Here is a 57,671-nt window from a genome sequence, read left to right as displayed (position 1 = left end):
TGATCGGATCCCTGTATGCTATCGTCATGGGACCGACCACGCTGGAAGTTCCGAAACCAGCACTGACAGCGGGAAGTTTCAGTATCCTGTTTTTTATCATCGGCGGTGTTATTATCTTTGGACTGCAGAAACTGAAGGCTATGTCTGACAGACAGGAGGCAGCGGCCGGAGTATCTGAGGCAGAATAGAAAAATCATGTAAGCGAAAGAGATATCAGTATTTTCAGTGCTGATGTCTTTTTTTTCACAATTTTATCATAATCCTGTGGTAAACTATACATAGTGAATTGGAATATAACCGCAGGAGGAACCTTGATGAATGATCTTAAAATATTAGTAGTAGACGATGAGAGCAGGATGCGCAAATTGGTAAAGGATTTCTTAAACAGGGCAGGATATCAGGTGCTGGAGGCAGGAGATGGGGAAGAGGCAGTGGATGTGTTCTTTTCCACCAAAGGAATCGATCTGCTCGTTTTAGACGTGATGATGCCCCGGATGGACGGATGGGAAGTCGTAAGGGAAATACGGAAAGTTTCCGAAGTGCCGATTATCATGCTGACGGCCAAAGATCAGGAAAACGATGAGCTTCAGGGCTTTGACCTGGGAGTGGATGAGTATATTTCGAAGCCTTTCAGTCCGAAGATTTTAGTGGCAAGGATCGAAGCCATTTTAAGGAGGACCAGACAGCAGGACGGAGAAGTGCTGAAAGCCGGCGGGATTGTTCTGGATGAAGCAGCCCATATGGTCACCATAGATGATAAAAGTATTGATCTGAGTTTTAAAGAATTTGAACTTCTGTCCTACTTCATGAAGAATGAGGGAAGGGCACTTACAAGGGAAAACATATTGAATCAGGTGTGGAATTATGATTATTTCGGAGACGCCAGGACCATTGATACCCATGTAAAAAAACTCAGAAATAAAATGGGAAGCAAAGGAGCCTATATCCGCACGATATGGGGAATGGGCTACAAGTTCGAGGTGCAGGAGTAAGTGAAAGAAAAAATACTGAAGAATCAATCCATCAAAGTGAAAATGACGATGGTGCTGATCGTGATCATGGCATCCACCATACTTCTGTCTATCTGTATTAACATCCTGATGATCGAACCATACTATGTGTTTAAGGAAAAAAAGAATATCACACAGGTTTATGACTCGATCAATCATCTGCTCAATACAAAAGGTGCCGATAATAATTCTTATAAGATATCAAAGATTGTCAGAGAATATAATTACCGGATGCTGATCGTCAACAATGAAAACGGACAGGTCGTATATTCTTCTGAGGGCAAACAGGGATTGATGTACAATGATATGATCAGCACGCTGGAGGATATGAGAAAGATCAAGAGGCAGATCAGTGAAAAAGGATATGCCGTAGTGAGCGGGTCCGACAAGGAATCTACCGGGACCAGCATTAATCTTCTCGGATATTTTGACAACGGCTACGCCGTGGTGATCAACACTCCGATGGAAAGTATACAGACCAGTGCGGTGCTGTCCGGGAGATTTACCGCCTACGTGGGTGCTCTTTTGATTGTAGCCGGGGGAATCGCCATGTATATTTACAGCAAGCAGTTTACAAAGCCCATTGAAGAAATGGCTGCCGCCGCGAACCGGATGAGCAATCTGGATTTTGATGTGAAGGTCATAGACTGCGGTGAAGATGAGCTGGGGCATCTCGGTGAGAGTTTAAATGAACTCTCATCAAAGCTTGAGTATACGATCTCAGAGCTGAAAACTGCAAATAATGAGCTGCGCCAGGACATTGAGCAGAAGGTCCAGATTGACGAGATGAGGACTGAATTTTTATCCCATGTCTCTCATGAATTAAAAACACCGATCGCCCTGATCCAGGGATACGCAGAAGGGCTGAAAGACAACGTCTCAGCAGATGAGGAGAGCCGTGAGTTTTACTGTGACGTGATCGCGGATGAAGCAAAGAAGATGAACCGGATGGTCCAAAAACTGCTGACATTAAACCAGATCGAGTTCGGCAACCACCAGGTCAGCATGGAACGGTTTAATATCCAGGAACTGATTCAGAATATGCTTTCTGCCAATACAATCTTCTTCCAGAAAGAAAATATTACAGTTGAGTTTCATGAACCTCCCACCTATGTATGGGCCGATGAGTTTATGATAGAGGAAGTGTTCGGAAACTATCTGAGCAATGCCAGAAACCATGTCTTAAAAAACGGAAGGATTGCTATTTCCTTTCAGCGGATAGAGAATGATCTCAGGGTGACTGTTTTTAACTCCGGAAGCCACATACCGGAGGAAGATCTGGATAAGCTCTGGGTGAAATTTTACAAAGTAGATAAGGCAAGAACGAGAGAATATGGAGGCAGCGGCATCGGACTGTCTATCGTAGCCGCAACCATGAAGGCCCACGGCAAGCAATATGGAGTAAACAATGTGGAGGGCGGAGTAGAATTTTACTTCGATGTGGATTGTGCAAATGCCTGAAGATGTGATAAAATAGTGAATAATTCACATGAAGGCAAAGGAGCGGCATATGTTAAAGGATTATGTTAGCAGGATACAGGACGCAGATTTGGTTTTGGTCGGCATTGGACCGGAACTTAGCGCATATGAGTTAATAGATTTTAAAACAGAGATACAAAATGAGCATTACCAGAAGCTCTTAAGGATGGATGAAGAGGACAAAGATGTCATCTGGATGCGGCAGGCGTATGAACGTCATTATTTGCTGAACCACTCCCAGGTTTCTTATTTTAAGAAGTTGGAGGAAGTATTAGATCAAAAGGATTATTTTGTGATTACGAGCAACAATGACGGTCTCATTTTCCATTCTGGTCTGGACAAAAATCGTCTGACTGCACCGTGCGGAAGCGGAGACTTTTTTCAGTGTAAAGGGCCGTGCAGTGAGCAGCTGTATCCGGCGGATCTTGGTCTTGAAGATTTGATCCGGCACTATGAGACGACAGGGAAGATTGAGCATCTGGAGTGTCCAAAGTGCGGCGCTCCATTAGTCTATAATATACGTACAGAGGATACGAAGAGTACGTATATAGAAGGAGCTTATCTGAACAGCTGGGCTGCGTATACAAAATGGCTTCAGACTACGCTGAACAAGAAACTTTTTATTCTGGAGCTGGGAGAAGGTTTTGGAGTGCCGGGCCTGTTTCGGTGGCCGTTTGAGAAAATGGCTTTTTATAATGAGAAAGCCTATATGGTAAGGGTTAACCGCACTTTATATCAGATAGGTGAGGAACTGAAGGGAAAAGCAGATGCAGTAAAGATGGACAGCAAAGATTTTCTTGAAATTGAGAGGTAGGATATGGTAGCGATTATTGACTATGATGCAGGAAATATCAGAAGCGTTGAAAAAGCAGTCCAGTTTCTGGGCGAAAAAGCGGTGATCACGAGAGACAAGGAACAGATCCTGGGAAGCAGTCATGTCATCCTTCCGGGAGTAGGGGCTTTCGGAGATGCTATGGGAAAGCTTCGGCAGTACGGCCTTGAGGAGACGATCCACCAGGTGGCAGAGCGTGGAATCCCATTCTTAGGGATCTGCCTCGGGCAGCAGATCATGTTTGAAAAGAGTGAAGAAGCGCCGGGAGTCGAGGGATTGGGGCTTTTAAAAGGGGAGATCTTAAAGATCCCGAAAAAAGACGGGTTAAAGATTCCTCATATGGGATGGAATAACTTAAAGATCAAAGAAGGAGCCAGACTGTTTAAAGGTGTGCCGGAAGATTCTTATGTATACTTTGTTCATTCTTATTATCTGAAAGCTTCGGAACCGGACATTGTTGCGGCAACCACAGAGTATTCGGAGGTGATCCATGCCTCTGTGGAAAAAGGCAATGTGTTTGCGTGTCAGTTTCATCCGGAGAAAAGCAGCACGGTAGGACTTCAGATTTTAAAGAATTTTATTTCACTGTAGGAGGAAAAGGACATGCATACAAAACGAATCATTCCATGTTTGGACGTACATAACGGCCGTGTAGTAAAAGGGGTCAACTTCGTAAATCTGATCGATGCGGGAGATCCGGTTGCCATCGGTGCGGCCTATGACAAGGCTGGAGCTGATGAGCTGGTGTTTCTGGATATTACGGCATCTTCTGATGCGAGAAATATTATGATCGATATGGTGAGGAAAGTAGCAGAGACGGTCTTTATTCCGTTTACAGTGGGCGGAGGAATCCGAACGGTAGAGGATTTCAGGGCGATCCTCAGAGAAGGGGCAGATAAAATTTCCATCAATTCCTCTGCTATTAACACCCCGGACCTGATCAGCGACGCGGCAGATAAATTCGGCAGCCAGTGCGTGGTCGTAGCAATCGATGCAAAACGCCGGGAAGACGGCACCGGATGGAACGTTTATAAAAACGGAGGAAGGATCGATGTAGGATTGGATGCGGTTTCCTGGGCAGCGGAAGCAGAGCGCCGCGGCGCCGGAGAAATTCTTCTGACAAGTATGGACTGCGATGGTACAAAGGCAGGGTATGACAATGAGCTGACAAGGGCCATTGCGGAAGCCGTGGACATTCCTGTGATTGCATCCGGCGGTGCGGGAACAAAGGAACATTTTTATGACACTCTCACAGAAGGAAAAGCAGATGCGGCTTTGGCGGCATCCCTGTTTCACTTTAAAGAGCTGGAGATTATGGATCTGAAGCATTATCTGGCGGACAGAGGACTCAGCGTGCGCCGTTGAATGCACTGAAACAATGAGAAAGGTGTGGGTATGAAGAGAATTTTTTATTTGACGGCAATTCTCATTCTGAGTGCAGGCGTACTGCAGGGGTGTTCTGCTAAAAAGCAGAAAAGCCAGGTCAAAGTGACAAGCAGGCAGGACGATATCAGCCAGGTCAGCAAAGCGCAGAAGATTGAAATCGTATCCTGCAGGGATCGGAAAACGATTGCTGTGCTGAAGAATAAAGATGATATCCGAAAGCTCATCGGTGAACTGAAGATTGATGAGTGGAAAAGTGTGAGAGAAATACCGGCAGAGGAGAAAGCCGCATACCGGTGTCTTTTGTATCAGGCAGAGACGAAGAAACTCAATGAGGATTCAAAGGGCGGCATGGTGAAGATGGGGTCTTTAACCTTTTACAAAGACAGTGCCTATTCATCGGTGAATATTTTGGGCCTTCAGCTGAAGTTTAAAATAACGGCAGATGCAGAGAGTATCCTTGAGAACTTTTCACATGCAGATAAGCCCCTCAAAGAGTGAGGGGCCTGAGAACTTTGTTCCGGTTTAATATTCTTTTCTCGTGAAGATCTTACAGGAGATACAGTAAGAGACAGATATAATGATCAGGATCAGAGGAATGAGCAGATATTTGCCGCTTCCTGTGAAAAAGTCGGCGATGGACTGAAGACGCAGAGTCGTGTTCATCAGTGTTTTACCCAATAATACTATAAAAATAGAAATTCCTGCAAATATACCGAATATGACAAACCGTCCCTTTTCCGTTCCGAATCGGTAAGCGATGGGATACATCAGAGACATCAAAACGGATGCTGTGAAGAAACCTGCGAAGGCTGTGAGAAAAACCTCTTTGCCGGGTACGGACAGATCCTTTACGGTAATGACTGCGAATGACAATGCGGTTCCTAAAATTGTACCAAAGGCCAAAAGGCAAGTGGAAACGATATATTTGCTCCGGACACTGTCTTTTGAATCTATGGGAAGCGTTAATGAGTAGGCATCCCAGTGATAATAGTCATCGTAGCTTATGAGCGTAAAGCACAGGATGGAAAACATACATGGCAGAGACACAGCAAGGAAAGAGTAATTTTCGTTGATCAGCGAAAGGCCTGAAAATATTGCTGTGATCAGCAGCAGATTTTTTAAGTAAGACTGCATCAGCAGCACATCTTTTTTTATTAATCCTATCATAATTCTTCCCCCTTTATATATAAAAGCATTAAATTTTCGATTGTAATTTTCTCAATGACCGCATCACGGTAAGTCCTGCGGATAACATGCCGGTCGCTCACCAGCACCTCATAGTTATAGCGGTTTTTGCGGTAGCGGATGACATCGGATGGTTCCAGCCGCTCAAACTGTTGCTGGTCACATTTTAAAATTCCGTAACTGTCAAGGACTTTATCACGGGTTTCAAAGAAAATCATATGTCCATTGTCAATAAAGGCCAGGTAGTCCGCAATATGCTCCAGATCACTTGTGATGTGGGTGGAAAGCAGAATACTGCACTCTTCATCTAAAATAAAATCCTGAAAAATATCTAGGATTTCATTTCTCACAACAGGGTCCAGGCCGCTGGTCGGCTCATCGAGGATCAGGAGTTTCGGGTGGTGGGAGAGAGCAGTCAGTATCTCCAGCTTTTTCTGCATACCTTTGGACAGTTCCTTGATCTTTTTGGAGGGATCAATGCCGAACCGCTCCAGATAATCGTAAAACAGAGCTGTGTCCCACTTGTCATAGATTCCTTTCATGACAGTGTCAATGGCCTGAACCTTTAAAAGTTCCATAAAGAAGCTGCCGTCCAGGACAACGCCGATGTCCTTTTTGATCTCTTTCATAGAAGTTTGGGTGTCTTTGCCGAAGATCAGGACTTCGCCTTCTTCCGGATGGATCAAGCCCAGCATTCCTTTGATCAGAGTTGTTTTTCCAGCTCCGTTTTCACCGATCAGACCTACGATGGAGCCCTTCGGTACGCAAAGATCCACACGGTCCAGCCGGAAAGCGGGATATGTTTTTGTCATTTGCCTGACTTCTATATTATTTTCCATGATCGATACCCTCCTCATAAAGGCAGGAAAGAATATCTTCCAATTCTTCCTGTTCAATTCCATAAGATACTGCCATATGTACGGCGTTCACAAGATGCTCCTCAATCTTTCTTAAAACTTCCTCTTTCAGAAGTTCTGTGCTTTTTGCTTTTACAAAACATCCCTTTCCGGGGATGGTTTCTATGAAACCTTCTTTTTCCAGTTCTTCATAAGCACGTTTTGTTGTGATGACACTGATCCTCAAATCCTTGGCAAGAGAACGGATGGATGGGAGAAGTTCACCCCCGGACAGTTCTCCGGAGAGGATCTTTTCTTTAAAGCTTTCCGCTATCTGTTCATAAATTGGAAGATCACTCTGGTTACTGATAATAATATTCACATAATTCCCTCCTAACTGTATATATACAGTATATACGCTATATATACAGTTGTCAATGGTAAGAGAAGGAAAATTTAGATAAGTTGTATTTGGGGATTGGATATGTTTTAATTAGTTAGAAGAAACAGACAGAGGAGGTATCAGAATGAGTAAGATAAAAGAAGCGGCCGAAAGGCATGAGAGAGGTTATAACTGTGCACAGGCAGTTGCATGCTGTTATTGTGAGGAGATGGGCATTGATGAACAGACCGTGTTTGAACTGACAGAAGGCTTTGGGCTCGGTATGGGAGGAATGGAAGGGACCTGCGGTGCGGTTTCAGGTGCAGTTGCTGTGCTGGGGAGGATGAACAGCACCGGGAATCTTGCGAAACCGGATTCAAAAGGATCTACATATCAACTGACAAGAGAGCTGATCAGACGTTTCCGGATGAAGAATCAAAGTACGGTATGCAGGGAGTTAAAAGGAATGACCACCGGCACGATGCTCAGAAGCTGCCGGGGATGTGTGGAGGACTCAGTCCGGATTCTCGACGACATTCTGGAAAAGCTTTGAGATACAGAAGGATGAAAAACGGCAGGGGAGGTGACTTTTTTGTTATTAAAACAATTAAAGTATTTTACAGAGGTGATCACATGCCAAAGTTTTACTGATGCAGCCGAAAAATGCGGGATATCCCAGTCTGCGATGTCGCAGCAGATACGCGCTTTAGAAGAAAATCTTGACACAGAGCTGATTAGGAGAAAGAACCGGAAATTTTATATGACACCTGCAGGGGAATATTTTTATCGGCACGGCCTTGTGCTGCTGGATGAGGCGGAGCGTCTGAAAAAAGAAACCGCTCGGATCGGAAGACAAATAAATCAGCGTCTCCGTGTCGGATATTCAAAATATCTGCATGGAACGGAACTCTGCAGGGCAGCAGCATTATTATCTGAGAAGTATCCCATGATGGAGCTGGAGACCGCTGCCGGGTATGCAGAAGAGCTGATAGACATGCTGTGTTTCGGAGGAACGGATATCATTCTTTGCAGCCCAAGGCCGGGTGACTTACAAGACTTTGAATACATTTCTCTGACCAAAGGCAGATATTTCATTGAGATATCGGAGAGAAGTCCTCTGAGTGCCCTGGATTATGTGAATATTGAAGAGTTACGCAGAATCCCCTGTATTATTGCTGTCCCTGCTGACCAGAGAGAGCGGCAGAGAGATAACTGTGTCAATATGCTGGGGTTACAGGACAATATTTTATTTGCTGATACTCCGGAAGAAGCCAGACTTTTAGCAGCCTGGGACAAAGGATTTCTGCTTACGGAAGAAACGGGGGAAAGGCCGGGACAGGGCGATATCCCACTTCGCCGCATTCCGCTTTGCGCAGATGGAAAGCAATTAAAAAGGGAATATATTGTCTGCTGGAGGAAAGACCGGGAAGACGGATTTGTCAGGGAATTTGCAGAAATACTTCAGAAAGAATATAAAAAACAGAATCTATAAAATAGAAACAGCAGCCTGCAAATCACAGACTGCTGTTTTTTCTCTTTTGTATAAAATGATAATATCACAATATGTCGAAATATTCAAGGGAAATACCTTGAAGAAGGTAAAATATTATTTGGAAACACCACTTTTGTTCAGCAGGCAGCTTTCTCCGGCAGATACTATATTCATTTTCTGCATGATTGGAGTGAGGCATTCTAAGAGCCGAACGGAAATCATGCAGAAAATGTCACATATTTTTAACCGCTGCCGACAGCATCAGCTTGATCCTGTTGATCTGGTTGACTTCGCTGGCACCCGGATCGTAGTCAATGGCAACGATGTTGGATTCAGGGAAAGCCTGGCGAAGTTCCTTGATCACGCCCTTTCCTACCACATGATTCGGCAGACATGCAAATGGCTGGGTGCAGACGATGTTCGGCGCACCGCTGTGAATCAGTTCTACCATCTCGCCGGTCAGGAACCAGCCCTCACCGGTCTGATTTCCGATGGAGACGAACGGTTTGGCGTAGGCAGCCAGGTCCTTAATGTATGCCGGTTCATCAAAACGTTTGCTCTTTGCAAGTTCTTTTCTTAATGTTTTCCGGTACTGTTCCACGATCCAGATTCCGGAATTACATATGATCGCCGTCTTCTTTGATTTTCCGAGGTAACGATATTTGAAATTGCTGTTGTAAAAACCGTACATGAAGAAGTCCAAAAGGTCAGGGACAACAGCCTCTGCGCCTTCCCGCTCCAGGAGTTCTACCAGATGATTGTTGGCATCCGGCAGGAATTTTACGAGGATTTCACCTACAATACCGACTCTCGGCTTCTTTTCATCCGTCAGAGGAATTTTATCAAAGTCGCGGATGATGCCTTTAATGTTCTTCTTGAAAGTAGAAAGATTTCCTTTCATGACATCCCTCTTGCATTTGGCTTCCCAGCGCTTGTGCAGACGGTTCACAGAGCCCTTTTCCTTTTCATACGGGCGGGTGCGGTAGACGACTCTCATGAACAGATCACCGTAGACGATAGCCTGGACCGCACGGTTTAAAAGGCCCGGAGTGAGCTTGAATCCGCTGTTTTTCTCAATACCCTGGGTACTGATTCCGATGACGGGAATGTGTCCGTAACCCGCTTTCTCAAGAGCCCTGCGGATAAAGCTGATGTAGCTCGTTGCACGGCAGCCTCCTCCGGTCTGACTGATCGCAAGGGCGATCTTGTCTGTATCATATTTGCCTGACAACAGTGCATTCATCAGCTGTCCGATGACAATCAGAGAAGGATAGCACGCATCATTGTTGACATATTTAAGTCCTGTGTTGACATCCTTCATTCCCCGCTGTTTCAGTACTTTGACTTTGTAGCCGCAGGATTTTAAGGCAGGTTCCAACATAGAAAAGTGAATCGGAGACATCTGCGGGATCAGGATCGTGTATTCCTTTGCCATCTCTTTCGTAAATTCAACTCTCTTCATGGCAGCAGATACCGGTTTCGGCTCAATGTTATGTTTTTTTCTGACACGGACGGCACTGATCAGAGAACGAATCCTGATTCGGGCTGCCCCAAGGTTATTGACCTCATCAATCTTTAATACCGTGTAGATCCTTCCGGAACGGGTAAGAATATCGTTGACGGTATCTGTTGTGACCGCATCCAGGCCGCATCCGAAGGAGTTCAGCTGAATCACTTCCAGCTGCTTGTTGGATTTGGCGTAGTTGGCAGCCGCGTAGAGCCTGGAATGGTACATCCACTGGTCCGATACGTTCAGCGGCCGGTCCACCTTGGAAAGGTGGGAGATAGAATCTTCTGTCAGCACGGCAATGCCGTAGGAATTGATCAGTTCCGGAATTCCATGATTGATCTCCGGGTCGATGTGGTACGGACGTCCGCAGAGGACAATTCCGGTGCGCCCTGTCTCTGCCAGATAAGCGAGAACTTCCTCACCCTGATTCTGAATGTCCTTTCTCACGCTGTCGAGTTCATCAAAGGCAGCACGCACAGCGTCGCTGATCTCCGGTGCGTCAATGCCGTATTTTTCACCCAGCTCCTCAAAAAGTCTTGGCTTTAAGGCTTCTTCATTGTCCAGGGCCAGGAATGGATTCATAAAGCTTATATTTTCTGTCCGAAGTTCTTCCATGTTATTTTTAATGTTTTCGGCATAAGAAGTGACGATCGGACAGTTATAGTGGTTATTGGCCTCTTCGGTCTCATTCCGTTCGTAAGGAATGCACGGGTAGAAAATATCCTTGATGCCCTGCTTAATGAGCCACATCACGTGTCCGTGGGCGAGCTTTGCAGGATAGCACTCGGACTCACTCGGGATGGATTCGATGCCCAGCTCATAAATCTTCCTGGAAGACTCAGGGGACAGGACCACGGAAAATCCAAGCTTTGTGAAGAACGTGTGCCAGAACGGATAGTTCTCATAAATATTTAAAACCCTGGGGATACCGATAACCCCGCGTTTTGCCTCTTCGGCAGGGATGGATTCGTAGCCGAAGGTACGTTTTAATTTATACTCATACAAGTTCGGAATATTGTCTTTATTCGCCTTGCCGCCGATGCCCCTCTCACAGCGGTTACCAGTGATATAGCGGCCGCCGTTGGAGAACTTGTTGATCGTTAAAAGACAGTTGTTGGTACAGCCTTTGCACCGGGTCATAGAAGTATCCACAGAGAGAGCGAAGATTTCTTCCATAGGAAGCATCTGTGTCTTCGTGTGTTCTGTCTTAAAGCGCTCTTTTGCGATCAGGGCGGCTCCGAAGGCACCCATGATGCCGGCGATATCCGGACGGATGGCGCTGCAGCCGGAGATCCTCTCAAAACTTCTCAGTACGGCGTCGTTGTAGAAGGTTCCGCCCTGGACAACAATGTGTTTTCCGAGCGATTTTGGATCTGTCAGTTTAATTACTTTTAAAAGAGCATTTTTGATGACAGAATACGCAAGACCGGCAGAAATATCACCGACACTGGCGCCTTCTTTCTGGGCCTGCTTTACTTTGGAATTCATAAATACAGTGCATCTCGAACCTAAGTCGATCGGTGTCTTGGCTGTCAGAGCGACTTTTGCAAAGTCCTGTACAGAATAGTTTAACGATTTTGCAAAAGTTTCAATAAAAGATCCGCAGCCGGAAGAACAGGCCTCATTTAAAAGTACGTTGTCCACGACTCCATTTTTAATCTTAATACATTTCATATCCTGTCCGCCGATATCCAGAATACAGTCCACGTTCGGATCGAAGAATGCTGCCGCGTAATAATGGGCAATGGTCTCCACCTCTCCGTAATCCAGATTGAGTGCAGCCTTGATCAGGTGTTCCCCGTAGCCTGTGGAGCATGAAGATACGATGTGTGCCGTGTCCGGCATCTGTGCATGAATTTCCCTCAGCGCATCGATAGTCGCATTCAGAGGATTTCCGTTATTATTTGTATAATAGCTGTACAGCAGGTCGCCTCTGTCGCTGACCAGAGCTACTTTGGTAGTAGTAGAACCGGCATCGATCCCAAGATAGCAGCTGCCTTCATATGTAGAAAGATCTCCGCGCTTTACGATGTGGCGGTTATGCTCCTTAAGGAACATCTGGTATTCCTGTTCATCCTTGAATAAAGGTTCCAGGCGGTCTACCTCATGGCCCAGCTCAATTTTTCTTTTAAAATGATCCAGCAGTTCCGTGAAATTGGTTGTCACTTCCTCACGGGCATTCAGAGCGGCACCTACAGCGGCAAACAGATGGGAATGATTCGGGGCAATGATCGCCTCTCCTTCAAGGCCGAGTGTGCGGATAAATGCCTCTTTTAATTCGGAGAGGAAGTGGAGCGGACCTCCCAGAAATGCAACATTGCCGCGGATCGGTTTTCCGCAGGCCAGGCCGCTGATGGTCTGGTTTACCACTGCCTGAAAGATAGAAGCCGCAAGATTTTCTTTTGTTGCTCCCTCATTGATCAGAGGCTGAATATCTGATTTCGCGAATACACCGCATCGGGCTGCGATAGGGTAGATCGTATCGTAGTTTTTTGCATATTCATTGAGTCCCGCTGCATCGGTCTGAAGCAGAGAGGCCATCTGGTCGATAAAAGAGCCCGTGCCTCCTGCACAGACGCCGTTCATCCTCTGATCAATGCCGTTGGTAAAATAAATGATCTTAGCATCTTCGCCGCCCAGCTCAATGGCGACATCGGTCCTTGGGGCATAGTCCTGGAGAGCCGTGGAGACACAGACAACTTCCTGGCAGAACGGGATTTCCAGATAAGAAGAAATAGAAAGCCCGCCGGAGCCAGTGACTGTTGGGGCAAAAGTGACGTCTCCGATCTGATCTTTTGCCTTTCTTAAAAGTGATGCCAGTGTTTCCTGTATATTTGCATAATGTCTCTCATAGTCTGAGAACAATATATTGTGCTGCTCATCGATCACCGCTACTTTGACGGTGGTAGAGCCGATATCAATTCCTAATCGTTTCATCTAACTGTAACCTACTTTCCTTTTCGATAGTAGTCTTATTATAAAATAAAGATTTTGAAATAACAAGATTCAAGTGCGGTCTTCTTACCTATTAAATAGGCGGAGAAAATGGAGATGAGAAAAAAATTCACTAAAATAAATCGGAAACATATAAAAAACAAGGCATAGTCTATAATAAAAAGGCAAAGGAAAGTATAAGATATGGCAGAACGGGGAAACTGTAATGGAACAGTTTATGTAATTAAGGAAAAAGATACCTTGTATCAAATCGCAAAACAATATAATGTGAGTGTAAGGGAGATCATGAGGAAAAATCCCTATGTGAACATTTATAATCTGCAGATTGGTGATGAATTATGTATTCCGTCAGCGGGACCGGTGATTTCGGGTGCTTTTGAGCCATATGTAGTGAAAAAAGGAGACACTCTGATGAATATTATGAAAAATAAGAATGTTTCCTTTGAAAAATTAGCAAAATCAAACAAAAGCGTCAGAGAACTGACCCTTCCTGTCGGGACAGTGCTCTTAATTGACAAAGAGAAATAATATCTCTATAATGAAACGTGAACTCGTGGAAAACAGGCGGATGATCTCATCTGCCTGTGACCGCAGCGGAGTGGAAGGAGACTCAAATGATACAGATTTTTCGGACAATGGACGGCCGGATCAATGAAATATCTGAGCCCATAGAGGGCTGCTGGATTTCCGTGGTAGACCCTACGGCCACGGAACTGGTGGAACTCTCCCAGAAGTACCAGATCGATCTGGATCATTTAAAAGCACCGCTGGATGAAGAAGAGCGCTCACGTATTGAGGTTGAGGACAACTATACGCTGATCATCGTGGATGTGCCGATCACAGAGGAGAGAAAAGAGAAGAACTACTTCGTGACGATTCCATGCGGGATCATATTGACGGAACTGTGCCTGATTACCATCTGTCTGATGGATACGCCGGTGCTCTCTAATTTTAAAGAGGGAAGGGTACGGAATTTCTGGACATATAAGAAGACCAGATTTATTTTACAGATCCTGTTTCGGAATGCCTCCCTTTACCTCCAGTACCTGCGGATCATCGATAAAAAGAGTGATGAAGTCGAAAAACAGCTCCATATATCTACGAAGAACCAGGAGCTCATCGAGCTTTTGGAACTGGAAAAGTCACTGGTTTATTTCTCTACATCACTGAGGGGAAATGAGCTGGTGTTAGAGCGTCTGTTAAAGATCGAAAAAATCAAACAGTATCCGGAAGATGAGGAACTGCTGGATGATGTCATCATCGAAAACAAACAGGCGATCGAGATGTCCGATATTTACAGCAACATTTTAAGCGGAACGATGGATGCCTATGCATCTGTAATTTCCAACAACCTGAATATTGTCATGAAGGTTCTGGCCGTGATCACGATCGTCATGTCCATACCGACCATGATCGCAAGTTTTTGGGGAATGAACGTGCCTGTGCCGTTTGCGGACAGCCCGTTTGGATTTTTCGGACTGGTAGGAGTGTCTTTGGTGCTGACGGTGATCGGAAGTATTGTATTAGGAAAGAAAAAAACATTTTAGGAAAGGTTTCTTATGAATTGGTTAAATAAGCTGGAGAGGAAGTTTGGGAGGTTTTCTATTCCGGGACTTCCAAAGTATATTATTCTTTTATATGTCGTAGGCATCATGGTTCAGTTTGCCGCGCCGGAGCTGTACAGTCAGTTTACGCTGAATCCATACCTTATACTGCACGGACAAGTCTGGAGGATTTTTACGTTCCTTCTGATCGCACCGTCTACCAACTTGTTCTTTATGATTTTTGTACTGCTGTTTTATTATTCTATCGCATCATCGTTGGAACAGGTCTGGGGAAGTTTCCGATTTACCATGTACTATATGATTGGTGTGCTCGGGACCATTTCAGGAGCATTTCTTACATACCTGATTCTTGTCTTATCAGGGGGAGAGTTTAATGCCATGTTTGTGCAGATGGATACCTTCTATCTGAACTTATCTCTGTTTTTGGCCTATGCAATGATGTTCCCGGACATGCAGGTATTGTTTTATATGATCATTCCGATGAAGGTAAAGTGGCTGGCATATCTTGACGCCGCATACCTGTTTTATACATTTTTTATTGCAACAGACTTTACAGTTACGGGAATTTCGATTAAAGTATCAATAGTAGTCGCTTTGCTGAATTTTGTTCTGTTCTTTTTCTCAACAAAGAAAATGAAGGCAAAGGGAGCGATGTTCGGCCAAAAGGTAAGACAGAGAAAGAGGAAAGCACAGTTTGGGGAACCTGCCGGACACGTGGAGCCGAAAAAGAACGGCGCCAGGCATGAATGTGCCGTCTGCCACCGCACAGAACTGGATGATCCCACGTTGGAATTCCGCTATTGTTCAAAGTGTGAGGGTAATTATGAATATTGTCAGGATCATTTGTTTACACATGTCCATGTGAAGAAAGATAAATAAGGAAATAATTAATTTTTTATAGATTAATTTATTATACATTGTTATGAAAAGGAGATTAACTATGCTGACGAAAAAAACAAAAATTGTTTGCACAATGGGGCCTGCGACGGATGACGACGCGGTGCTCAAACAGCTGATGCTGGAAGGAATGGATATTGCGAGATTAAACTTTTCTCATGGTGACCATGAAGAACAGCTTGGAAGGATCAAGAGGATTAAAAGATTCCGTGAAGAACTGAATATTCCGATTGCGATCTTATTGGATACAAAAGGACCGGAAATCCGTACCGGACTTTTGGATACAGACGGAGATGTGGAATTAAAAGAAGGACAGGAATTTGTTCTGACCACAAGAGATATCAAAGGAAATGATTCTATCGTAGGAATTACATACGAAGAGCTTCCTCAGGATGTTGCAGAAGGCAACACGATTCTGATCGACGACGGGCTGATCGAGCTGAGAGTCAAAGAGATCAAAGACGGAACCGATATCGTATGTGACGTAGTTAACGGTGGATTTCTGGGAAGCCGCAAAGGGGTCAACGTACCAAATGTGCGTGTAAATCTTCCTTCTATCACAGAAAAAGATAAGAGCGACATTGAATTCGGACTGGAAAACGGCATTGATTTCATCGCTGCCTCATTTATCCGAAATGCTGACGCAGTAAATGAGATCAAAGAGATTGTGAAAGCTCACAATATGGAAGTGGGCGTCATTTCTAAGATCGAAAATGTAGAAGGTGTAGAAAATATCGAGTCCATTATCCAGGCTTCTGACGGAATCATGGTAGCCCGAGGTGATTTAGGTGTGGAAATTCCAGCAGAGGAAGTTCCTTTCATGCAGAAAGCCATCATCAAAAAGTGCAACAACGCATTTAAACCGGTAATCACTGCTACTCAGATGCTGGATTCCATGATCCGCAACCCTCGTCCTACGAGAGCAGAAGTAACAGACGTTGCCAATGCGATCTACGATGGTACCGACGCGATCATGCTTTCCGGGGAGACTGCAAAAGGGAAATATCCTGTGGAAGCAGTCAGGATGATGAATCAGATTGCTATCTCAACAGAGCTGCACCTGGATACGAAGATCAAGGATTTCCGTTCTATCTATGTGAACCGGGGAATCTCAGCGGCAGTTGCTTACTCCGCAGTACAGACTGCCCATAACATCAATGCAAAATGTATTCTGGCTTCCAGTATGTCAGGATTTACGGCAAGAATCGTATCCAAGTTTAAGCCGGATGCACAGATCATCGGATTATCTCCGGATGAGGCTGTCGTGCGCAAAATGCAGCTTTACTGGGGCGTGCGTCCGTTCAAATCTCACAAAGCGTCATCTACGAGGGAACTTTTGGATGAGGCTACGGAGATCGTACTGAGTGCAGATCTTGCTCAGGAGAATGATATTCTCGTTCTGACCGGAGGCGGTCCGGCAGACCACCGCGGAAAAGGTGTGACAAACATGCTGAAAGTTGTAAAAATCGGCGAATAAAAAGGATCAGGGGGTGTGAAAACATCCCCTTTTTGGTAAGGTGAATATATGAAGGCTGCTGAAAAGTTTTACATATCGGAAATTTTAACGATAACGAAAGAAAAGTTAATAAAGCGGATTGTAAAAGGAAAGAGCATTCCTTCGCTGTATTGTATTACGCTTCCTCTTGGAAACGTGGGAGTGCTGGAGATTTACGAATACCGGGAACTGCTGAAAGATTATTACAGAAAAAAGGATGTCACAGTCGTGGGATGTGCCGTGTCAAAACAGGATGCTTTCGTGGTGCTCAGAAGGATTGTGGAAGACATCAGACAACAGGATTCCATGTTTCGGATACCGGAATTTTTTGAAGAGGGGTGAGACGATGGCAGCTTTATGGATTATTTTAAAAATCATAGGAATCATTCTTCTCTGTATCTTCGTGTTCCTGCTTCTGATCTTGTTCGCACCGGCAGGCTACCGTGCCCGGGGAGTTTACAATGGCTGGGAGAAATGGGCCAAAGCCAGGGTATCATGGCTTTTCTTTTTTCTGCGAATGAAGGTGTCATGGAAAGAGGGAGAGGAACCGGCGGTATCTTTAAGGATCCTGGGATTTCCTGTCTATCACTCGGATGAAGAAAGATGGTCGCTGCTCAACAGGAAAGCGGCTGATGATGTGGTAGAAATCAGAGAATCTGGGAAGGATATAAGAGACCGGGCAGAAGTGCCCCGGGAAGCAGCCGGACACCCGGCTGATCCTGATTCGGAGACAGGCTTTTCAGGGGATATTCTGGATTATACCGGAGACGGTCAAGAGTTTGACTCTGTCATAGAAGAACCGTCCGGGAAGCTGCCGCTCAGAAAAAGGGTGAAAAATTTCTTTCAAAGATGTTATAATACAGGTAAGCGTCAGTATCGGAGAATAAAAGCTGCCTTGAAACAGGCAGAATCTTTCAAAGAACTGCTGGAAGATGAGGAATTGATCCGTGTAGTCAAACGCTTATTTGGATACGGAAAAAAAGGGATCAGGCATTTTCTGCCGAAGAAATTTTCGGGGGACGTGGCTTTCGGCTTTGATGATCCCGCCATGACAGGACAGACACTCGCTGCTGTCAGTGCTTTTATGCCGCTGTTTAACGACAGACTGTCTGTGGAGCCGGATTTTACGGAAGCCAGATTTGAGGCCGCACTGACAGTTTCAGGCCGGATATACGCGTTTCATTTTCTGAAGATCTTATGGGATGTTTACCGCGATAAGGAGCTTTGGAGACAGAAGGAACGCATTATGAGAACAATAGGAGGTTAGTTTTATGAACAAAGAAAAGTTTAATGAGACCGTGGACTCGTTATTTCAGGGAATCGAAGGATTTATGACTTCAAAAACCGTGGTTGGAGATCCCATCTATGTGAAGGATACGATCATTCTGCCTCTGGTAGACGTATCTTTCGGCATGGGAGCCGGGGATTTCCGCGGAGACAGGAAAGCCAGGGGATACGGAGGTATCGGGGGCAAGATGACGCCAAGTGCGGTTCTTGTGATCCGTGACGGACAGACGAAGCTTGTGAATGTTAAGAATCAGGAAACGATTACAAAACTATTGGACATGGTTCCTGATGTGATTGACAAATTTACAAAAAAAGAAGAGACACTGGAAGATATAGTAGAAGACTTAGAGAACGAACGATAACCTCCCTAAAATACCTTGTATGAACAGAAATCTGTAATACAGGGTATTTTTTATTCAATACTTTGTGTTGTTCTGCATATACTAGCTAATAAGCTTAAATCAGGTGTGTATGTATGAAACGTGTTTGCGGAGTCGCTTTTTTCTTTTTTGGCCTCGGGCTGTTTATCGGAATGTTCATCCAAAGAGATTTTACACAGTTTGCAATGACCGGGGTGAGTATCACTCTGTCTTATTTTCTGTTTTTTCAGTAAACAGAAGGAATCTTATCTGAAACGAAAAAAAGAGCCGGATATTCCAGCTCCCTAGGTTTATAATAATCGGGAAAGATTACGCTCTTTCGACTTTACCTGATCTCAGACAAGAAGTACAAACGTACATTTTTTTAGCTGCACCGTTTACCTTCACTCTTACAGATTTGATATTTGATTTCCACATCTTATTTGATCTTCTATGTGAATGACTGACTGCATTACCAAAATGAGCGCCTTTTCCGCAGATAGCACATTTTGCCATGTTAGCACCTCCTTAACTCGATCTTATCCCTCTCTGGGACTGACAACTATTTCATTCTACCAGATTGATTTCTAAAAATCAAGAAGAAATTCTCTTTTCTTTTTCAGAGGTAAATAGTATAATCTAAGTAGCGTTCCGGGTAAAATGAGCTGTGTGGGCGCACAAGAATACGAAGTATGGAGGTAAAGCGATGAAAGGACATATGAATACGAAGAACGGCGAGATTTCTATCGAAAATCAAGTGATTGCCAAGTATGCCGGGATTTGTGCCCTTGGTTGTTTTGGTATTGTCGGCATGGCAATGGTCAATATGAAAGACGGAATCGTAAAGCTGCTGACCAGAGATAATATAAGAAAAGGTGTTTTTGTCTCTGTGAAGAACAACAAAATTTCCATAGATTTTCACATTATTGTTTCTTATGGTGTATCCATTTCTGCGGTAGCGGACAACCTGATGTCTTCTGTGAAATACCGGGTAGAAGAGTTCACCAGTCTGGAAGTGGAACGGATCAATGTATACGTTGAAGGTGTGAAAGATATAGGATAATTACGGAGGCAGGATAAATGAAGCAGATTGACGCAGCTTTGCTCAAAAAGATGTTTATTGGCGGAGCGAAGAGACTGGAAGCTCATAAAGAGCATATTAACGAATTGAATGTATTCCCGGTGCCCGACGGCGATACGGGAACCAATATGACGATGACGATCATGTCGGCGGCAAAAGAAGTCGGTGCGATAGATGATCCTACGATCGAGGAGCTGGCAAAGGCTATCTCGGGCGGATCATTAAGAGGAGCCAGAGGAAACTCAGGGGTGATTCTTTCCCAGCTGTTTCGGGGCTTTACAAAGCAGATTAAATATTTGGACAGACTGACAACCAGAGATGTAGCCGCGGGCTTTAAGAAGGCTGTGGACACTGCCTACAAGGCGGTTATGAAGCCGAAAGAGGGAACGATCCTCACCGTTGCCAAGGCAGCGGCAGACAGCGCTTTGAGATCCGCAAAGAAGACAGACGATTTTGAAGAGTTTGCCCAAAATGTCATGCAGGAAGCCAACACAGCACTCCAGATGACGCCGGAGATGCTGCCTGTTTTAAAAGAAGCCGGGGTTGTGGATTCCGGCGGACAGGGACTCCTGGAAGTTCTTCAGGGAGCCTATGATGTTCTTCTCGGTAAGGAAGTGGATCTGAAAGTTGAGCCGGTTTCCAGACCGGTGCAAAAACCGATGGGAGCCGCATCCGGAGAAACGGCGGATATTACGTTCGGATACTGTACAGAGTTTATTGTCATGCTGGACAGAGAATTTGGTTCGGCGCAGGAACAGGAGTTTAAGGATTATCTGACCGGTATGGGAGATTCCATTGTAGTCGTGGCGGATGAAGACATCGTGAAGGTGCATGTCCACACGAATCATCCGGGCAAGGCTATTGAAAAGGGACTTTCTTACGGTGCACTGACCAGCATGAAGATCGATAACATGCGGGAAGAGCATGAGGAGCGCCTGAACCTGAGCCGTCAGGCAGAGGAAAAAGAACCGGCTCCGAGAAAGGATATGGGATTTGTTGCGGTTTCAATCGGAAGCGGTCTCAACGACATATTCAGAGAACTGGGGGCAGATTATCTGATCGAAGGCGGACAGACCATGAATCCGAGCACGGAAGATATGCTCAATGCGATTGCTCAGGTCAATGCGGATCATGTGTTCATCCTGCCGAATAATAAAAATATTATACTGGCTGCCCAGCAGGCGAAAGCCCTCGTGGAAGATAAAGAGATCATTATCATTCCGACCAAGACGGTACCGCAGGGGATTTCTGCTTTGATTGCATTTGAGGCGGAAAGCAGTGTGGAAGAGAATGAGGCTGCCATGACCGAGATGATGAACGGTGTAAAAACCGGAGAAGTCACTTATGCAGTCCGTGATACGACCATTGACGGCAAGACGATCAAAGTCGATGATATTATGGGGATTGACGACAACGGCATTCAGGAAGTTGGGAATGATGTAGAAGCGGTGACGCTGGGACTCCTTCGCAGTATGGTGGACGAGGACAGCGAACTGATCTGTATATACTACGGGGATGAGACGCCGGAGGAGAAGGCTGTGAAGCTTTCGAAAAAGGCAGAGGAACTGTATCCGGACTGCGAGGTCCAGATGGAATATGGAGGACAGCCAATTTATTATTTCCTGCTGTCTGTAGAATAAGAAAAGAATGGACAATCAAAAGGGAGCAGATACTGTTCCCTTTTCCTTTTCCACGGGGAGGTCCGTATTTATAGAGGAGTAGTTGATTTATGAACGGGGATACAAATATCCAATGCCTGAAGGGGATCGGTGAGAAAACATATAACGGATTTAAAAAGCTGGGAGTCGAGACTGTGGACAGCCTGATCACTATGTATCCCAGATACTATCTGACCTATGAAGACCCTGTCCTGCTCTCTGAACTGACGGCAGGAGAGAGGGCCGCAGTACAGGTGAGGATTACATCAGATGTGAATATCCGATATGTAAGAGGATTAAAGATTGTCTCCTGTCTCGGAAAGGACAGTTCCGGCACTATGACATTTACTTGGTTTAATATGCCATACTTAAAGAAACAGATTCACCGGGGAGAGGACTATATTTTCGTTGGGACACCGGTTTTTAAAAACGGCCGTCTGATGATGGAGCACCCGGAGATTTTTAAAGAGGAGGATTACAGCGCAAAGCAGCAGACTTTACAGCCGGTCTATCCGCTGACATCGGGGATTACGAATAAAACAGTGAGCAAGGCCGTCATGCAGACGGAGGAGTATATAAAGGGTATCCGGGAATATCTCCCGGAGCAGATTCTTAAAAAATACCGTCCGATGGATTACAGCGAAGCCATCTGGAATGTCCATTTTCCAAGGGACAAACAGACGCTGGTGGAGGCGAAAAAGAGACTGATCTTTGATGAATTTTTCATTTTTATGGCGGGGATGAACCTGATGAAACAGGAGCACCGGGAGGAAAAAAACCGTTATCCGATCCCGGTATGCGGCGAGGCGGACAGGCTGATCCAGTCGCTTCCTTATGAACTGACCGGAGCACAGAAAAGGGCTCTTCTGGAGATGCAGAAGGATTTAATGGGGGAGAAGGTCATGAATCGTCTCGTACAAGGGGACGTGGGATCAGGGAAGACGATCCTTGCGGTGATCCTTCTTCTGATGTGCGCGAAGGCCGGGTATCAGGGCGTTCTGATGGCTCCGACAGAAGTGCTTGCAAGCCAGCACTACGAGACCTTTCAGGAACTTCTTGGACCGTTCGGCGTGTCTGCGGCGCTGCTCACAGGATCTGTAAAGGCGAAAGAAAAGCGAGAAATCTATCAGGGAATTAAAAACCATGAGTATGATATTGTTATCGGGACCCACGCCCTGATTCAGGATGCTGTGGAGTATGACCGGCTGGCTCTGGTTATCACGGACGAGCAGCACAGATTCGGGGTCCGGCAGAGAGAGATCCTTTCAAAGAAGGGGAAGGAACCACATGTCCTCGTTATGAGTGCCACTCCGATACCGAGGACCCTGGCGATCATTATGTACGGAGATCTGGATGTGTCCGTCATCGATGAGCTGCCGAAGAACCGTCTTCCAATTAAAAATTGTGTTGTCAATCAGAGTTACCGTCCGAATGCGTATCGATTCATGGAGAAGCAGGTGGCAGAGGGGCGGCAAATCTATATTATCTGCCCAATGGTGGAGGAAAGCGAGGCCATGGAGGGTGAAAATGTGATTCAGTATGCCAATATGCTGAGAGAACAGTTTCCTCCCAGTATACAGATCGGGGTGCTTCATGGTAAAATGAAACCAAAGGAAAAGCAGAAGATTATGGATGAATTTTCGGAGTGCAGCATCCAGATCCTGGTGTCTACCACAGTTATTGAGGTCGGTGTCAACGTGCCCAATGCCACGGTCATGATGGTGGAGAACGCCGAGCGGTTCGGCCTCGCCCAGCTGCATCAGCTGAGAGGCAGGGTGGGGAGGGGAGAACACCAGTCCTACTGTATTTTTATGAGCGGAGTAAAAAAGAAAGAAACGATGGAGCGGCTGGAAGTGTTAAATAAGTCTAACGACGGATTTTACATTGCCAATCAGGATCTGAAGCTCAGAGGACCGGGAGACTTTTTCGGAGTCCGGCAGAGCGGGATGATGGATTTTGTCCTGGCCGATATTTATACCAATGCAGATCTTTTAAAACAGGCAAGCGATGCAGTACATCAGCTGTGTGAGGAAGAATTTGATTTCTCCACATTAAAAAACAGCCGTCTGGAAAAACAGATTTCGCTTGCCAACAGGATATAAAGGAGGTTCGCTATGATTCGTGTACGTTTGCGGTTTACGGGAAGAGTCCAGGGAGTCGGATTCCGGTATTTTGCACAGATGAATGCCGCACAGTTTCATGTGACAGGATGGGTGAAGAATATGTATGACGGTTCTGTCACTGCAGAAGCCCAGGGAACAAAAAAACAGATTGAAGATTTTATAGAATCCATGAAGCACGGCCATCGGTTTATGCGGATTGACCATGTAACAGCTGAAGAATGTCCGCTCTGTGAGGGAGAAAAGGACTTTAAAGTAAAGTATTAAAATTCCAAAGAAAAAAATGTTATTCCATGTAAAAACTCTCAGTGTATCTTTTGTGTTATTAAACATACTATCTTCGTAACAAAAAACAACAAAAGAAACGGAGGTCTTTCAAAATGGAAGAACGTACTTCAGCAAACAGCAAAGGAAACAACAGAGTGGAAGTTCCAGAGGCTAGGGAAGCACTGGACAGATTCAAATTCGAGGTTGCTAATGAAATCGGTGTAGACTTAAAAGAAGGATACAACGGACATTTAACAACTGCTCAGGCAGGTTCTGTTGGAGGAGAAATGGTTCGTAAAATGATCCGCAGACAGGAAGAGGAAATGTCTGGCCGTTAGTTAACGGATACAAACGAATCAGTTTTTACTCGTAATTTCGATGAGAGAACGAAAGAAAAAAGAGGAGCAATCAGAGCGTCAGTTCTGACTGCTCCTTTTGCAGTACGGGAATTTCTTTGTTATTTAGTTGACAAATTATCTGAATATAATACAATAGTAGGGAGAAAAAACAAAGGAAGATAAAAAAATGCGAGTGATTTCAGGAAAAGCCAGGAGTTTGAGGCTTAAAACAGTGGAAGGAATGGACACGAGACCGACGCAGGACCGCATTAAGGAAACGCTGTTTAATATGATCCAGCATGAAATTGCGGGGGCAGAGTTTCTGGACCTGTTCGCAGGCAGCGGAGCCATCGGGATCGAGGCTCTGAGCAGGGGATGTAAGCATGCTGTATTTGTGGAAAAGAACAAAAAAGCGGCTGCCTGTATTCGGTACAATCTGATACATACAAAACTTATAAATGACGCTCAGGTCCTGGAGACAGATGTCATAAGTGCATTGAGGAAGCTTGGAGCAGAGAGCAGGAAGTTTGACTATATTTTTATGGACCCTCCTTATAACAAAGGAATGGAGAGAGCAGTGCTTGCCGAACTGGATCATTTGGATCTTTTAAAGGAGAACACCCTGGTCATTGCGGAATCCAGCTTACAGACAGAGATTCAGGAGGAGTTGTTTGAGCATCTGAAGGTTCTGAAGATAAAGGAGTATAAAACCAACAAGCATACTTTTTTGCAGAAAGTGCAGGAGGGCTGAGAAATGAGCATTGCAGTGTATCCGGGAAGCTTTGACCCGGTAACTTATGGGCATTTGGATATTATTAAACGTTCTATCAGAGTTTTTGATAAACTGGTCATAGGGATTTTGCTGAACAGTGAAAAAAATCCTTTATTTTCAATGGAAGAAAGAGTGGAATTTCTCACGGAAGCCACAAAGGATATGGAGAATGTTGAAGTGAAATCTTTTTCCGGCCTGCTGGTGGACTTTGCACGTGAAAATAACGCGGATATTACGGTCCGCGGGCTCCGCGCTGTTACGGATTTCGAGTATGAACTGCAGATAGCCCAGATCAATAATAAGCTGGACTCCAATCTGGATACGATGTTTTTTACCACCAGTACGGAATACGCATACTTAAGCTCTACGATCGTGAGGGAGATCGCATCCTACCACGGAGATGTCAGTGAACTGGTGCCTCCGTATGTGGAACAGAAGCTGAAGCAAAAATTTAGAGAAAGAATAGAGGGAGAAGCATGAGTGAGAAATATTTGCATGAAATGATCGATGATATTGAAATTTTGATCGATGAGGCCAAGCCGGCAAGATTTAATCCGGGGAAGGTTGTCATCGACAGGGATGTGCTGATCACTGTCATTGAGGAATTGAGAAAACAGATTCCGGGAGAGGTTGAGCGCAGCCATAAGGTTATGATGAACAAAGACGCTATCCTGGAAGATGCCAGGATCAAGGCCCAAAATATCGTAGACCAGGCGGCCAGAGAAGCCGGAGAGCTGATCGATGAGAATGAGATCGTAGAGATGGCAAAAATGCGTGCAAAGGAGATGGAAGAAGCTGCTTTAAACCACGCAAATGATGTCATTCACAATGCCAATGAAGAGGCTGAACAGGTAAGATACGGCGCACTGCAGTACACATGCGATATTATGGAAGATGTCCAGGACTACATAACAAAAGTAAAAGAGGGTCAGCGAAGCCTTTTTGATCAGCTTTTATCAACCTTGGACAGTGATATAGAGTCAATCAGCACCAACTATGAGGAAATCCGGCAGCAGCTTGACGGGGCTTCCCGGACGAAGGTGAGAACAGCCGAAGATTTCGTTTCACAGGAAGAGGAATAGCATGCCGCTGCTTATGCATGCAAAGAGCATCTTAAATATAAAATAGCTTTTCATAGACAGCTGTGATTTTTGGCAGACGCTCTTGACCTGTGCCAGGCTGCACAGGCCGCCGAAAGAGCTGACGGCAAGGATTGCGGCTGTTTTTTGTCTGAAGCCCAGGGACAGAAAACTCACATGGGAGATCCCTGTTGTGATCTCGAGCATTCCGATGACCGGTGCCGTGATATAGGAGGGCAGTATGCCGCTTTGAAGAAGAGAAGATACGATGGAAAATACCATGATAAAAATACCGATGGTAAAAATCGTCTTCAAACTGTCAAAAACAATCTCGTCAAAGGATTTGATCGCCGCAGTCCTCGGGTGTTCCTGATGCACGTGTAAAAATCCTGTGCCTCTGAATTTCCATAAGATGAAGATAAAGTACAGGAGATTGGGCATATAAAGACAGAAAAAATAAAGGGGTACACTAAGGGTCCCTTTTAAGATCAGGGTCAGCGTAAAGCCGATGGAAAACATCGGGCTTACATTGTTGCAGAGCACAAGAAGGGATTCCCCTTCTTTTTTTGTATAGGAACCTGAAAGCACCAGATCGCTGATGATCTTGCCGCCCAGAGGATAGCCGCACAGGAAGCCCATAAGGATTGTATATGCCAGATCCTTGTTCAGCCATGGAAATAGTTTAAACAGAGGATAAAACAGATAGGAAATATAGTGGACCGTCTGGTATTTCATCATAAGGTTTGTCAGAAGAAAAAACGGCAGGAGCGTGGGCACGATGGTTCCGGACCAGAGAAGCAGGCCGTTTTTGGCGCCTGCTACGCACTGTTCCGGAAATAAAAATAGAAGGAACGCAGTTAAAATCAAACAAAACTGATAAAAGTATTTACCCATAGAAAAACCCCCTGTCCTCTTAAGCCTATGAGGCGGACGGTTATATTATGATTTGTTCTTCTTTTACCTGGGTCTTAAACTTTGACCGGAGCATCATTTGATAGAGGGCATCTGCTTTTTGTTCTGTCTGAAGCATCTGTAACTGGACCTTGGTAAGCGGGTCGTCAAGCGGTCTTAAATGCCGGACCATCGGCCAGGTTTTTTTCTTTTTTATTTCCCGGATCAGAGAGGAAGCCTCTTTTTTAAAGCCGAGGATCTGAAAATACAGGGGCTGTTCTGAGCGGGTATAGCTGTCCTTCATCTCCTGCTTCATGCCGAGGAGGATGTGCAGGAGTCCCCGGCTGATACGGCTCCAGGTCAGGCTTTTATTTTTGACGGCTTCGATCTGACAGGAAAATGGCCGGCCCGGAACGGCCATACGGATCAGGCGGGCACTCAGATCCTTTGAAATGTCCCAATAGTCCTCAAAGGAATCTTCCATGCAGAGTTTATAAGACAGCAAATCAGAAAAATCATCAAGCAGGATGGGAAAACAGCGCCGGTAATCTTCCAGCAGAATCGGGTGCAGATTTTTCGGAATGCTCTCCAGACACTTGCTAAGGCCGTCAAAAACAGCCAGCTGTGACCGAATGGCGGAGGCAGAACTGATGCTGCCCGTCAGATCAAGACTCCGGTGGCTGCTCTGTTTCCTCGGGATACAGAACGGATGGATGCTGCTGTTTCTGCGTTTCAGTGCCATCAAATATTCGAGTCCCAGAAGGTTGTTTGGCTCTCTTAGGATATCGGCGTCACTCTTGGAACAGCCAAGTGAGAGAAACGCTTTTTCTCTCGCTTTAGGATAGGAAATGCCGGTCTTTAAATATAACTTAATCTGTTCCGTGAGGTCATCCTCTCTGTCCGCCAGAAAGCTTCCGAGGGAGATCAGACGGCTCAGAGAACCGCATTCGCTCCCAAAAGAGAGAATGTCGACCACACCGAGACCTTCCAGGAGGGAGACACTGCCGTCTGCAAAATACGGGGCGCTGCCGGAGGAAAACCAGAGCGGCAGTTCCAGCACCAGGTCAGCTCCGTTCATGAGGGCCATTCTGGCTCTTGTTTTTTTTTCGATGACGGCCGGGCCGCCGCGCTGTACATAATTTCCGCTCATCAGTGCAATGATATAATCAGCGCCTAAAATGCGCTTTGTCTCTTCGATATGATAAAGATGTCCGTTGTGAAACGGGTTATACTCACAGATAATTGCCGCAGTTTTCATTGCTGCTCTCCTTTCTTTTGTGAAATCATTATAACAAAGAACTTAAAAAAGGTAAAATTGCACAAAAAAGAGGAAATAAAAGGCTGAAACTTGCTATTAAAAATAAAAGATAGTAAAATGAAAACATTATGAGATGAGATGTACTAGGAAAAGTACAACAAGGCATATTGTATACAACAAACGAATATTGTATAATTTCCATGAGAAGAATTCATCTTTGTAGAAAGTTGGAAGGAGCAACGTAATGAGTTTTATTGATGTGATTAAAGAACGAGCTAAAAGTGAGAAAAAAAAGATTGTTTTGCCTGAGACCGGAGATCCCCGTACTCTTGAGGCTGCAGACACAGTGCTGAGAGAAGGGATCGCCGACATTATTCTTGTGGGAAACGAGGAGGAAATTTTAAGCCGCGCAGAGGGACTGGATCTTTCCAAGGCCTGTTTTGTAGATCCTAACAACTGCGAAAGACTCAATACATACATTGAATCTTTGTGCGAAGCCAGAAAGAGCAAGGGACTGCTCCCGGAGGATGCAAAAGAAATCCTGCTTTCTAATCCGCTGTTTTTCGGAGCGACTATGGTGCGTGCCGGAGATGCGGACGGCATGGTTGCGGGGGCAGTAAATTCATCCGCCAACGTTCTGCGGTCTGCCCTTCAGGTTGTCAAGACGGCTCCGGGGACAAGGATCGTTTCTGCCTTCTTCCTGATGGTAGTGCCGGATTGTGAACTCGGCGCCAACGGTACTTTTGTATTTGCAGACTGCGGACTGAATCAGAATCCCAATTCAGAACAGCTGGCAGCCATTGCCGGAAGTTCTGCGCAGACATTTAAACAGCTGGTGGGAGAAGAACCAAGGGTTGCTATGCTTTCCCATTCCACAGTGGGAAGCGCAAAACACGACGATGTGACAAAGGTTGTGGAAGCAACGGCGATCGCAAAAAGAGATTATCCGGACACACTGATCTGCGGAGAACTGCAGCTGGATGCGGCGATCGTTCCTGAGGTGGCGGCATCGAAGGCACCCAGAAGTGAAGTGGCAGGAAAAGCCAATGTACTCGTCTTCCCGGATCTGGATGCAGGAAATATCGGATACAAATTAGTCCAGAGACTGGCAAAAGCGGAAGCCTACGGCCCGGTTACCCAGGGGATTGCAAAGCCGGTCAATGACTTGTCCCGCGGATGCAAGGCGGAAGATATCGTCGGAGTTGTGGCAATCACGGCAGTGCAGGCACAGCTTACGGAGAACAATTAGAGGTTAAAAGATTAGAATATATAGGAGAATGAAGATGAAAGTTTTAGTTATTAATTGCGGAAGTTCCTCCCTCAAATACCAGCTGATCGATTCAGACACAGAAGATGTACTGGCAAAAGGTCTCTGTGAGAGGATCGGGATCGACGGAGCCCTGACCCATGAGCCTGCCGGAAAAGACAAGATCAAGACCACTCCTGCCATGCCGGACCACAAGACGGCCATCGGCATTGTGCTTGAACAGCTGACAGACAAAGAAAACGGCGTGATCACATCTTTAGACGAAATCAGTGCCGTGGGACACAGAGTCGTACACGGAGGAGAGAAGTTCACAAAATCCTGCATTATCACAGAGGATGTGTTAAAAGAGATCGAGGCGTGCAACGTATTCGCACCGCTCCATAACCCTGCGGCTCTGATCGGAATTGAGGCCTGCCGGGAACTCATGAAGGACAAACCTATGGCTGCTGTATTTGATACCGCATTCCATCAGACGATGCCGGAAAAGGCATTTCTCTATGGAATCCCGAGAAAGTATTACGATGAAGACGGAATCCGCCGCTATGGATTCCACGGGACTTCCCATCAGTTTGTCTCCCGTGAGGCTGCCAAGATGCTTGGAAAAGACATCAAAAATATCAATATAATTGTGTGCCATTTAGGAAACGGTGCCAGCGTCACAGCAGTCAAAGGCGGAGAGTCTGTGGATACTTCGATGGGACTGACACCGCTGGAGGGCCTGATCATGGGTACCCGTTCCGGAGACCTGGACCCGGCGATTCTTGAGTTCATCGCGAACAAAGAAAATAAAACCGTGTCTGAAGTAGTCAATATCTTAAACAAAGAATCCGGAGTGCTCGGACTGTCCGGCGGTATTTCTTCCGATTTCAGAGATGTCAAAGCCGCAAGGACAGAGGGCAACAAAGCGGCTGCGGCTGCGATGGACGCTTATGTATACCGTGTAGCGAAGTATATCGGAGCCTACACTGTGGCTATGAACGGGGTGGATGCCATCGCTTTCACTGCGGGACTGGGAGAAAATGACGACGCCACGAGAGCAGCGATTGGAGAATATTTGGATTGTATCGGTGCAAAGATCGATGCTGAAAAGAACGATGTGCACGGAAAAGCAGCGGTCATTTCAACGGATGATTCCAGAGTCAAAGTGCTCTGCATTCCGACCAACGAGGAAGTGATGATCGCAAGGGATACGGTAGCCCTTGTAAAATAAAATTACTTGACAAACAAATATCGCGTTTGTATAATAGACAAGTATGAAATTTTAGGAGATAGTATGCTGATTCAGTTATCAAAATTGTTATCAATGCCGGATCATGAAGAGACGGTGGAATGTTCCCTGGATATGGAGGAGATTGTTCTCAGAAGAGAAAGTTATCCGATCCTGGAGAAGCCTTCTTTTCCGGTCATTTTAAAAAATGAAGGGAAGAGGACGGTTTCGGTCTCATTTCAGACAAGCATCACAGTCGGGATGCCCTGCGGCCGGTGTCTCACCGAGGTTCCGGAAAAGATCAGGCTCAGTGTCTTACGGACATTGGATTTTGATGACATAGAAGAAACTTGTAAGGATCAAGTATCTTTCGTAGATGGAAGCAGCCTCAATGTGGATAAGCTTATTCTTGAAGAAGTGATTCCCCTGCTGCCAACAAAGGTGTTATGCAGTGAAGACTGCAAAGGACTTTGTCCAGTGTGCGGAACGAATCTGAACAAGGAAGAGTGTGGCTGTGACCGGGCGGTTAAAGATCCACGGATGGCAGCTATCCAGGATATTTTTAAGAATTTTAAGGAGGTGTAATACCAATGTCAATCTGTCCAAAGAATAAATCTTCAAAAGCGAGAAGAGATAAACGTAGAGCAAACTGGAAAATGACTGCACCAGCTTTAGTAAAGTGCAGCAAGTGCGGTGAATTAATGATGCCTCACAGAGTGTGCAAAGCCTGCGGATCTTATAATAAAAGAGAAATCGTAAATGCTCAGTAAGAGTTGACAACAGCAGCATATGTTGTCATGAATTGCCATGCGTTTAGACTTTATGAGTTTAAGCGGATGGCATTTCTTTTCATCTGGTGATTTTGTATCAAGGAGGTTGCAAATGGAAAAGATAGTTAAAGTAGCGCTGGATGCCATGGGAGGGGACAATGCTCCCGGAGAGATCGTAAAAGGCGCGGTGGATGCGGTCAACGAGAACAGCAATATTAAAGTTTACCTTGTAGGAAAATCCCCGAGGATCCACGAGGAATTAAAGAAATACCGCTATAAGAGCGAGCAGATCGAAGTGATCAATGCAGAAGAAGAAATTTCTTGTGATGAATCACCGGTAGAGGCGATTCGTAAGAAGAAAGATTCTTCCATGGTAGTCGGGATGAAGATGGTAAAAGACCAGACTGCAGATGCATTTGTATCGGCCGGAAGTTCAGGGGCGATCCTCGTGGGAGGACAGTTCGTGGTGGGCAGGATCAAAGGGGTGAAGCGTGCTCCTCTGGCCGCTTTGATGCCGACTACAAAAGGTGTTTCCCTGATCATTGACAGCGGAGCCAATATGGATGCAAAACCGGAATACCTTCTGGAATTTGCGAAGATGGGTTCTATTTATATGGAAGACGTGGTAGGCATTAAAAATCCGAAAGTTGCCATCGTAAATGTAGGTGTGGAAGAGGCAAAGGGAAATGCGCTTGTCAAAGATACATTTCCTCTTTTGAAGGAATGTGAGGAGATCAACTTTACCGGAAGCATCGAGGCCAGGGAAATTCATTCCGGTCAGGCAGATGTGGTTGTCTGCGATGCCTTTGTGGGAAATGTGATCCTGAAGTTATCAGAAGGCCTGTCCTCAACGCTGATGTCAATCGTAAAAGACGGCATGATGCAGAGTATGAGAGGAAAGATCGGAGGCCTGCTCGTGAAGCCGTCACTGAAAAAGACCCTGAAACGCTTTGACGCGTCGGAGCACGGCGGAGCTCCTCTTCTCGGTCTGAACGGCCTGGTCGTGAAGATGCACGGAAGTTCCAAGGCAAAAGAGACGAAGAACGCGATCATCCAGTGTATTGCTTTTTCAGAGGCCAAAATCAATGAAAAGATCAAAGAACAGATTGTAAAGGAAAAATAAAAGGTATGAATCAATCAAATCAGGAAGATTTTCAGAAAAAAATCAAGATTCGTTTTCATGACAAGAAATTGCTGACAACTGCACTGACCCACAGTTCCTATGCAAATGAGCGGAAACTTTCCCGGGGGAAAGACAATGAACGGCTGGAGTTTTTGGGAGACGCAGTGCTGGAACTGATCATGAGTGACTATTTGTTTCACACATACAAAGACGAACCGGAGGGAAAACTGACCAAAATGAGAGCCAGCCTTGTCTGCGAGCCTACTCTGGCATTCTGTGCCAAGGATCTCTCTCTGGGCGATTATCTGCTGCTGAGCAAAGGGGAAGACCTGACCGGAGGAAGGGAGAGAGATTCCATTTTATCGGATGCGTTTGAGGCAGTGATCGGAGCCGTATATCTGGATCAGGGATTCGAGGAAGCCAGAAAGTTTGTGGAAACATATCTGCTCCAGGATGTAGATGAAAAAGTATTGTTTTATGACGCCAAGACTTCGCTTCAGGAACTTGTACAGAGTTTTTCCAAGCAGCCGCTTACTTATGAACTGATAAAGGAAGACGGGCCGGACCACCAGAAGACTTTCACGGTGGAGGCCAGGCTCGGGGAAAAAGTCATTGGGACCGGAACCGGAAGAAGCAAGAAAAGTGCGGAGCAGACGGCAGCCTATGAGGCAATGAAGCATAAGGACGGAATATTGAGGTAGCTATGTATCTGAAAAGCATTGAAGTGAATGGATTTAAATCCTTCGCCAACAAAATGATTTTTAAATTTGACAGCGGCATTACGGGAATCGTTGGTCCCAACGGAAGCGGAAAGAGCAATGTGGCGGATGCGGTCCGGTGGGTGCTCGGAGAACAGAGCGCAAAACAGCTCCGGGGCGCCAAGATGGAAGACGTGATTTTTTCCGGCACGGAGATGAGAAAGCCGATGGGTTCTGCTTACGTTGCCATCACTATGGACAACAGTGATCACAGCCTGCCGATCGGGTTTGAAGAGATCACAGTGGCCAGGAGAGTCTACCGTTCCGGTGAAAGCGAATATCTGATGAACGGCAGTCCGTGCAGGCGAAAAGATATCGTGGAATTGTTTTTTGATACAGGAATAGGCAAAGAGGGCTATTCTATTATCGGACAGGGACAGATCGACCAGATTTTGAGCGGTAAGCCGGAGGACCGGAGAGAGCTGTTTGATGAGGCTGCCGGCATCGTAAAATATAAAAAGAATAAACTTGAGACAGAAAAATCTCTGGAGGCAGAACGGGAGAATTTAAACCGGGTAACGGATATTCTTATGGAATTGGAACGGCAGGTCGGCCCGCTGAAGACACAGTCTGAGAAGGCAAGGGAATATCTCTCATACAGGGACCGGCTGAAGGAATATGACACATCCATGTTCCTCATGGAAAACGGCCGGCTGTCCGATGAGATTGAGAGTCTGGATGAGAAGATCCGGATCGCCCAGGGAGAAGTGGATGACGCGGACAGGCGCCTGGAACAGACGAAAGCCGAATATGAGAAACAGGACCGGTATTTAAACGAGCTGAAACACGAGATCGAGACCAGGACGGAAGAGCTTTCTATAGCCAAAGTAGACAAAGAGAAACAGGAAGGCCAGATCAAGGTCTTAAAAGAACAGATGAACACGGAGCGGATGAGAGAGACGCATCTGTCGTCTGATATCCGCCGGCTTACCGGAGAAAAAGAGGACAAGCGCTCACAGCTTTCTGAACTTCAAAAAGAGGGCAGGGAGATCGAAGAGGCGGTTTTGAAAGCCCGGGAAGATACTGTGGAAAGAGAAAGCCAAGTCGCATTTCTCCAGAAGGATATTCAGGATACGGAGAAAGAACTTGAGAAGCTTCGCAGAAATCAGCAGAGTTTTGCCAACAATCAGATAAATCTCTCCAACAGGCTGCAGCATGTGGAGACTGTGAGAGAGCAGCTGGATGTGCGGATTCGCCATTTGATCTCGCAGGCAGAAAACTCCGGGCACCACAGGGCAGAGCAGGAGAAAAGAAAAGAACAGGAAGAATTTAAGAGGCTTGAGCTGGCGGAAGCAAAAAAACAGATCCTTAAGGAGTTGGAGACAGAGCAGGAGTTCTGCGGCAGACTGGGAAATGAGAGAAGATCCGTCCAGGAGGAGCTCACCCTGAAAAAGGAAGGCTTTCACAGGAGCCAGTCCAGTTATGAGACGTTAAGAAACATGGCGGAGCGCTATGAGGGATATGGATTCGGCATCAAGAGGGTGATGGAGCAGAAAGGGAGATATCCGGGCATCATCGGTGCCGTAGCAGATATCATGAAAGTCAGGAAAAAATATGAGCTTGCTGTGGAGACTGCCCTCGGAGGAGCCATTCAGAATGTAGTCACCGATACCCAGCAGACAGCAAAAGAAATGATCGAATTTCTGAAAAAAAACCGATATGGCAGGGTGACATTCCTTCCGCTCAGCACAGTCAAACAGAGGGGCGGATTTCCAAGGCCTGAGGCAGTGCATGAGAAGGGAGTGATCGGCACCTGTGACTGTCTCGCAAGCTATGAAGACAGATTTTCAGAATTGTTCCAGTCACTTCTCGGCCGTGTACTCGTCGTGGAATCCATCGACGACGGGATACGGATCGCAGCAAAATACAAACACTCTTTCCGCATTGTAACGCTTGACGGGGATGCACTGAACCCCGGAGGTTCTATGTCCGGAGGTGCCTATAAGAATAAGAGCAATCTTCTCGGAAGAAACCGTGAAATAAAAGAACTTGAGCAAAAGCTGTTAAAGGACAGAGATGAAATTCTGCGTATCTCCAAAGTGCTTGAAGAAAAGACAGAGCAGTACGGGCAGGCGGAAGAGAAGATCAGCCGTTTAAAAGGCAGGATTCAGGAAAATACACTTCGGGAAAACACCGTGGTGATGACAATGAAATCCATTGACAAACAAATTCACGAGGAAGCAGAGAGGGAGCAGGAATACTTAGATCAGGCCCAAGCCCTTCGCCGGGAATACCGGTCCATGGATGGGGATGTGACATCTTTATCTGACAAAAAACAGGTGCTGGAGGAAGCAAATCAGACGGAAGAACAAAAGATTCACAGTCTTTCCAGACATCTGGAGGAAGCCAGACGCACGGCGGAAGAAAAGGCCAGGGAAGTTTCCGAGGCACATATGAAAGCCGGCCAGCTGAAGCAGCGCCAGGATTTCATCATGAGCAGCGGAGAACGGCTTCGCCTGGAGCTTTCAAAGATCGAAGAGGATCTGGAGGCACTTGGCAGGCAGACTGGTACTGTCGATTCGTCCATCGGAGACATTGAGCGGCGGATAGAAACATGCAGAGAGGAAGTTCATTCAAAGAGTCTCTGGATCGAAGAAGAAAAAAAGAATCTCTCTCATAAGCAGAAGAAGCTTTCAGAGACTGAGGAAAAGTACAAGGAAAGTCTGAAAGTCAGAGAAGAACTTATGCAGAGAGTCAACGGCTTCGACAAAGAAGTGCTGAGGCTTACATCTGCAAGGGAGAAGCTGGAGGAAAAACAGCAGGAACTTTTGGAATACATGTGGGAGAACTATGAACTTACATATCATCAGGCAAAGTCGGCGGCAGGTGAGGAGCCTCGGGAAAGCCTTACAGAATTAAAGAAGAAAATTGCTGAGATCAAGACACAGATCAGGGAACTGGGGCCGGTGAATGTCAACGCAATAGAGGACTACAGGGATGTTTTGGAGAGATATGAATTTTTGAAAAAACAGCACGAAGATATCGTAAAGGCTGAGGCACATCTGGCAGGGCTGATTGATGAACTGGAAGCTGCCATGAGGAATCAGTTCAGAGAGAAGTTTAAAGATATTCAGGAAATGTTCCAGAAGGTGTTCCAGGAACTTTTCGGGGGAGGATATGCAAGGCTCGAACTCACCGACGACGATGTGCTGGAGTCAGGTATCCGGATCATTGCACAGCCGCCGGGGAAAAAACTGCAGAATATGATGCAGCTTTCCGGAGGAGAAAAAGCTCTGACAGCTATTTCCCTTCTGTTTGCGATTCAAAATCTGAAACCTTCGCCGTTTTGTCTGCTGGATGAAATAGAGGCTGCACTGGATGATTCCAATGTAGCAAGATTTGCACAATACCTGCATAAGCTTACAAAAGAAACACAATTTATTGTAATTACCCACAGACGTGGTACAATGACAGCAGCGGATATTTTATATGGGATCACCATGCAGGAGAAAGGTATCTCCACGCTGGTGTCCGTGAGTCTGATCGAAAACGATCTGGACGAATAAAGCTGAGAAGGGAAGGAGATTTGAAATGGCAGAAAAGAAAGGATTCTTCAGCAGACTGGCTGCGGGACTTACAAAGACCAGAGATAATATCGCCTCAGGCTTTGACTCTATTTTTAAAGGGTTTTCCAGCATTGACGATGATTTTTATGAAGAATTGGAAGAGATCATGATCATGAGCGACATGGGAATTGATACGACCATGAGCATCATTGAAAATCTGAAAAAGAAAGTAAAAGAAGAGAAGATCAAAGAGCCGGAAGAGTGCCGGCAGGTTCTCATTGATTCCATTAAGGAGCAGATGAAGCTGGGTGAAGAGGCATATGATTTTAAAGATAAAAAGAGCGTTGTGCTGGTCATCGGCGTCAATGGTGTAGGCAAGACTACATCGGTGGGCAAAATGGCATCCCTGCTGAAAGGCGAGGGGAAGAAGGTCATGATGGCGGCGGCGGATACATTCCGCGCGGGTGCTATTGAACAGCTAAAAGAGTGGGCAGGACGCGCCGGTGTAGATATCATCAGCCAGGCAGAAGGGGCGGACCCGGCAGCCGTTGTATACGATGCGGTTTCCGCTGCGAAAGCCAGGAATGTCGATGTGCTTTTGTGTGACACGGCCGGAAGGCTTCACAATAAAAAGAACCTGATGGATGAACTTAAGAAGATCAACCGCATTGTTGAGCGGGAGTACCCGGAAGCGTATAAGGAGACACTCATCGTACTGGACGGCACGACAGGGCAGAATGCTCTTGCACAGGCAAAACAGTTTAAAGAGGCCACAGACATCTCCGGTATTATTCTGACAAAGCTGGATGGTACAGCAAAGGGAGGCATCGCCATAGCAATCCAGGCAGAACTGGGAATTCCGGTAAAATATATCGGAATCGGTGAACAGGTGGATGACCTTCAGCCGTTTGATCCGGATATGTTTGTAAACGCACTGTTTGATAGAGGAGATGAGTAGATGTTAACATTAAACAAATTCGAAAAAGCGTATGACAAAGTACAGGAGATTGTTCTGCCCACAAAACTGATCAAAAGCGATTATTTTTCTGAGCAGACAGGCAACTTCGTTTATTTGAAGCCGGAAAACATGCAGCTGACCGGTGCCTATAAGATCCGGGGGGCATATTACAAGATCAGCACACTGAATGAAGAAGAAAAATCAAAAGGGCTGATCACCGCATCTGCCGGAAACCACGCGCAGGGAGTGGCGCTGGCTGCAAAGAGACAGGGAGTGAAGGCTACCATCGTTATGCCGACCACGACTCCGCTTTTGAAAGTCAACCGCACGAAAGACTTAGGCGCAAAAGTGGTCCTTTGCGGAGATGTCTATGATGAAGCGTGTGAACATGCGCTGAAGCTTGCGCAGGAGAAAGGATTTACATTTGTGCATCCTTTTGATGATCTGGCGGTTGCAACGGGGCAGGGCACCATCGCGATGGATATCTTCAAGGAACTGCCCACTGTGGATTATATTTTAGTTCCGATCGGCGGAGGCGGACTGGCTACCGGAGTTTCTACTCTGGCAAAGCTGTTAAATCCAAAGATCAAAGTCATCGGTGTTGAGCCTGCGGGAGCGGCCTGCATGAAGGCTTCACTGGAGGCCGGAAAAGTTGTATCCTGCGAACATGTAAATACCATCGCTGACGGTACGGCTGTTCAGACCCCGGGGAAAAAGATCTTTCCTTACATACAAAACAACATCGACGACATTATTACGGTAGAAGATGAAGAACTGATTCCGTGCTTTCTGGATCTTTTGGAAAACCATAAGATGCTTGCAGAGAACTCAGGCCTTCTGACCATTGCGGCGCTGAAGCATCTGAAAGCAGAAGGAAAGAAAGTGGTTCCGATCATCAGCGGCGGGAATATGGATGTTATCACAATTGCATCTTTAGTACAGCACGGTCTGATCATCAGGGACAGGATTTTTACGGTTTCCGTATTTCTTCCGGACAAGCCGGGAGAGCTCACAAGAGTTTCAAAAGTCATTTCTCAGGCTCAAGGCAACATTGTAAAATTGGAACACAACCAGTTTGTAAGTATTAATAGAAACAGTGCAGTGGAGCTTACGATCACGATGGAAGCTTTCGGCACGGAGCACAAGAACAAAATCATAAAAGCGCTTCAGGACACCGGTTACAAACCGGAGATCAGAAGCTCAAAAAGTGTATTTTAGCAGTTTTTACAAAGGAAAAAAGAAGTTATCAAAAAAACAGTTTTTGCAGAAGACAGAAACTGTTTTTTTTGCACTTTTTAGCGCATTACAGTGTAACAAAATGTGCAAAATTAAGGTTAACAAAATTAACAAAAAAAGGACGGAAAAAGTGTATTAAATTTTGTACAATTTGTTGTATAAAGTCCCCTTTTTATGTTATAATAGGTTTATGAAACAGATGTCAGCAATTTGATCTTGTAAAGGACAGCATCGGTTACGTTCTTAGCTATTCAGAATTTGATTTTACGTAGATTAGGAAGTGTGATTTTGACCATTTGCAAGGACAAAATGGTGAAATTTGCACTTTTTTTATTAGCTTGTACATATAATACTTAGTATGTATTTGAAGGAGGAGGATTTATCCCATGGAAACAAACATTAGCAAAGAGGACTTATATTTATTTCAGACGGGAAAAGCGCAGAAAGCATATTTAATGTTTGGATGCCATTACTTGAAAGAAGCGGATGCCCACGAGTTTGTGGTATGGGCACCAAATGCCAAGTCTGTCAGTCTGGTCGGAGACTTTAATCAGTGGAATCCGCTTTCACATCCGATGAAGCAGACAGAACCGGGGATTTACTCGATCCAGGTAGAAGGACTGGAAAAAGGGGATTTATATAAATACTACGTGGAAGGCATGGACGGCAAATGCAGATATAAGAGTGATCCATTCGCATTCTATTCAGAGATGAGACCGGATACGGCATCTGTTGTGTGGGATGAGCTGGACGGTTTCTCGTGGAGGGACAAGCGCTATTTAAGCCGCAGAAAGAAAAAACAGGATGTCAGCCAGCCGATGTCTGTTTACGAGATGCACCTGGGCACATGGAAGATGCCGAAAGAGGAAGAGAGGGAGTTTTATAATTACCGTGAGATTGCAGACATGCTTGTTCCATATCTGCAGAAGATGGGGTATACCCATGTAGAACTGATGCCGGTGACAGAATACCCGTATGATCTTTCCTGGGGGTATCAGGTAACCGGATATTATTCAGTGACTTCCCGCTACGGCACACCGGAAGATTTTATGTATTTTATAGATAAGCTCCACCGGGCAGATATCGGTGTGATCTTAGACTGGGTGCCTGCACATTTTCCGAGGGATGAACACGGACTTGCACTGTTTGACGGGTCCCATATTTATGACCACGCAGATCCGAGAAAAGGAAGCCAGCCGGACTGGGGCACACTGCTGTTTAACTATGGAAAACCGGAAGTGCAGAGTTTCCTGATCTCCAGCGCCGTATTTTTTGCGGAGAAATATCACATCGACGGTATCCGGATCGATGCGGTCAGCGCCATGCTGTATCTGGATTTCGGCAAAAAGCCGGGAGAGTTTGTGCCAAATGAAGACGGCACCAATATCAATTACGAAGCCGTGGATTTCCTGAAAAATTTAAACCGCACGATGCGTTCTAACTTTGAAGGATTTATCACTGTGGCGGAAGAGTCTACCGCTTTTCCGAAAGTCACAAGCGCTGTTGACGATGAAGAAGGACTTGGATTTACATATAAGTGGAACATGGGATACATGCATGATTCCCTCTATTACATGGAACTGGATTCCCTGTTCCGGAAAGAAAACCATGGAGCCATTGTATTCTCTATGGACTATGCGTACAGTGAAAATTATATCCTGCCATACTCACACGATGAAGTTGTGCACGGTAAAGGTTCCATGATCAACAAAATGTTCGGAGAATACGAGCAGAAGTTTGGGTCACTGAAAACACTGTATGGATTTATGTTTGCTCATCCGGGAAAGAAACTGCTGTTCATGGGCGACGACTTTGCGCAGTTTGTAGAGTGGAGAGACAAGGAAGAGTTAGACTGGTTCCTGATCGATGAATATGAGACACATAAAACCATGAACGATTATGTGGCGAAGTTAAACGAACTTTACTGCAGCGAACCGGCTCTGTACGAACTGGACAACAAACCGGAAGGATTTGAATGGCTGCTGCAGAGAGATGCAGATCACAGCATTGTAGCATTCATCAGAAAATCTAAAAAGCGCAGAGGAAAACCTCAGGAGCAGATTGTATGTATCTTTAACTTTACTCCGGTAGAGTGGGATAAGTATCATATCCCGATGCCGAAAGACGGAAAGCTTACAAAGATTCTGGATACCGGGGAGAAGGCTTACGGAGGATCCGGAGAGGTCAGCCAAAAGTCGGCGAAAGTCCGGAAAAAGAAGATCAAAGGAAAGAGAAACGCCTACGAGCATTATGCGGTCATCACCTTAAAACCACTCAGTGCTGTTATGTATAGATATACGCTGGAGGACACTCCAGCCAAGAAGAAGGCGGAACCAAAGAAGACAGAAGCAAAGAAGCCGTCACCGAAAGCAGCCGGGACTGCAAAAGCGGAAGCTGTAAAGACACCGGTGAAAAAAGAAGTTTCTGTAGTTACAGAACCGGCATCGGCAGCAGAGACAACCCTGAAGACAGCAGAAGTTCAGGCGAAAAAGGAGACTCCAAAAGCTGCCGGACCGGCAGCAGGGAAGAAAGCTGAAAAACCGGAAGCAAAAAAAGAACAGACAACAAAAGATATACAAAAACCTAAAAAGAAGGAGGCCGAAAAAGAAACAAAGCAGCAGACCGAAGATTCTACTAAAAAGAAAACAGCAGCGAAGAGTGCAGATAAAAAAGAAGAAACAAAATAGGCATTGTGAGAAGGAGGAAAACTATGATTACAAAAAAAGAGTGTGTAGCAATGTTGCTGGCAGGCGGCCAGGGAAGCCGATTATTCGCGTTGACCCAGAAGAAGGCGAAGCCTGCTGTTCCCTACGGCGGTAAATATAAGATTATAGATTTCCCGTTATCCAACTGTGCGAATTCAGGAATCGACACCGTGGGTGTCCTGACTCAGTATGAACCCCTAGAGCTTAATTCCTATATCGGAACCGGAGGGTTCTGGGATTTAGACAATATGAACGGAGGAGCCTTTGTTCTTCCGCCGTATGTGAGAGGCGAGCAGGGAAACTGGTACCGCGGAACTGCCGATGCCATTTATCAGAATATCAATTTCATTGACAATTATGATCCGGACCACATCATTGTATTGTCCGGTGACCAGATCTGCTGTATGGATTATCAGAAGATGCTGAATTACCATAAGAAGAAAGGCGCTGACTGTACGATCTCTGTGCTGGAAGTCACACTGGAGGAAGCGAAGCGTTTTGGGATCATGAACACCGATGAGGACAACAGGATCGAGGAGTTCGAAGAAAAACCGGCTCACCCTAAGAGCACGAAAGCATCTATGGGTATTTACGTGTTCAAATGGAAACTGATCCGCCAGTACCTGATCGATGATGCAAATGATCCGGATTCAGAACACGATTTCGGCAAAAACATCATTCCGAGAATGCTGGAAGAAGGAAAGAAAATGTATGCATACAGCTTTGACGGATACTGGAGAGATGTGGGAACGATTTCAAGCCTGTGGGAGGCTAACATGGAGCTTCTGGAGGAGAATCCTCAGCTGAATTTAAACGATGACAAGCTGAAAGTCTACACGAGAACTTACGGACTTCCGCCTCATTACATAGCAGATGGTGCCAGTGTGAAAAAGAGCATCATCGCAGACGGCTCTTTCATCGAGGGGACTGTGGAAAACTGTGTCATTCATTCCGGCGTAAAGATCGGAAAGGGAGCCGTGGTGAAGAACAGTGTCATTATGAAAGATTCCATCGTCCGGGAGAACAGTGAGATCAACAAGGCGATCATTGACGAGGAAGTTGTTGTGGAAGAGGGAAGCAAAGTCGGAGAAGGCAATGAAGTTACTGTCATCGGCTATCACAGTGTGGTGCTTGAGGATGCTGTCGTTGAGGATGGTGCAATGATCTATCCGGAATCTATTTTACACTAGGGAGGTAGAAACTATGGAAAATCAAATGCTTGGACTTATAAATGCAGGAGAAGAAAACAGAAGGCTTCAGGATTTGGTGCGCACCCGAAGCTTATCGGCACTCCCGGTAGGCGGAAGATACCGGACCATAGATTTCCTCCTGAGCAATATGGTCAACTCTGCCATTAAAAATGTCGGAATCATGACAAGATACAATTACAGCTCTCTGATGGATCATGTTGGTTCCGGGAAAGACTGGGGACTCAACAGGAAACGCGGAGGACTTTATACCTTCCCTCCGTATATTTCAGGAAGCGGAAGATCCGGAGAATATGCCAGTGTCATGGATGGGCTGAGGGGAACTTTGGGATTTTTAAAGAAGGCTTCCGAGCCGTATATTCTTCTTGGACGTTCTTATGTGATATTTAATTCTGATTTTAACGACATGCTGGAAAAACACATCGACAGCGGCGCGGATATCTCCATGATGTATTTTGACAACAGTGATGACGCCACGAACTGTGATTATGACGGTGTATACCTGAAACCGGATGAGTCCGGACGCATTACAGATATGTGCTATTCGGAGACAAAGCACCGCTACGGCAAGAAGAGCATGGATGTGTATATTATGAAACGGGAACTCCTGATCGACTTTATCCAGGAGGCAGTATCCCACAACAGAAAACATTTCTTCTTCGACGTACTTATTCCGAATTTTGACCGCCTGTATATTCAGGGATACGAATACAAAGGATATGTAGGCTGCATCACATCTGTGGAGGCTTACTACAATATCAATATGGACTTATTGAAACAAGATGTTCAGAAAGAACTGTTTTTTGGTAAGAATAAAGTGTATACTAGGACGAGTGACAGTGCGCCTGCCCGCTATGGCATCGAGGCGAATATCAGCAACAGTCTGATCAGCAGCGGCTGTGAAGTCGACGGAACCGTAGAAAATTCTATTATCTTCCGCGGATGCCAGATTGAGAAAGGCGCAGTGATCAGAAATTCCATCGTTATGGCGGAAGGATTTATAGGAAAGGGTGCGGACATCAATCATACGATTATGGACCGGCATGTAAAGATCTATTCTAACGCACATTTATCCGGATCCAGACAGCATCCGGTGTTCATACCGAAGGGAGCCAGCGTCAATGAATAAAAGGAATGAGTGTATGATGAACGTACTGATGGTTGCAGCGGAATGTGCTCCCTTTGTGAAGCTGGGCGGCCTTGCCGATGTCATCGGTACTCTGCCCAAGGAGCTCAACAAGCTTCATGCGGATACCAGAGTCATGATGCCGTTCCACCGCCAGATCAAGGATAAGTATGCTGCACAGACAAAGCATATGGCAGATTTTTATATACATTTTGCCGGAAGAGACGTATATGTAGGCGTTGAGGGCTTATTTTTCAACGATGTCACGTATTACTTTATTGACAATGAAGAGTACTTCGGCGATGCGGTTTACCGGGGCGGGGACGCAGAAGGAGAGCAGTACGCATATTTCTGCCGTGCTGTAATCGAAGCTGCCGGAAGAATCGGATTCCTTCCGGATGTGCTTCACTGCAATGACTGGCAGACCGGGCTGATCCCGCTTCTCCTGAAGACTCAGTATAGCCATTGGGAGATCGGGCGTGCCAGGACGATCTTTACAATTCACAACATGATGTATCAGGGTGAGTATGCCTTTGAGGCTTTTCACCACTGGCTGGGCATCGATCCGAGGTATGATACACCGGAATTTATGCATAACTATGAGTGTGCAAGCTTTATGAAAGCAGCCCTCGTATTCGCAGACCGGATTAGTACGGTAAGTCCCACTTATGCACAGGAGATCAAGACTCCTGAGTTTTCATACAGGCTGGAAGGTATTTTGAATGCCAGGGCCTGGGATACATGGGGAATCGTAAATGGCATCAATACAGAAGAATTCGATCCGGAGACAGACCCGTACCTGCAGTATCATTTTAATAAAGATGATCTGACAGGAAAGAAAAAGAATAAAGAAAAACTGATCAGTGATCTGGGACTGAGCATTTCTCCCGGTGTGCCGATCATCGGCATGGTCAGCCGTCTTACCGCACAGAAGGGACTTGATTTAGTCAAGTATATCCTGGATGAGCTGATGTGTACGGAAGATATTGCTTTCGTCGTATTGGGAACAGGCGACCATGATTATGAAGAATTTTTCCGCTTTATGGAGAATAAGTATAAGGGAAGAGTATGCTCATATATCGCATACAACAATGCGGTGGCTCATCAGATCTATGCTGCCAGCGACTTGTTCCTTATGCCTTCTAAATTTGAACCGTGCGGCATCTCACAGATGATCGCACTTCGATACGGAACTCTGCCGATCGTGCGGGAGACCGGAGGGCTTTGTGACACGGTCCAGAGCTACAATGAATTTGAAGAGACAGGAAACGGATTTTCTTTCAGAAATTACAATGCACACGAGATGCTTTCAGTCATTCGTTACGCATTGAATACGCTGCGCAGTCCAAAGCGCAGGAAAGGCTTGATCCAAAGGGCGATGGAGTCTGACAACAGTTTTGCGTCATCAGCCAAAAAATATCTAGAATTATACCAGAGCATTCTTTAGACAACTGGTGAAAGGAGCAACAGAGGATGAAAATTGTAAACAATAACAGTAAGGTGAAGGAGATCATCAGCAATGTTGAGAACAAGCTGAACAACAACTTCGGAACAACATTGGAGGAGGCAACCAGAGATGAGCTTTATAAGGCGGGAGCTGGCTGCATCCGGGATGATATCATGCATCTTTGGACCAAGAGCCGTAAAAAGACAGAGGATCTGGGACTGAAAAAATTATACTATATGTCTGCGGAATTCCTAATGGGAAGAGCATACAGCAACAACCTGATCAATTCCGGGGTTTTCAGGGACTATAAAGAGGCCTTCGAAAAAATGGGCATTGACTTTGACGATATTTTGGATGAAGAGAGCGATCCGGGGCTTGGTAACGGAGGACTTGGACGTCTGGCCGCATGCTTCCTGGATTCTTTGTCCACCTTAAATCTGCCGGCGATCGGATGCGGCATCCGTTATGAATACGGGCTGTTCCAGCAGAAGATCATCGACGGAAGTCAGGTAGAGGTAGAAGACGACTGGCTGAGAGACGGTTTCGTGTGGGAAGTAGAACGCCCGGAACTGACGATGGAAGTCCGCTTTAACGGAGAGATCAGGGAAAACTGGACAGAGGACGGCTTAAAGATCGAGCACTATAATTATCACACAGTGCTGGCAGTACCGTACGATGTGCCGGTTATGGGATATAAGACCAATGCCCCGGCTACATTGAGACTCTGGAGTGCAAAGAGCAAGCAGAACTTTGACCTTCATTCTTTTAATGAGGGAAGATATGAGAAGGCTTCTGCGGATTCAGAGTTTGCGGAAGTAATCTCAAAGGTTCTCTATCCTGCGGATGACCATATGCAGGGAAAACTGCTCAGATTAAAGCAGTTTTATTTCCTGACATCTGCCACTATGCAGCTTATGGTGAAACACCACAAGGGAAAAAGAGGAGATCTCCATACTCTTCCTGAGTATGCGGCTGTCCAGATCAACGATACTCACCCGACCCTTGCAATCCCTGAATTAATGAGAATTCTCATGGATGAAGAAGGCTTCGGATGGGAAGAAGCAGAGGACATCGTAAGCCAGATCTTTAACTATACGAACCATACGATCATGGCCGAGGCTTTGGAGTGCTGGGATGAAAACATGTTTAAGCTTCTTCTGCCGAGAATTTATCAGATCATCTGTGTTATGAACCAGAAGTACTGTGAGCGTCTGAGAACTTATTATCCGAATGATGAGGCCAAGATTGCTTATATGGCGATCATCGGAAATAACCAGATCCGCATGGCAAACCTTTGTGTTGCCGTCTGCCACAGGGTGAACGGAGTTTCCCAGCTTCACGGAGACATATTAAAGACGAATCTGTTCCACGATTCATACAATATTTATCCTCAAAAATTCCTTGCAATTACCAACGGCATTACACACAGAAGATGGCTTGCTCTGGCAAATCCGGAACTGTGTGATCTGATTCAGGATAATGTCAGGGGAGACCTGCTCGGTGACTACCGTCTGTTTGAAAAGATCATGCCGATGGCTGACGACGCGGAATTCTGCAGGAAATATGATGCTATTAAACAGCGCAATAAGAGAAGGCTTGCCAAGTATCTGAAACAGAAACAGGGAATAGAGATTAATCCGGATTCTCTGATCGATGTGCAGTGCAAACGGCTTCATGAGTACAAGAGACAGCTGCTAAAATGCCTGCATATTATTTATCTGTACAAACAGGTGAAGAAAAATCCTGATTTCTTAAGCAAGCCGATCACCTTTATTTTCGGGGCAAAAGCGGCTCCGGGATATCAGAGGGCAAAGGAGATCATCCGTCTGATCAACTCCATCGGAGACATGGTCAACAATGATCCTGCGACGAAGGATAAGATGCAGGTTGTATTTGTAGAAAACTACTCGGTGTCTGTGGCTGAAGTGCTGATACCGGCGGCTGACATCAGCGAACAGCTTTCAACGGCCGGACTGGAAGCATCAGGAACCGGAAACATGAAGTTTATGATGAACGGTGCGCTGACTCTTGGAACTATGGACGGAGCTAATGTGGAAATTTTTGAGCAGGTAGGCAAAGAAAATATCTTTATTTTTGGGGCCACTGTGGATGAGATCAATTCCATGAAACAGTACCGGACGTACAATCCGGGAACCATTTTTGAACAAAACCCAATGATCCGTGAGGTGTGCAACTGTCTGATCGCGGGAGAACTTCCGAGATACGGAAAGAGAAAATATTCTGATATTTATCAGTCTCTGCTGTTTGGAGAACATAATATTCCGGATCAGTATTTTGTCCTGTATGATCTGCCTTCTTATGTGGAAGAATTTGAGAAGGTATACGACATGTATATCAATCACCACGATGAATGGGTAAAGAAAGCGGTGATCAATACCGCTAAATCCGGATTTTTCTCTTCCGACAGAACGATTGAAGAGTACAATGAAAAAATCTGGAATTTACCAACATACAAATAGGCAAGGTGAGAGAACATGATCCATAATGCATCAATTGAGCAGTACAGAGAACCTGTTGGGGCTGTCACAAAAGGCGAAGAGGTAAAACTTCGCCTTTTTGCCTTGGAGGGAACTGCTGTCACTGTGGAACTGGTCTTATATTCGGAAGATTACCATAAGACCTTTTCAATGAGAGAGAAAAAGGGTTTCTATGAATGTATCATAGAGATGCCGGAAAAAGCGTGTATCCTGTGGTATTATTTCAGGATCACAGAGGGAAATTACACGTACTATTACGGAGCAAGGCCGGGACGGACCTGCGGGGAAGGAATTCGGGTAGAAGAAGATGTCCGGGGCTTTCAGATAACGGTTTACGAAAGAGGGTTTGAGACGCCTAGATGGCTTTCAAAAGGCATTATGTATCAGATATTCCCGGACCGGTTCTGCCGGGGAGACAGGCAGAATACCGTGCGGGGGGAAGCATACCACAGAAAAATGGGCCGTGATATTTATGTGCACAAAAGCTGGGAGGAACGCCCGCTTTTCGGACCGATGGAGGGAAAAGAATTCTATGATCCCTGTGATTTCTTCGGGGGAGATCTGGAAGGCATCAAGAAGCGGCTGGATGAACTGAAAAAGCTTGGGGTTACATGCATTTATCTGAATCCGATCGTCGAGTCAAGCTCCAATCACCGCTACAATACGGGAGATTATAAAAAGGTAGATCCGTTCCTTGGGGACAACGAAGACTTCAGAGAATTATGCGAGGTTGCCAGGAGAAAAGGAATCCATATTATTCTGGACGGGGTTTTCTCCCACACGGGAGCAGACAGCCTGTATTTCAATAAAAATGGGAATTATAAAAGTGTAGGCGCATACCAGAGCCAGGATTCACCGTATTATGACTGGTATTCTTTTGACAGCAGGGGCGATTACAAGAGCTGGTGGGGCTTTCGGAGTCTGCCGGAAGTCAATGAGCTGGATGAGCGCTTTCTGTCTTATATTATCACGGGAAGGAATTCTGTGTTAAAGCACTGGTTTAACCTGGGGGCATCGGGATTCCGGCTGGATGTGGCGGATGAGCTTCCGGATGAATTTATTTTCCTGATGCGCAAAACGATGAAAAAAATGTTTAAGAACTATGCCCTGATCGGGGAAGTGTGGGAAGATGTGACCACCAAGGAAAGTTACGGGGTCAAGAGAAAATATGCTCTCGGCAGGGGGCTTGACAGCACTATGAATTATCCGTTTAAGGTAAACTGTGTCAACTTTTTGCTTGGAAATGAAGATGCGTATGCTATGCAGCAGTTTTTGCTGGGGCAGCAGTGTAATTATCCAAAGCCGTTTTATTACAGCGTAATGAATCTGCTCTCGTCCCACGACATCCCAAGAATCCGGACGACACTGGCTTCAGGCATGAATGAAATGCTGCCGTCCAGGGAAAACCAGATCGACTATGTAGTCACATCAGAAAATGACCGCAGGGGAGCCGTGCTCTCCAGGCTGGCATTCGCGATTCAGTTTTTCATTCCGGGAATTCCTTCGATTTATTATGGGGATGAATATGGGATGAACGGCCTGATGGACCCGTTTAACCGGGGGCCTTATTTTAAACATGATACGAAAATTTATGAAGAATTGAAGACGGTTTCGGTGTTCAGGAGCAGGGAAAAAATCCTTCAGACAGGATACGCGCTGTATATCGGCGCATCAAAAAATGTTCTGGCTATCCTTCGCTTTGCCGCTGGGAATAAAGATATATTCGGAGAACCGTGCGGACAGGGGGCCTATCTTCTGCTTGTAAATCCGGGAGATGAGGAAGAAGAGATAGAATTTGACATCGCGGATCACAAGGAAGGGGTGCCTGAGGAAGAACACAGGCGTCTCATCAGGATGCTTGGCAACACCCGTGTCCACACAAAGATACAAAAATCAGACTATAAGATCATGCGTCTGTCATGATTCCGTCAGCAGCTCTTCGTCTGCATGATCCATGACAGAGAATGCAACATTTGTCCCGTGATCAGCGATCCGTTCAAGGGATGAAAGCATATCAGAAAATAACAGACCGGCCCGGGGCTCACAGATGCCCTGGGCCATTCTGTTCAGATGGCGTTTTTGATAGCGGCGTTCCATGGCGTCTATGGCCTGTTCGTGTTTATAAAAGTCGGGGATCATCTCTTTTTTGTGCTCTTTAAAGATTACCACGGCGTCTTTCAGGAGGGCAGATACAGCGTTGTACATATTGACAAGTTCGCGCTTCGCATCTTTGCTCAGACGGGAATTGTGGTCAGCCGCTGAGCGGGCACTGTCGGCGAAATTTTCGGCAAGGTCGCCGATGCGTTCGATGTCGCCGACGGCATAGAACATGCTGCCGAGGATCTCGCGGTCACCTACGGGCAGTTCCTGAAGATTGGAATTGACGAGAAAGTCGGTGATTTTCTGGCTCAGACTGTCTATCTCCTCCTCTCTCTGGTAAATCTCTCCCAAATGTTTTGTACTGCAGTTTAAAAATGCGTGGAAAGCCAGTTCCAGATTCTTGTTCGCAAGCTCTGCCATACGGGAAATTTCCTGCCGGACCTGAGGAATTGCGGAGATCGGAGATCGGTACTCACCGATGAAGTTAAGATCGGAGCGGGCAGGCTTTGCTTCGTCTCCGGGGACAATCTTTTCTGCCAGTTTGACAATCAGCCCTGTACTCGGAAACATGATCAGGACTTCGAAGATTTTGAAAAATGTATGAGCGTTGGCAACGCTGCGGCCTACATTGCCCCTTGATATATGTAAGATAGTCTCGGTGATCGGGCCGAGGAATAAGCTGAGCATTGTAAAAATTGCGGCGCTTCCGAAGACGTTAAATAAAAAGTGAATCACTGCCGCTCGTTTTGCGTTTTTCTTGCCGCTTAAACTGGCAAGGAGTGCAGATACACAGGAACCCATGTTACAGCCCAGAATGATGAAAAAACAGATGGAGAGTCCCAGCAGTCCCTGGGAAGCCATCAAAAGTACAATGCTGACCGTTACAGAAGAACTCTGGAGTACGGCGGTGATAACAAAGCCGATCAATACAGCGGCAAAATGGTTGTCCAGTCCGGAAAGGGCCTGCATGACAGCAGGTGAGTCCTTGAGGAATGACATTGTTGATGACATGGTGGTAAGGCCGGTGAAAAGCACACCGAATCCCAGGACAACTTCCCCTGCCTTTTTAATCCTTGGGTTTTGTACAAACATGACCATGATCACGCCGGACATTAAAAAAACAGGTGCTGCATCTGAGAGATTAAATGCTACCAGCTGGGAAGTCACAGTTGTTCCGATGTTGGCACCGAGAATCACGCCCGCTGCCTGTGACAGATTCATAAGGCCTGCGTTTACGAAGCTTACGACCATAACCGTGGAGGCACTGGACGACTGAATGATGGCTGTGAAGAAGATGCCTACCAGCATCCCCGAAAATCGGTTGGTCGTGAAAAACTCCAGGATCCCTCTCAGCCTGGCACCGGCGGCTTTCTCAAGACCGTCACTCATCAATTTCATTCCGTACAAAAATAGTCCCAGGCCGCCGGCCATCGGTAATAGAAAAGAACTCATTGCTGCCTCCTTGGTTTATATAAAATTTAACATAGATTTTACAAATAAGTTACTTCTATTTTACTTTAAAATAAGCAAAGAGACAAGAAAAACAGATTGTCATTTTTCATTGTACAAGGTATAATGAACCAAATATAAGGAGGAAGTTTATGAAGCATTATGATTATATTTTAGTGGGCGGAGGACTTTTTAACGGAGTCGTGGCCAGAGAAGCAGGAAAACAGGGGAAATCGTGTCTGGTTGTGGAAAAAAGAGACGCCCTGGGAGGAAATATCATGTGCAGAGATGTGGAAGGAATCCTGGTCCATGAGTATGGAGCACACATTTTCCACACGAGCAATGAGGAAGTATGGAAGTATGTGACCTCGCTGGCAGAATTCAACCATTATATCAACTGTCCGGTAGCCAACTATCACGGTGAGACATATAATCTTCCTTTTAATATGAATACCTTCAGCAAGATGTGGGGAATTACATTTCCTGCTGAGGCAAAAGAGATCATAGAATCCCAAAAACAGAAGGTGGAGGGAGAGCCTTCAAATCTGGAAGAACAGGCCATCAGTCTGGTGGGCACAGACATATATGAGAAACTCATCAAAGGGTATACGGAAAAACAGTGGGGAAGAGACTGTAAGGACCTGCCCGCATCGATCATCAAGAGAATTCCTGTCCGGTACATCTACGACAACAATTATTTTAATGATCCGCATCAGGGAATACCGAAAGAAGGATACAACAAGCTGATTGGGAAGCTGTATGAAGGCTGTGACGTGATGCTCTCCACAGATTATCTGGAAAAGAGAGAGGAACTGGAATGCATGGGGGACAAGGTCATCTACACCGGAACGATCGATTCTTACTATGGATATTGTTTTGGAAAACTGGCCTACCGCAGTCTCAGATTTGAACACGAACTGCTGGAAGAAGAAAATCATCAGGGCGTGGCAGTCATGAACTATACGGACCGGGAGACGCCGTACACGAGAAAGATCGAACACAAGCACTTTGCATTCGGAAAACAGGAAAAAACCGTAGTCACGAAAGAATATCCGGCAGAGTGGGAAGACGGGATGGAACCTTACTACCCGGTCAACGATGAGGAAAACAACCGGTTGTTTGAAAAATACCGCGAGCTGTCCAAAAAGGAAGAAAAAGTTTTGTTCGGAGGAAGACTCGGGGAGTACAAATACTACGATATGGATAAAGTCATCGAGTCTGCTCTGCGGTTTACGAAGGATACACTGCATCTGTGATACTTTTGTGTATATTCTGCCGGGATTAACAGAGAAAATTAAAAAAGGCCGTTTGGAATTTTTTTCAGAATTCTGAACGGTCATTTTTTTGTCCAAGGGGGTTTGCACGATTTTTTAAATCTTGTTATAATAAACTCTATATGCCATGAAATGAAAAAGAATGGAGAATACCAATGCAGATATATAATAACGAAGCACAGAAACAGTATTCCTACATGGAAGAAATGAAAGAGTGGGTGAAGGTACAGGAGGAACGCCTTGGAAGGCCTCTTACCTGTCATATCACCACCTTTGGCTGCCAGATGAATGAGAAAGATTCAGAAAAACTTCTGGGAGTGTTGGAGACCATCGGTTACCGGCAGACAGATACAGAATATGCGGACCTGGTGCTCTTTAATACGTGTACCGTGAGGGAGAATGCAAATACGAAACTTTACGGTCACCTGGGTCATGTAAAGAAAGCAAAAGAACAGAATCCTGAAATGATCATCGGCCTCTGCGGCTGTATGATGCAGGAAGAACAGGTCGTGGAAAAGATCAGGAAAAGCTATCCGTTTGTGGATCTTATATTCGGGACCCACAACATTTTTAAGCTGGCGGAGCTCCTGAAAGCAAGAGCAGATTCCGGAGGAATGATCGTGGATATCTGGAAGGACACGGATCAGATCGTCGAGGACCTCCCGAGCGACCGGAAGTTTTCTTTTAAATGCGGCGTCAATATCATGTTTGGGTGCAATAACTTCTGCAGTTACTGTATCGTCCCCTATGTGCGGGGCCGGGAGCGCAGCCGGAAGCCGGAGGACATCATAAGGGAGATTGAAGGCCTGGTACAGGAAGGAGTCCGGGAAGTGATGCTGCTCGGGCAAAATGTAAATTCCTACGGGAAAAATCTCGATGAGCCGGTGAGCTTTGCGCAGCTTTTACACAAGATTGAACAGATCGAAGGGCTTGCCCGCATCCGGTTTATGACGCCTCATCCCAAAGATCTCTCTGATGAACTGATCGAAGTGATGGCTTCTTCGAAGAAGATATGCCGTCACATGCATCTGCCGGTACAGTCCGGAAGCAGCAGAATCTTAAAGAAAATGAACCGGCATTACACAAAGGAAAGCTATCTTGCGCTGGCGGAGAAGATCAAAGAGAAAATTCCGGGGATCGCGATGACCACAGACATTATTGTAGGATTTCCCGGGGAGACGGAAGAAGACTTTGAAGAGACACTGGATGTGGTAAGGAAAGTGAAGTTTGACAGTGCTTATACGTTTGTCTATTCCAAGAGGACGGGGACACCGGCGGCCGCCATGGAAGATCAGGTGGAGCCGGAGGTGGTGAAAAAAAGGTTCAGCCGGCTTCTTGAGGTGATCAAAGAAAGCTCCAAGGACAACAGGAAGGACGGAATCGGGAAAGAGGAGGAGGTCCTTGTAGAAGAGAAAAATACCCACGAGGACGGCATGGTCACCGGCCGGCTTTCCAACAACATCTTAGTACATTTTAAAGGGGACGAGAGCCTCATCGGACAGCTCGTCCGGGTAAAGATTACCGAAGAAAAAGGCTTTTATTATATGGGAGAACAGGTAAATGGCTAAATTAACTCCAATGATGGAACAATATATGGCGATCAAAGAACAGAATCAGGACTGCATTTTGTTTTACAGGCTGGGAGATTTTTATGAGATGTTCTTTGACGATGCACTGACGGCTTCCAGGGAACTGGAGATCACACTGACCGGAAAAAACTGCGGCATGGAAGAACGGGCCCCCATGTGCGGAGTCCCGTTCCATGCGGTGGATTCCTATCTCAATAAACTGGTGGAGAAGGGATATAAAGTTGCGATCTGTGAGCAGGTGGAGGACCCGAAACAGACGAAAGGGATCGTAAAGAGAGAGGTCATCAGGATCGTGACTCCGGGAACAAATATTTCCCAGCAGAGTCTGGAAGACGAGAAAAACAATTATCTCATGTGTATTTTCTGCAGCGACGACAGTTTCGGACTGTCTGTGGTGGATGTGACCACGGGAGATTTTCGTACCACATCCATGGATGAACTCCACAAAGTTGTGGATGAGATCTTTAAGTTCGCCCCTGCCGAGATCATATGCAATGACGCATTTATGATCAGCGGTGTGGACATAGAATTTATAAAAGATAAGCTGGGCGTCTCTATTTCCAATATTGACCATTATTATTTTGACGAAGAACAGGGGGAGGTCGCCATCAAATCCCAGTTCCATGTGGGTAATTTAAACGGTCTGGGCCTTTCAGACCATCCTATGGGAAAGATTGCCACAGGAGCGCTTCTTTTATATCTGCATGAGACTCAGAAAAATGCGTTAAATCATCTGATGTCCGTATCTCCGTATGAGACGAGTGAATATATGATCATCGACAGTTCCAGCCGGAGGAATCTGGAACTGTGCGAGACGCTGAGGGACAAAAAGAAGAAAGGTTCCCTTCTGGGCGTGCTGGATAAGACGAAAACGGCCATGGGAGCCAGGCTTCTGCGTAGTATGATCGAGCAGCCTCTGATCGACCGTGTAAAGATCGAGGAGAGGTATGATGCGCTGACGTCACTTACCAAACAGGCCATTGCCCGGGAAGAGATCAGGGAATACCTGAATCCGGTCTATGATCTGGAGCGTCTGATGACAAAGGTCAGCTATCAAACAATAAATCCAAGAGATATGATCGCCCTGAAAGTATCACTCCAGTGGCTTCCGCCGATTAAGACGATTCTTGAAGAATGCGGTGACAGCCTGCTGTCCGGCCTCAGGGAAGATTTGGATACGCTGGAGGACGTGGCAGGACTTTTGGAGGATGCCATACTGGAGGAGCCTCCGATCGCAGTCAAAGAAGGGGGCATTATCAAGGATGGTTTTTCTGAACAGATCGATCAGTTAAAGCGCGCCAAGACAGACGGCAAACAGTGGCTGATGCAGCTGGAAGAACGGGAGAGGCGCGCTACCGGAATCAAAACCCTGAAGGTCAAATTCAATAAGGTGTTCGGATATTATCTGGATGTGACCAATTCCTACAAAGACAAGGTGCCGGAACATTACATAAGGAAACAGACGCTCACCAACTCTGAGAGATATACAACGGAGGAGCTGAACAAGCTGGCAGACACGATTCTCGGGGCTGAGGACAGGCTGTGTGCGCTGGAATATGAGACCTTTGCGTCTATCAGGGAAACTCTGGCAGGAGAAATGGAGCGGATCAAGAAAACCGCGGGAGTCATCGCATATCTGGACGTACTCTGCTCCCTTGCCTGTGTGGCAGAACAGAACGGTTATGTGAGACCGAAACTGAACACAAAGGGCCTGATCGATATCAAAGAGGGCCGGCATCCTGTGGTAGAGCAGATGATGTCCAATGATATGTTTATTTCCAATGACACGTATCTGGACAGTAAACGGCACCGGGTTTCCATCATCACTGGGCCCAATATGGCAGGTAAATCGACTTACATGAGACAGTCGGCGCTGATCGTTCTCATGGCCCAGATAGGCTCCTTTGTGCCGGCCCAAAAAGCCAACATCGGCATTGTGGACAGGATCTTTACCCGGGTGGGCGCCTCTGACGATCTTGCCAGCGGACAGAGTACCTTTATGGTGGAGATGAGCGAGGTGGCGAATATTTTAAGGAATGCCACCAAGGACAGCCTGCTGATTTTGGATGAGATCGGCCGGGGCACCAGCACTTATGACGGTCTGAGCATTGCATGGGCCGTGGTGGAGTACATCAGCAATCCTAAGCTTTTAGGTGCCAAGACTCTGTTTGCCACCCATTACCATGAACTCACGGAGCTGGAGGGCAAAATCGGCAGTGTCAATAACTACTGCATCGCCGTAAAAGAACAGGGTGACAACATTGTATTTTTAAGAAAGATTGTGAAAGGCGGAGCAGATAAAAGCTACGGCATTCAGGTCGCCAAACTTGCAGGAGTGCCGGATATGGTCATTCAGAGGGCAAAAGAGATCGTGTCGGAGTTAAGCGACAGTGATATTGTTTCCCAGGCACAGAAAATTCAGGTGAGCAGTGAGCCCCAGCAGCTTTCCCTGTTTGCAAATGACAGTGAGCCGATGATGGAGCACCCGTTTATGGCGGAGATTCGGAAAAAGGATCTGTCTTCCATGACACCGCTGGAAGCGTTAAACTATTTGTATATTCTGCAGAACAGGCTTAGAGAAGAGGAATAGTTATGGCAGAAATTCAGTTATTGGATCAGAAGACAATCGACAATATTGCGGCCGGGGAAGTGATCGAGAGGCCGGCTTCCGTGGTCAAGGAGCTGGTGGAAAATGCGATCGATGCAAAAGCCACAGCGGTTACCGTTGAGATCAGAGACGGCGGCATGACTCTTATGAGGGTGACGGACAACGGGTGCGGTATTCCGAAAGAGGAAGTGAGGACCGCATTTCTGCGCCACGCGACGAGCAAGATACGCACCGTGGAGGACCTGGTATCCGTCTCATCCCTGGGATTCCGCGGAGAGGCACTCTCAAGCATCAGCGCGGTCGGACAGGTGGAAGTCATCACCAAAACCGCGGGGGCTTTTTCCGGAGTTTCTTATAAGATTTTTGGCGGAGAAGAACAGGGACTTGATGAGATCGGCGCTCCGGACGGGACGACATTTCTTGTGCGCAATCTGTTTTACAATACGCCGGCCAGACGGAAATTTCTGAAAAGTCCGGTGACCGAGGCGGGATACGTAGAACAGATTATGGTGCATATGGCATTGAGCCACCCGGATATTGCGTTTAAATTTATTCATAACAGCAAGAATAAGATGTATACGTCGGGAAATGGAAATGTAAAAGATATTATTTACCATTTATATGGCAGAGATGTGGCGGGAGCTCTCCTGCCGATTTCGTTAAAGGGACCGACGGTCAGTGTGGACGGGTATGTGGGAAAACCATTTA

51 protein-coding genes and 1 pseudogene (2 of these 52 cut by a window edge) are annotated in these 57,671 nt (G+C 46.0%); 44 read left to right on the top strand and 8 right to left on the bottom strand.

Annotation, left to right across the window (positions count from 1 at the left end):
- The 7 genes from DWV34_RS03705 to DWV34_RS03675 all read left to right on the top strand — a co-directional run.
- Window positions 1-188 carry the final stretch of a DUF368 domain-containing protein gene (locus DWV34_RS03705; RefSeq protein WP_022260801.1) on the top strand. It extends 718 nt beyond the left edge of the window, so 188 of the gene's 906 nt are visible here — the last part of the coding sequence; its start codon lies beyond the left edge, outside the window; its stop codon occupies window positions 186-188.
- A gap of 126 nt (window positions 189-314) precedes the next feature.
- The gene (locus DWV34_RS03700; RefSeq protein ID WP_006565896.1) at window positions 315-992 is read left to right on the top strand and encodes a response regulator transcription factor; all 678 of its coding nucleotides are present in this window, start codon (window positions 315-317) and stop codon (window positions 990-992) included.
- Window positions 993-2,471, top strand: a complete 1,479-nt coding sequence (locus tag DWV34_RS03695) for a sensor histidine kinase (RefSeq protein WP_006565895.1) — start codon at window positions 993-995, stop codon at window positions 2,469-2,471.
- Window positions 2,472-2,520: 49 nt separating this feature from the next.
- Window positions 2,521-3,303: a hypothetical protein gene (locus DWV34_RS03690; RefSeq protein ID WP_009290468.1), complete on the top strand. Its 783-nt coding sequence runs from the start codon at window positions 2,521-2,523 to the stop codon at window positions 3,301-3,303.
- A 3-nt stretch (window positions 3,304-3,306) separates the two neighbouring features.
- Entirely contained in the window at window positions 3,307-3,912 is a 606-nt protein-coding gene (hisH, locus tag DWV34_RS03685; RefSeq protein ID WP_022260800.1) for an imidazole glycerol phosphate synthase subunit HisH, read from the top strand.
- 12 nt (window positions 3,913-3,924) lie between these two features.
- Window positions 3,925-4,686, top strand: coding sequence for an imidazole glycerol phosphate synthase subunit HisF (gene hisF / locus DWV34_RS03680; RefSeq protein WP_006565892.1), 762 nt, complete (start codon window positions 3,925-3,927; stop codon window positions 4,684-4,686).
- A gap of 30 nt (window positions 4,687-4,716) precedes the next feature.
- A complete protein-coding gene (locus DWV34_RS03675; RefSeq protein WP_009290471.1) occupies window positions 4,717-5,205 on the top strand; it encodes a hypothetical protein in 489 nt (162 codons plus the stop codon).
- A 24-nt stretch (window positions 5,206-5,229) separates the two neighbouring features.
- Here the strand turns inward: DWV34_RS03675 and DWV34_RS03670 are convergent, their stop codons facing one another.
- Genes DWV34_RS03670 through DWV34_RS03660 form a run of 3 tightly spaced genes read right to left on the bottom strand, consistent with a single transcriptional unit; the run spans window position 5,230 to window position 7,110 of the window.
- Window positions 5,230-5,874 carry an ABC-2 transporter permease gene (locus DWV34_RS03670; protein WP_009290472.1) on the bottom strand — a complete coding sequence of 215 codons (645 nt, stop codon included), beginning with the start codon at window positions 5,872-5,874 and terminating at the stop codon, window positions 5,230-5,232.
- Window positions 5,871-6,731 (bottom strand): ABC transporter ATP-binding protein, encoded by an 861-nt coding sequence (locus DWV34_RS03665; RefSeq protein ID WP_009290473.1) that lies wholly within the window; start codon window positions 6,729-6,731, stop codon window positions 5,871-5,873. The genes DWV34_RS03670 and DWV34_RS03665 overlap by 4 nt, the downstream gene beginning before the upstream one ends.
- Window positions 6,721-7,110 (bottom strand): GntR family transcriptional regulator, encoded by a 390-nt coding sequence (locus DWV34_RS03660; RefSeq protein WP_006565888.1) that lies wholly within the window; start codon window positions 7,108-7,110, stop codon window positions 6,721-6,723. Before DWV34_RS03660 ends, DWV34_RS03665 begins: the two co-directional genes overlap by 11 nt.
- Before the next feature lie 145 nt (window positions 7,111-7,255).
- Here DWV34_RS03660 and DWV34_RS03655 point away from each other — a divergent pair, with 145 nt between their 5' ends.
- Window positions 7,256-7,663 carry a C-GCAxxG-C-C family protein gene (locus DWV34_RS03655; RefSeq protein ID WP_009290474.1) on the top strand — a complete coding sequence of 136 codons (408 nt, stop codon included), beginning with the start codon at window positions 7,256-7,258 and terminating at the stop codon, window positions 7,661-7,663.
- Window positions 7,664-7,693: 30 nt separating this feature from the next.
- A complete protein-coding gene (locus DWV34_RS03650; protein ID WP_118475505.1) occupies window positions 7,694-8,602 on the top strand; it encodes a LysR family transcriptional regulator in 909 nt (302 codons plus the stop codon).
- A 232-nt stretch (window positions 8,603-8,834) separates the two neighbouring features.
- Here DWV34_RS03650 and DWV34_RS03645 read toward each other — a convergent pair whose 3' ends face one another.
- Window positions 8,835-13,049, bottom strand: coding sequence for a 2-hydroxyacyl-CoA dehydratase (locus tag DWV34_RS03645; RefSeq protein ID WP_006565885.1), 4,215 nt, complete (start codon window positions 13,047-13,049; stop codon window positions 8,835-8,837).
- A gap of 201 nt (window positions 13,050-13,250) precedes the next feature.
- Between DWV34_RS03645 and DWV34_RS03640 the strand changes: the two genes are divergently transcribed.
- The 8 genes from DWV34_RS03640 to DWV34_RS17350 all read left to right on the top strand — a co-directional run bounded on the left by DWV34_RS03640 (window position 13,251) and on the right by DWV34_RS17350 (window position 18,924).
- Window positions 13,251-13,595, top strand: a complete 345-nt coding sequence (locus tag DWV34_RS03640) for a lytic transglycosylase (protein WP_006565884.1) — start codon at window positions 13,251-13,253, stop codon at window positions 13,593-13,595.
- 86 nt (window positions 13,596-13,681) lie between these two features.
- Window positions 13,682-14,614 carry a magnesium transporter CorA family protein gene (locus DWV34_RS03635; RefSeq protein ID WP_022260798.1) on the top strand — a complete coding sequence of 311 codons (933 nt, stop codon included), beginning with the start codon at window positions 13,682-13,684 and terminating at the stop codon, window positions 14,612-14,614.
- Window positions 14,615-14,626: 12 nt separating this feature from the next.
- Window positions 14,627-15,511: a rhomboid family intramembrane serine protease gene (locus DWV34_RS03630; protein WP_006565882.1), complete on the top strand. Its 885-nt coding sequence runs from the start codon at window positions 14,627-14,629 to the stop codon at window positions 15,509-15,511.
- A 61-nt stretch (window positions 15,512-15,572) separates the two neighbouring features.
- Window positions 15,573-17,006: a pyruvate kinase gene (pyk, locus tag DWV34_RS03625; protein ID WP_022260797.1), complete on the top strand. Its 1,434-nt coding sequence runs from the start codon at window positions 15,573-15,575 to the stop codon at window positions 17,004-17,006.
- A gap of 48 nt (window positions 17,007-17,054) precedes the next feature.
- Window positions 17,055-17,366, top strand: a complete 312-nt coding sequence (locus DWV34_RS03620) for a hypothetical protein (protein ID WP_006565880.1) — start codon at window positions 17,055-17,057, stop codon at window positions 17,364-17,366.
- Between the two features lie 4 nt (window positions 17,367-17,370).
- Entirely contained in the window at window positions 17,371-18,291 is a 921-nt protein-coding gene (locus DWV34_RS03615) for a DUF2953 domain-containing protein (RefSeq protein WP_009290479.1), read from the top strand.
- A gap of 4 nt (window positions 18,292-18,295) precedes the next feature.
- Window positions 18,296-18,673 carry a GerW family sporulation protein gene (locus DWV34_RS03610; protein WP_006565878.1) on the top strand — a complete coding sequence of 126 codons (378 nt, stop codon included), beginning with the start codon at window positions 18,296-18,298 and terminating at the stop codon, window positions 18,671-18,673.
- A 113-nt stretch (window positions 18,674-18,786) separates the two neighbouring features.
- The gene (locus DWV34_RS17350; protein WP_006565877.1) at window positions 18,787-18,924 is read left to right on the top strand and encodes a hypothetical protein; all 138 of its coding nucleotides are present in this window, start codon (window positions 18,787-18,789) and stop codon (window positions 18,922-18,924) included.
- 76 nt (window positions 18,925-19,000) lie between these two features.
- Here DWV34_RS17350 and rpmB read toward each other — a convergent pair whose 3' ends face one another.
- A complete protein-coding gene (rpmB, locus tag DWV34_RS03605; protein ID WP_006565876.1) occupies window positions 19,001-19,186 on the bottom strand; it encodes a 50S ribosomal protein L28 in 186 nt (61 codons plus the stop codon).
- 190 nt (window positions 19,187-19,376) lie between these two features.
- Between rpmB and DWV34_RS03600 the strand changes: the two genes are divergently transcribed.
- From DWV34_RS03600 to DWV34_RS03565, 8 genes and pseudogenes are all read left to right on the top strand, one after another.
- Entirely contained in the window at window positions 19,377-19,733 is a 357-nt protein-coding gene (locus tag DWV34_RS03600) for an Asp23/Gls24 family envelope stress response protein (protein WP_022260796.1), read from the top strand.
- 17 nt (window positions 19,734-19,750) lie between these two features.
- Window positions 19,751-21,391: a DAK2 domain-containing protein gene (locus DWV34_RS03595; RefSeq protein ID WP_009290480.1), complete on the top strand. Its 1,641-nt coding sequence runs from the start codon at window positions 19,751-19,753 to the stop codon at window positions 21,389-21,391.
- An 89-nt stretch (window positions 21,392-21,480) separates the two neighbouring features.
- Entirely contained in the window at window positions 21,481-23,511 is a 2,031-nt protein-coding gene (gene recG, locus DWV34_RS03590; RefSeq protein ID WP_118475503.1) for an ATP-dependent DNA helicase RecG, read from the top strand.
- 12 nt (window positions 23,512-23,523) lie between these two features.
- Window positions 23,524-23,796 (top strand): acylphosphatase, encoded by a 273-nt coding sequence (locus tag DWV34_RS03585; protein ID WP_006565872.1) that lies wholly within the window; start codon window positions 23,524-23,526, stop codon window positions 23,794-23,796.
- Window positions 23,797-23,909: 113 nt separating this feature from the next.
- Window positions 23,910-24,134 carry an alpha/beta-type small acid-soluble spore protein gene (locus DWV34_RS03580; RefSeq protein WP_006565871.1) on the top strand — a complete coding sequence of 75 codons (225 nt, stop codon included), beginning with the start codon at window positions 23,910-23,912 and terminating at the stop codon, window positions 24,132-24,134.
- A 178-nt stretch (window positions 24,135-24,312) separates the two neighbouring features.
- Window positions 24,313-24,885 (top strand): annotated as a pseudogene (gene rsmD / locus DWV34_RS03575) (16S rRNA (guanine(966)-N(2))-methyltransferase RsmD); the annotation flags it as partial.
- A 3-nt stretch (window positions 24,886-24,888) separates the two neighbouring features.
- Entirely contained in the window at window positions 24,889-25,386 is a 498-nt protein-coding gene (coaD, locus tag DWV34_RS03570) for a pantetheine-phosphate adenylyltransferase (RefSeq protein ID WP_006565858.1), read from the top strand.
- Window positions 25,383-25,988: a hypothetical protein gene (locus tag DWV34_RS03565; protein WP_006565857.1), complete on the top strand. Its 606-nt coding sequence runs from the start codon at window positions 25,383-25,385 to the stop codon at window positions 25,986-25,988. The genes coaD and DWV34_RS03565 overlap by 4 nt, the downstream gene beginning before the upstream one ends.
- On the opposite strand, the gene DWV34_RS03560 is transcribed toward DWV34_RS03565, so the two are convergent.
- Window positions 25,971-26,879 (bottom strand): sporulation integral membrane protein YlbJ, encoded by a 909-nt coding sequence (locus DWV34_RS03560; protein ID WP_009290484.1) that lies wholly within the window; start codon window positions 26,877-26,879, stop codon window positions 25,971-25,973. The two genes, DWV34_RS03565 and DWV34_RS03560, sit on opposite strands and share 18 nt — an antisense overlap.
- A gap of 40 nt (window positions 26,880-26,919) precedes the next feature.
- A complete protein-coding gene (locus tag DWV34_RS03555; RefSeq protein WP_022260793.1) occupies window positions 26,920-28,134 on the bottom strand; it encodes a tRNA(Met) cytidine acetate ligase in 1,215 nt (404 codons plus the stop codon).
- Window positions 28,135-28,378: 244 nt separating this feature from the next.
- Here DWV34_RS03555 and pta point away from each other — a divergent pair, with 244 nt between their 5' ends.
- From pta to DWV34_RS03480, 15 genes are all read left to right on the top strand, one after another.
- Entirely contained in the window at window positions 28,379-29,383 is a 1,005-nt protein-coding gene (pta, locus tag DWV34_RS03550; RefSeq protein ID WP_006565854.1) for a phosphate acetyltransferase, read from the top strand.
- 34 nt (window positions 29,384-29,417) lie between these two features.
- A complete protein-coding gene (locus DWV34_RS03545) occupies window positions 29,418-30,611 on the top strand; it encodes an acetate/propionate family kinase (RefSeq protein WP_118475501.1) in 1,194 nt (397 codons plus the stop codon).
- Between the two features lie 63 nt (window positions 30,612-30,674).
- On the top strand, window positions 30,675-31,193 hold the full coding sequence (locus DWV34_RS03540; protein ID WP_118475499.1) for a YceD family protein: 519 nt from the start codon (window positions 30,675-30,677) through the stop codon (window positions 31,191-31,193).
- A gap of 5 nt (window positions 31,194-31,198) precedes the next feature.
- Entirely contained in the window at window positions 31,199-31,378 is a 180-nt protein-coding gene (rpmF, locus tag DWV34_RS03535) for a 50S ribosomal protein L32 (protein WP_006565851.1), read from the top strand.
- Between the two features lie 112 nt (window positions 31,379-31,490).
- A complete protein-coding gene (plsX, locus tag DWV34_RS03530) occupies window positions 31,491-32,501 on the top strand; it encodes a phosphate acyltransferase PlsX (protein WP_006565850.1) in 1,011 nt (336 codons plus the stop codon).
- Window positions 32,502-32,506: 5 nt separating this feature from the next.
- Complete coding sequence (gene rnc, locus DWV34_RS03525) at window positions 32,507-33,202, top strand: ribonuclease III (RefSeq protein ID WP_006565849.1); 696 nt, start codon at window positions 32,507-32,509, stop codon at window positions 33,200-33,202.
- 2 nt (window positions 33,203-33,204) lie between these two features.
- The gene (gene smc, locus DWV34_RS03520) at window positions 33,205-36,765 is read left to right on the top strand and encodes a chromosome segregation protein SMC (RefSeq protein ID WP_118475497.1); all 3,561 of its coding nucleotides are present in this window, start codon (window positions 33,205-33,207) and stop codon (window positions 36,763-36,765) included.
- A 25-nt stretch (window positions 36,766-36,790) separates the two neighbouring features.
- Window positions 36,791-37,723 (top strand): signal recognition particle-docking protein FtsY, encoded by a 933-nt coding sequence (gene ftsY, locus DWV34_RS03515; protein ID WP_009290489.1) that lies wholly within the window; start codon window positions 36,791-36,793, stop codon window positions 37,721-37,723.
- Window positions 37,724-38,941: a threonine ammonia-lyase gene (ilvA, locus tag DWV34_RS03510; protein ID WP_006565846.1), complete on the top strand. Its 1,218-nt coding sequence runs from the start codon at window positions 37,724-37,726 to the stop codon at window positions 38,939-38,941.
- Between the two features lie 404 nt (window positions 38,942-39,345).
- On the top strand, window positions 39,346-41,646 hold the full coding sequence (gene glgB / locus DWV34_RS03505) for a 1,4-alpha-glucan branching protein GlgB (protein WP_009290490.1): 2,301 nt from the start codon (window positions 39,346-39,348) through the stop codon (window positions 41,644-41,646).
- Between the two features lie 23 nt (window positions 41,647-41,669).
- Window positions 41,670-42,854: a glucose-1-phosphate adenylyltransferase gene (locus DWV34_RS03500; protein ID WP_118475495.1), complete on the top strand. Its 1,185-nt coding sequence runs from the start codon at window positions 41,670-41,672 to the stop codon at window positions 42,852-42,854.
- A 13-nt stretch (window positions 42,855-42,867) separates the two neighbouring features.
- Window positions 42,868-44,001 carry a glucose-1-phosphate adenylyltransferase subunit GlgD gene (glgD, locus tag DWV34_RS03495; protein WP_006565842.1) on the top strand — a complete coding sequence of 378 codons (1,134 nt, stop codon included), beginning with the start codon at window positions 42,868-42,870 and terminating at the stop codon, window positions 43,999-44,001.
- Window positions 43,994-45,445 carry a glycogen synthase GlgA gene (glgA, locus tag DWV34_RS03490; RefSeq protein ID WP_006565841.1) on the top strand — a complete coding sequence of 484 codons (1,452 nt, stop codon included), beginning with the start codon at window positions 43,994-43,996 and terminating at the stop codon, window positions 45,443-45,445. The genes glgD and glgA overlap by 8 nt, the downstream gene beginning before the upstream one ends.
- Before the next feature lie 26 nt (window positions 45,446-45,471).
- The gene (locus DWV34_RS03485; protein ID WP_006565840.1) at window positions 45,472-47,925 is read left to right on the top strand and encodes a glycogen/starch/alpha-glucan phosphorylase; all 2,454 of its coding nucleotides are present in this window, start codon (window positions 45,472-45,474) and stop codon (window positions 47,923-47,925) included.
- 15 nt (window positions 47,926-47,940) lie between these two features.
- Window positions 47,941-49,866 carry a glycoside hydrolase family 13 protein gene (locus tag DWV34_RS03480; protein ID WP_022260791.1) on the top strand — a complete coding sequence of 642 codons (1,926 nt, stop codon included), beginning with the start codon at window positions 47,941-47,943 and terminating at the stop codon, window positions 49,864-49,866.
- On the opposite strand, the gene DWV34_RS03475 is transcribed toward DWV34_RS03480, so the two are convergent.
- Window positions 49,861-51,495: a Na/Pi cotransporter family protein gene (locus tag DWV34_RS03475; RefSeq protein WP_039946190.1), complete on the bottom strand. Its 1,635-nt coding sequence runs from the start codon at window positions 51,493-51,495 to the stop codon at window positions 49,861-49,863. The two genes, DWV34_RS03480 and DWV34_RS03475, sit on opposite strands and share 6 nt — an antisense overlap.
- A 149-nt stretch (window positions 51,496-51,644) precedes the next feature.
- Here DWV34_RS03475 and glf point away from each other — a divergent pair, with 149 nt between their 5' ends.
- From glf to mutL, 4 genes are all read left to right on the top strand, one after another.
- Entirely contained in the window at window positions 51,645-52,748 is a 1,104-nt protein-coding gene (gene glf, locus DWV34_RS03470; protein WP_009290497.1) for a UDP-galactopyranose mutase, read from the top strand.
- A gap of 173 nt (window positions 52,749-52,921) precedes the next feature.
- Entirely contained in the window at window positions 52,922-54,334 is a 1,413-nt protein-coding gene (gene miaB / locus DWV34_RS03465; protein WP_118475493.1) for a tRNA (N6-isopentenyl adenosine(37)-C2)-methylthiotransferase MiaB, read from the top strand.
- On the top strand, window positions 54,327-56,945 hold the full coding sequence (gene mutS / locus DWV34_RS03460; RefSeq protein ID WP_118475491.1) for a DNA mismatch repair protein MutS: 2,619 nt from the start codon (window positions 54,327-54,329) through the stop codon (window positions 56,943-56,945). Before miaB ends, mutS begins: the two co-directional genes overlap by 8 nt.
- A 2-nt stretch (window positions 56,946-56,947) precedes the next feature.
- Window positions 56,948-57,671, top strand: partial view of a DNA mismatch repair endonuclease MutL gene (gene mutL, locus DWV34_RS03455; RefSeq protein ID WP_009290500.1) — the 5' end (the start) only. It continues 1,139 nt past the right edge of the window; 724 of the gene's 1,863 nt are visible here — the first part of the coding sequence; the start codon lies at window positions 56,948-56,950; its stop codon lies beyond the right edge, outside the window.

Source organism: Anaerostipes sp. AF04-45 (genome assembly GCF_003461725.1).
Lineage (GTDB): Bacteria > Bacillota > Clostridia > Lachnospirales > Lachnospiraceae > Anaerostipes > Anaerostipes caccae.
Note: the sequence above shows the minus strand (reverse complement) of the source record. Positions and strands in the feature narration are given on the sequence as shown.

Excerpts from the sequence above, each read along its gene's own strand:
- DWV34_RS03700 (WP_006565896.1), top strand. The coding sequence starts at position 315 with ATGAATGATCTTAAAATATTAGTAGTAGACGATGAGAGCAGGATGCGC.
- DWV34_RS03690 (WP_009290468.1), top strand. The coding sequence starts at position 2,521 with ATGTTAAAGGATTATGTTAGCAGGATACAGGACGCAGATTTGGTTTTG.
- hisH (WP_022260800.1), top strand. The coding sequence starts at position 3,307 with ATGGTAGCGATTATTGACTATGATGCAGGAAATATCAGAAGCGTTGAA.
- hisF (WP_006565892.1), top strand. The coding sequence starts at position 3,925 with ATGCATACAAAACGAATCATTCCATGTTTGGACGTACATAACGGCCGT.
- DWV34_RS03675 (WP_009290471.1), top strand. The coding sequence starts at position 4,717 with ATGAAGAGAATTTTTTATTTGACGGCAATTCTCATTCTGAGTGCAGGC.
- DWV34_RS03670 (WP_009290472.1), bottom strand. The coding sequence starts at position 5,874 with ATGATAGGATTAATAAAAAAAGATGTGCTGCTGATGCAGTCTTACTTA.
- DWV34_RS03665 (WP_009290473.1), bottom strand. The coding sequence starts at position 6,731 with ATGGAAAATAATATAGAAGTCAGGCAAATGACAAAAACATATCCCGCT.
- DWV34_RS03655 (WP_009290474.1), top strand. The coding sequence starts at position 7,256 with ATGAGTAAGATAAAAGAAGCGGCCGAAAGGCATGAGAGAGGTTATAAC.
- DWV34_RS03645 (WP_006565885.1), bottom strand. The coding sequence starts at position 13,049 with ATGAAACGATTAGGAATTGATATCGGCTCTACCACCGTCAAAGTAGCG.
- DWV34_RS03640 (WP_006565884.1), top strand. The coding sequence starts at position 13,251 with ATGGCAGAACGGGGAAACTGTAATGGAACAGTTTATGTAATTAAGGAA.
- DWV34_RS03635 (WP_022260798.1), top strand. The coding sequence starts at position 13,682 with ATGATACAGATTTTTCGGACAATGGACGGCCGGATCAATGAAATATCT.
- DWV34_RS03630 (WP_006565882.1), top strand. The coding sequence starts at position 14,627 with ATGAATTGGTTAAATAAGCTGGAGAGGAAGTTTGGGAGGTTTTCTATT.
- pyk (WP_022260797.1), top strand. The coding sequence starts at position 15,573 with ATGCTGACGAAAAAAACAAAAATTGTTTGCACAATGGGGCCTGCGACG.
- DWV34_RS03620 (WP_006565880.1), top strand. The coding sequence starts at position 17,055 with ATGAAGGCTGCTGAAAAGTTTTACATATCGGAAATTTTAACGATAACG.
- DWV34_RS03615 (WP_009290479.1), top strand. The coding sequence starts at position 17,371 with ATGGCAGCTTTATGGATTATTTTAAAAATCATAGGAATCATTCTTCTC.
- DWV34_RS03610 (WP_006565878.1), top strand. The coding sequence starts at position 18,296 with ATGAACAAAGAAAAGTTTAATGAGACCGTGGACTCGTTATTTCAGGGA.
- DWV34_RS17350 (WP_006565877.1), top strand. The coding sequence starts at position 18,787 with ATGAAACGTGTTTGCGGAGTCGCTTTTTTCTTTTTTGGCCTCGGGCTG.
- rpmB (WP_006565876.1), bottom strand. The coding sequence starts at position 19,186 with ATGGCAAAATGTGCTATCTGCGGAAAAGGCGCTCATTTTGGTAATGCA.
- DWV34_RS03600 (WP_022260796.1), top strand. The coding sequence starts at position 19,377 with ATGAAAGGACATATGAATACGAAGAACGGCGAGATTTCTATCGAAAAT.
- DWV34_RS03595 (WP_009290480.1), top strand. The coding sequence starts at position 19,751 with ATGAAGCAGATTGACGCAGCTTTGCTCAAAAAGATGTTTATTGGCGGA.
- recG (WP_118475503.1), top strand. The coding sequence starts at position 21,481 with ATGAACGGGGATACAAATATCCAATGCCTGAAGGGGATCGGTGAGAAA.
- DWV34_RS03585 (WP_006565872.1), top strand. The coding sequence starts at position 23,524 with ATGATTCGTGTACGTTTGCGGTTTACGGGAAGAGTCCAGGGAGTCGGA.
- DWV34_RS03580 (WP_006565871.1), top strand. The coding sequence starts at position 23,910 with ATGGAAGAACGTACTTCAGCAAACAGCAAAGGAAACAACAGAGTGGAA.
- coaD (WP_006565858.1), top strand. The coding sequence starts at position 24,889 with ATGAGCATTGCAGTGTATCCGGGAAGCTTTGACCCGGTAACTTATGGG.
- DWV34_RS03565 (WP_006565857.1), top strand. The coding sequence starts at position 25,383 with ATGAGTGAGAAATATTTGCATGAAATGATCGATGATATTGAAATTTTG.
- DWV34_RS03560 (WP_009290484.1), bottom strand. The coding sequence starts at position 26,879 with ATGGGTAAATACTTTTATCAGTTTTGTTTGATTTTAACTGCGTTCCTT.
- DWV34_RS03555 (WP_022260793.1), bottom strand. The coding sequence starts at position 28,134 with ATGAAAACTGCGGCAATTATCTGTGAGTATAACCCGTTTCACAACGGA.
- pta (WP_006565854.1), top strand. The coding sequence starts at position 28,379 with ATGAGTTTTATTGATGTGATTAAAGAACGAGCTAAAAGTGAGAAAAAA.
- DWV34_RS03545 (WP_118475501.1), top strand. The coding sequence starts at position 29,418 with ATGAAAGTTTTAGTTATTAATTGCGGAAGTTCCTCCCTCAAATACCAG.
- DWV34_RS03540 (WP_118475499.1), top strand. The coding sequence starts at position 30,675 with ATGCTGATTCAGTTATCAAAATTGTTATCAATGCCGGATCATGAAGAG.
- rpmF (WP_006565851.1), top strand. The coding sequence starts at position 31,199 with ATGTCAATCTGTCCAAAGAATAAATCTTCAAAAGCGAGAAGAGATAAA.
- plsX (WP_006565850.1), top strand. The coding sequence starts at position 31,491 with ATGGAAAAGATAGTTAAAGTAGCGCTGGATGCCATGGGAGGGGACAAT.
- rnc (WP_006565849.1), top strand. The coding sequence starts at position 32,507 with ATGAATCAATCAAATCAGGAAGATTTTCAGAAAAAAATCAAGATTCGT.
- smc (WP_118475497.1), top strand. The coding sequence starts at position 33,205 with ATGTATCTGAAAAGCATTGAAGTGAATGGATTTAAATCCTTCGCCAAC.
- ftsY (WP_009290489.1), top strand. The coding sequence starts at position 36,791 with ATGGCAGAAAAGAAAGGATTCTTCAGCAGACTGGCTGCGGGACTTACA.
- ilvA (WP_006565846.1), top strand. The coding sequence starts at position 37,724 with ATGTTAACATTAAACAAATTCGAAAAAGCGTATGACAAAGTACAGGAG.
- glgB (WP_009290490.1), top strand. The coding sequence starts at position 39,346 with ATGGAAACAAACATTAGCAAAGAGGACTTATATTTATTTCAGACGGGA.
- DWV34_RS03500 (WP_118475495.1), top strand. The coding sequence starts at position 41,670 with ATGATTACAAAAAAAGAGTGTGTAGCAATGTTGCTGGCAGGCGGCCAG.
- glgD (WP_006565842.1), top strand. The coding sequence starts at position 42,868 with ATGGAAAATCAAATGCTTGGACTTATAAATGCAGGAGAAGAAAACAGA.
- glgA (WP_006565841.1), top strand. The coding sequence starts at position 43,994 with ATGAATAAAAGGAATGAGTGTATGATGAACGTACTGATGGTTGCAGCG.
- DWV34_RS03485 (WP_006565840.1), top strand. The coding sequence starts at position 45,472 with ATGAAAATTGTAAACAATAACAGTAAGGTGAAGGAGATCATCAGCAAT.
- DWV34_RS03480 (WP_022260791.1), top strand. The coding sequence starts at position 47,941 with ATGATCCATAATGCATCAATTGAGCAGTACAGAGAACCTGTTGGGGCT.
- DWV34_RS03475 (WP_039946190.1), bottom strand. The coding sequence starts at position 51,495 with ATGAGTTCTTTTCTATTACCGATGGCCGGCGGCCTGGGACTATTTTTG.
- glf (WP_009290497.1), top strand. The coding sequence starts at position 51,645 with ATGAAGCATTATGATTATATTTTAGTGGGCGGAGGACTTTTTAACGGA.
- miaB (WP_118475493.1), top strand. The coding sequence starts at position 52,922 with ATGCAGATATATAATAACGAAGCACAGAAACAGTATTCCTACATGGAA.
- mutS (WP_118475491.1), top strand. The coding sequence starts at position 54,327 with ATGGCTAAATTAACTCCAATGATGGAACAATATATGGCGATCAAAGAA.